At 63.7% G+C, this 54887-nt stretch carries 56 protein-coding genes and 2 tRNA genes (2 of these 58 only partly in view); 34 read left to right on the forward strand and 24 right to left on the reverse strand.

All coding sequences use genetic code 11. The features are described from left to right. The 7 genes from AC6I9R_RS01355 to mtgA form a co-directional block, all read right to left on the reverse strand. Positions 1-94, reverse strand: partial view of a hypothetical protein gene (locus AC6I9R_RS01355; protein ID WP_461426897.1) — the 5' portion only. 92 nt of this gene lie to the left of the window's left edge; 94 of the gene's 186 nt are visible here — the first part of the coding sequence; it begins with the start codon at positions 92-94; the stop codon falls past the left edge of the window. A 204-nt stretch (positions 95-298) separates the two neighbouring features. Further along, the gene (locus AC6I9R_RS01360; RefSeq protein ID WP_461426897.1) at positions 299-484 is read right to left on the reverse strand and encodes a hypothetical protein; all 186 of its coding nucleotides are present in this window, start codon (positions 482-484) and stop codon (positions 299-301) included. A gap of 296 nt (positions 485-780) precedes the next feature. Beyond that, on the reverse strand, positions 781-1263 hold the full coding sequence (locus AC6I9R_RS01365; protein WP_461426896.1) for a L,D-transpeptidase family protein: 483 nt from the start codon (positions 1261-1263) through the stop codon (positions 781-783). Positions 1264-1323: 60 nt separating this feature from the next. Continuing rightward, positions 1324-2172, reverse strand: a complete 849-nt coding sequence (locus tag AC6I9R_RS01370; protein ID WP_461426895.1) for an SDR family oxidoreductase — start codon at positions 2170-2172, stop codon at positions 1324-1326. After that, positions 2169-3143, reverse strand: coding sequence for a tRNA epoxyqueuosine(34) reductase QueG (queG, locus tag AC6I9R_RS01375; protein ID WP_461427075.1), 975 nt, complete (start codon positions 3141-3143; stop codon positions 2169-2171). The genes AC6I9R_RS01370 and queG overlap by 4 nt, the downstream gene beginning before the upstream one ends. Before the next feature lie 53 nt (positions 3144-3196). Beyond that, the gene (gene fzlA, locus AC6I9R_RS01380; RefSeq protein WP_461426894.1) at positions 3197-3862 is read right to left on the reverse strand and encodes an FtsZ-binding protein FzlA; all 666 of its coding nucleotides are present in this window, start codon (positions 3860-3862) and stop codon (positions 3197-3199) included. Positions 3863-3915: 53 nt separating this feature from the next. Beyond that, complete coding sequence (gene mtgA, locus AC6I9R_RS01385; RefSeq protein ID WP_461426893.1) at positions 3916-4632, reverse strand: monofunctional biosynthetic peptidoglycan transglycosylase; 717 nt, start codon at positions 4630-4632, stop codon at positions 3916-3918. A 117-nt stretch (positions 4633-4749) separates the two neighbouring features. On the opposite strand from mtgA, the gene speB reads away from it, so the two are divergent. Then, positions 4750-5709, forward strand: coding sequence for an agmatinase (gene speB, locus AC6I9R_RS01390; RefSeq protein ID WP_461426892.1), 960 nt, complete (start codon positions 4750-4752; stop codon positions 5707-5709). On the opposite strand, the gene AC6I9R_RS01395 is transcribed toward speB, so the two are convergent. Further along, positions 5697-6422 carry a class II aldolase/adducin family protein gene (locus AC6I9R_RS01395; protein ID WP_461426891.1) on the reverse strand — a complete coding sequence of 242 codons (726 nt, stop codon included), beginning with the start codon at positions 6420-6422 and terminating at the stop codon, positions 5697-5699. The genes speB and AC6I9R_RS01395 overlap by 13 nt on opposite strands. A gap of 205 nt (positions 6423-6627) precedes the next feature. Here AC6I9R_RS01395 and AC6I9R_RS01400 point away from each other — a divergent pair, with 205 nt between their 5' ends. Together AC6I9R_RS01400 and AC6I9R_RS01405 are read left to right on the forward strand one after the other, a co-directional pair. Continuing rightward, positions 6628-7533 carry a LysR family transcriptional regulator gene (locus AC6I9R_RS01400; RefSeq protein WP_461426890.1) on the forward strand — a complete coding sequence of 302 codons (906 nt, stop codon included), beginning with the start codon at positions 6628-6630 and terminating at the stop codon, positions 7531-7533. Positions 7534-7773: 240 nt separating this feature from the next. Further along, complete coding sequence (locus tag AC6I9R_RS01405; protein WP_461426889.1) at positions 7774-8145, forward strand: hypothetical protein; 372 nt, start codon at positions 7774-7776, stop codon at positions 8143-8145. 19 nt (positions 8146-8164) lie between these two features. Here AC6I9R_RS01405 and AC6I9R_RS01410 read toward each other — a convergent pair whose 3' ends face one another. From AC6I9R_RS01410 to AC6I9R_RS01420, 3 genes are read right to left on the reverse strand one after another with little or no spacing between them, the layout of a single operon-like run. After that, a complete protein-coding gene (locus tag AC6I9R_RS01410; protein ID WP_461426888.1) occupies positions 8165-9085 on the reverse strand; it encodes an OmpA family protein in 921 nt (306 codons plus the stop codon). Between the two features lie 38 nt (positions 9086-9123). Continuing rightward, complete coding sequence (locus AC6I9R_RS01415; RefSeq protein ID WP_461426887.1) at positions 9124-9861, reverse strand: GNAT family N-acetyltransferase; 738 nt, start codon at positions 9859-9861, stop codon at positions 9124-9126. After that, positions 9858-10586 carry a competence/damage-inducible protein A gene (locus AC6I9R_RS01420; protein WP_461426886.1) on the reverse strand — a complete coding sequence of 243 codons (729 nt, stop codon included), beginning with the start codon at positions 10584-10586 and terminating at the stop codon, positions 9858-9860. Before AC6I9R_RS01420 ends, AC6I9R_RS01415 begins: the two co-directional genes overlap by 4 nt. 84 nt (positions 10587-10670) lie before the next feature. Between AC6I9R_RS01420 and sfsA the strand changes: the two genes are divergently transcribed. From sfsA to radC, 4 genes are all read left to right on the forward strand, one after another. Then, positions 10671-11399 (forward strand): DNA/RNA nuclease SfsA, encoded by a 729-nt coding sequence (gene sfsA, locus AC6I9R_RS01425; protein ID WP_461426885.1) that lies wholly within the window; start codon positions 10671-10673, stop codon positions 11397-11399. Positions 11400-11474: 75 nt separating this feature from the next. Beyond that, positions 11475-12284, forward strand: a complete 810-nt coding sequence (gene map, locus AC6I9R_RS01430) for a type I methionyl aminopeptidase (protein ID WP_461426884.1) — start codon at positions 11475-11477, stop codon at positions 12282-12284. Between the two features lie 62 nt (positions 12285-12346). Continuing rightward, positions 12347-13039, forward strand: coding sequence for a hypothetical protein (locus AC6I9R_RS01435; protein WP_461426883.1), 693 nt, complete (start codon positions 12347-12349; stop codon positions 13037-13039). A 54-nt stretch (positions 13040-13093) separates the two neighbouring features. After that, positions 13094-13867 (forward strand): RadC family protein, encoded by a 774-nt coding sequence (gene radC, locus AC6I9R_RS01440; protein WP_461426882.1) that lies wholly within the window; start codon positions 13094-13096, stop codon positions 13865-13867. 126 nt (positions 13868-13993) lie between these two features. Here radC and AC6I9R_RS01445 read toward each other — a convergent pair whose 3' ends face one another. From AC6I9R_RS01445 to secA, 3 genes are all read right to left on the reverse strand, one after another. Beyond that, complete coding sequence (locus AC6I9R_RS01445) at positions 13994-15535, reverse strand: phosphate ABC transporter substrate-binding/OmpA family protein (protein WP_461426881.1); 1542 nt, start codon at positions 15533-15535, stop codon at positions 13994-13996. A gap of 24 nt (positions 15536-15559) precedes the next feature. Then, positions 15560-16549 carry a hypothetical protein gene (locus AC6I9R_RS01450; RefSeq protein WP_461426880.1) on the reverse strand — a complete coding sequence of 330 codons (990 nt, stop codon included), beginning with the start codon at positions 16547-16549 and terminating at the stop codon, positions 15560-15562. Positions 16550-16674: 125 nt separating this feature from the next. Beyond that, the gene (gene secA, locus AC6I9R_RS01455) at positions 16675-19374 is read right to left on the reverse strand and encodes a preprotein translocase subunit SecA (protein ID WP_461427074.1); all 2700 of its coding nucleotides are present in this window, start codon (positions 19372-19374) and stop codon (positions 16675-16677) included. 226 nt (positions 19375-19600) lie between these two features. On the opposite strand from secA, the gene AC6I9R_RS01460 reads away from it, so the two are divergent. Genes AC6I9R_RS01460 through mutT form a run of 3 tightly spaced genes read left to right on the forward strand, consistent with a single transcriptional unit; the run spans position 19601 to position 22123 of the window. Beyond that, positions 19601-20452, forward strand: coding sequence for a foldase protein PrsA (locus tag AC6I9R_RS01460; protein ID WP_461426879.1), 852 nt, complete (start codon positions 19601-19603; stop codon positions 20450-20452). Positions 20453-20480: 28 nt separating this feature from the next. After that, entirely contained in the window at positions 20481-21728 is a 1248-nt protein-coding gene (argJ, locus tag AC6I9R_RS01465; protein ID WP_461426877.1) for a bifunctional glutamate N-acetyltransferase/amino-acid acetyltransferase ArgJ, read from the forward strand. Further along, on the forward strand, positions 21725-22123 hold the full coding sequence (gene mutT / locus AC6I9R_RS01470; protein ID WP_461426876.1) for an 8-oxo-dGTP diphosphatase MutT: 399 nt from the start codon (positions 21725-21727) through the stop codon (positions 22121-22123). Before argJ ends, mutT begins: the two co-directional genes overlap by 4 nt. A gap of 342 nt (positions 22124-22465) precedes the next feature. Here the strand turns inward: mutT and hemH are convergent, their stop codons facing one another. After that, entirely contained in the window at positions 22466-23545 is a 1080-nt protein-coding gene (gene hemH / locus AC6I9R_RS01475) for a ferrochelatase (protein WP_461427073.1), read from the reverse strand. Between the two features lie 5 nt (positions 23546-23550). Then, positions 23551-24192, reverse strand: a complete 642-nt coding sequence (locus tag AC6I9R_RS01480; protein WP_497863053.1) for a methyltransferase domain-containing protein — start codon at positions 24190-24192, stop codon at positions 23551-23553. A gap of 274 nt (positions 24193-24466) precedes the next feature. On the opposite strand from AC6I9R_RS01480, the gene AC6I9R_RS01485 reads away from it, so the two are divergent. From AC6I9R_RS01485 to AC6I9R_RS01495, 3 genes are read left to right on the forward strand one after another with little or no spacing between them, the layout of a single operon-like run. Further along, positions 24467-25195, forward strand: a complete 729-nt coding sequence (locus AC6I9R_RS01485) for a double zinc ribbon domain-containing protein (protein ID WP_461426874.1) — start codon at positions 24467-24469, stop codon at positions 25193-25195. 47 nt (positions 25196-25242) lie between these two features. After that, the gene (grxC, locus tag AC6I9R_RS01490; RefSeq protein ID WP_461426873.1) at positions 25243-25503 is read left to right on the forward strand and encodes a glutaredoxin 3; all 261 of its coding nucleotides are present in this window, start codon (positions 25243-25245) and stop codon (positions 25501-25503) included. A gap of 57 nt (positions 25504-25560) precedes the next feature. After that, positions 25561-26004 (forward strand): MarR family winged helix-turn-helix transcriptional regulator, encoded by a 444-nt coding sequence (locus AC6I9R_RS01495; RefSeq protein ID WP_461426872.1) that lies wholly within the window; start codon positions 25561-25563, stop codon positions 26002-26004. A gap of 68 nt (positions 26005-26072) precedes the next feature. Here AC6I9R_RS01495 and ubiG read toward each other — a convergent pair whose 3' ends face one another. Beyond that, positions 26073-26825, reverse strand: coding sequence for a bifunctional 2-polyprenyl-6-hydroxyphenol methylase/3-demethylubiquinol 3-O-methyltransferase UbiG (gene ubiG, locus AC6I9R_RS01500; protein WP_461426871.1), 753 nt, complete (start codon positions 26823-26825; stop codon positions 26073-26075). A 68-nt stretch (positions 26826-26893) separates the two neighbouring features. Between ubiG and pip the strand changes: the two genes are divergently transcribed. Further along, positions 26894-27883 (forward strand): prolyl aminopeptidase, encoded by a 990-nt coding sequence (gene pip, locus AC6I9R_RS01505; RefSeq protein ID WP_461426870.1) that lies wholly within the window; start codon positions 26894-26896, stop codon positions 27881-27883. Positions 27884-27939: 56 nt separating this feature from the next. Here the strand turns inward: pip and AC6I9R_RS01510 are convergent, their stop codons facing one another. The 3 genes from AC6I9R_RS01510 to AC6I9R_RS01520 all read right to left on the reverse strand — a co-directional run bounded on the left by AC6I9R_RS01510 (position 27940) and on the right by AC6I9R_RS01520 (position 33856). Next, the gene (locus AC6I9R_RS01510; protein WP_461426869.1) at positions 27940-30927 is read right to left on the reverse strand and encodes an error-prone DNA polymerase; all 2988 of its coding nucleotides are present in this window, start codon (positions 30925-30927) and stop codon (positions 27940-27942) included. A gap of 146 nt (positions 30928-31073) precedes the next feature. Then, positions 31074-32306, reverse strand: coding sequence for a Coenzyme F420 hydrogenase/dehydrogenase, beta subunit C-terminal domain (locus tag AC6I9R_RS01515; protein ID WP_461426868.1), 1233 nt, complete (start codon positions 32304-32306; stop codon positions 31074-31076). A gap of 50 nt (positions 32307-32356) precedes the next feature. Beyond that, on the reverse strand, positions 32357-33856 hold the full coding sequence (locus AC6I9R_RS01520) for a glucan biosynthesis protein G (RefSeq protein WP_461426867.1): 1500 nt from the start codon (positions 33854-33856) through the stop codon (positions 32357-32359). 169 nt (positions 33857-34025) lie between these two features. Between AC6I9R_RS01520 and AC6I9R_RS01525 the strand changes: the two genes are divergently transcribed. Genes AC6I9R_RS01525 through AC6I9R_RS01560 form a run of 8 tightly spaced genes read left to right on the forward strand, consistent with a single transcriptional unit; the run spans position 34026 to position 42453 of the window. Further along, entirely contained in the window at positions 34026-34754 is a 729-nt protein-coding gene (locus AC6I9R_RS01525) for a CDP-alcohol phosphatidyltransferase family protein (RefSeq protein ID WP_461426866.1), read from the forward strand. Further along, positions 34751-36370, forward strand: a complete 1620-nt coding sequence (locus tag AC6I9R_RS01530) for a sulfatase (protein ID WP_461426865.1) — start codon at positions 34751-34753, stop codon at positions 36368-36370. Before AC6I9R_RS01525 ends, AC6I9R_RS01530 begins: the two co-directional genes overlap by 4 nt. Then, positions 36367-37302: a lysylphosphatidylglycerol synthase transmembrane domain-containing protein gene (locus AC6I9R_RS01535; protein ID WP_461426864.1), complete on the forward strand. Its 936-nt coding sequence runs from the start codon at positions 36367-36369 to the stop codon at positions 37300-37302. Before AC6I9R_RS01530 ends, AC6I9R_RS01535 begins: the two co-directional genes overlap by 4 nt. Before the next feature lie 49 nt (positions 37303-37351). Next, on the forward strand, positions 37352-38344 hold the full coding sequence (locus AC6I9R_RS01540) for an ABC transporter substrate-binding protein (protein WP_461426863.1): 993 nt from the start codon (positions 37352-37354) through the stop codon (positions 38342-38344). Positions 38345-38347: 3 nt separating this feature from the next. After that, positions 38348-39139: an ABC transporter ATP-binding protein gene (locus AC6I9R_RS01545; RefSeq protein WP_461426862.1), complete on the forward strand. Its 792-nt coding sequence runs from the start codon at positions 38348-38350 to the stop codon at positions 39137-39139. Beyond that, on the forward strand, positions 39136-40686 hold the full coding sequence (locus AC6I9R_RS01550; protein ID WP_461426861.1) for an ABC transporter permease: 1551 nt from the start codon (positions 39136-39138) through the stop codon (positions 40684-40686). The genes AC6I9R_RS01545 and AC6I9R_RS01550 overlap by 4 nt, the downstream gene beginning before the upstream one ends. Then, entirely contained in the window at positions 40683-41726 is a 1044-nt protein-coding gene (locus AC6I9R_RS01555; RefSeq protein WP_461426860.1) for a glycosyltransferase family 4 protein, read from the forward strand. Before AC6I9R_RS01550 ends, AC6I9R_RS01555 begins: the two co-directional genes overlap by 4 nt. Continuing rightward, on the forward strand, positions 41719-42453 hold the full coding sequence (locus AC6I9R_RS01560; RefSeq protein ID WP_461426858.1) for an FkbM family methyltransferase: 735 nt from the start codon (positions 41719-41721) through the stop codon (positions 42451-42453). The genes AC6I9R_RS01555 and AC6I9R_RS01560 overlap by 8 nt, the downstream gene beginning before the upstream one ends. On the opposite strand, the gene AC6I9R_RS01565 is transcribed toward AC6I9R_RS01560, so the two are convergent. Then, positions 42448-42524: transfer RNA gene (locus AC6I9R_RS01565), tRNA-Arg, on the reverse strand. The genes AC6I9R_RS01560 and AC6I9R_RS01565 overlap by 6 nt on opposite strands. Before the next feature lie 143 nt (positions 42525-42667). Here AC6I9R_RS01565 and AC6I9R_RS01570 point away from each other — a divergent pair. Then, a complete protein-coding gene (locus tag AC6I9R_RS01570) occupies positions 42668-43654 on the forward strand; it encodes a LacI family DNA-binding transcriptional regulator (RefSeq protein WP_461426857.1) in 987 nt (328 codons plus the stop codon). Positions 43655-43790: 136 nt separating this feature from the next. Beyond that, a complete protein-coding gene (locus AC6I9R_RS01575; protein WP_461426856.1) occupies positions 43791-44603 on the forward strand; it encodes a hypothetical protein in 813 nt (270 codons plus the stop codon). A gap of 13 nt (positions 44604-44616) precedes the next feature. On the opposite strand, the gene AC6I9R_RS01580 is transcribed toward AC6I9R_RS01575, so the two are convergent. From AC6I9R_RS01580 to AC6I9R_RS01590, 3 genes are all read right to left on the reverse strand, one after another. Further along, positions 44617-45747: a Hint domain-containing protein gene (locus tag AC6I9R_RS01580; protein ID WP_461426855.1), complete on the reverse strand. Its 1131-nt coding sequence runs from the start codon at positions 45745-45747 to the stop codon at positions 44617-44619. A gap of 111 nt (positions 45748-45858) precedes the next feature. Next, entirely contained in the window at positions 45859-47271 is a 1413-nt protein-coding gene (locus tag AC6I9R_RS01585) for an L-serine ammonia-lyase (protein ID WP_461426854.1), read from the reverse strand. A gap of 213 nt (positions 47272-47484) precedes the next feature. Beyond that, positions 47485-47560: transfer RNA gene (locus tag AC6I9R_RS01590), tRNA-Lys, on the reverse strand. 109 nt (positions 47561-47669) lie between these two features. On the opposite strand from AC6I9R_RS01590, the gene dapF reads away from it, so the two are divergent. From dapF to AC6I9R_RS01640, 10 genes are all read left to right on the forward strand, one after another. Then, positions 47670-48515, forward strand: coding sequence for a diaminopimelate epimerase (dapF, locus tag AC6I9R_RS01595; protein WP_461426853.1), 846 nt, complete (start codon positions 47670-47672; stop codon positions 48513-48515). After that, on the forward strand, positions 48512-49759 hold the full coding sequence (gene mtaB, locus AC6I9R_RS01600) for a tRNA (N(6)-L-threonylcarbamoyladenosine(37)-C(2))-methylthiotransferase MtaB (RefSeq protein WP_461426852.1): 1248 nt from the start codon (positions 48512-48514) through the stop codon (positions 49757-49759). Before dapF ends, mtaB begins: the two co-directional genes overlap by 4 nt. 28 nt (positions 49760-49787) lie before the next feature. After that, entirely contained in the window at positions 49788-50441 is a 654-nt protein-coding gene (locus tag AC6I9R_RS01605) for an FMN-binding negative transcriptional regulator (RefSeq protein WP_461426851.1), read from the forward strand. Between the two features lie 30 nt (positions 50442-50471). Continuing rightward, positions 50472-50753, forward strand: a complete 282-nt coding sequence (locus AC6I9R_RS01610; RefSeq protein ID WP_461426850.1) for a hypothetical protein — start codon at positions 50472-50474, stop codon at positions 50751-50753. A 17-nt stretch (positions 50754-50770) separates the two neighbouring features. Next, the gene (locus tag AC6I9R_RS01615) at positions 50771-51370 is read left to right on the forward strand and encodes a glutathione S-transferase (protein WP_461427072.1); all 600 of its coding nucleotides are present in this window, start codon (positions 50771-50773) and stop codon (positions 51368-51370) included. Beyond that, positions 51367-51795 carry a GNAT family N-acetyltransferase gene (locus tag AC6I9R_RS01620; protein ID WP_461426849.1) on the forward strand — a complete coding sequence of 143 codons (429 nt, stop codon included), beginning with the start codon at positions 51367-51369 and terminating at the stop codon, positions 51793-51795. The genes AC6I9R_RS01615 and AC6I9R_RS01620 overlap by 4 nt, the downstream gene beginning before the upstream one ends. A 79-nt stretch (positions 51796-51874) precedes the next feature. Beyond that, a complete protein-coding gene (locus AC6I9R_RS01625; RefSeq protein ID WP_461426848.1) occupies positions 51875-52423 on the forward strand; it encodes a pyridoxamine 5'-phosphate oxidase family protein in 549 nt (182 codons plus the stop codon). A 245-nt stretch (positions 52424-52668) separates the two neighbouring features. Then, the gene (gene petA / locus AC6I9R_RS01630) at positions 52669-53244 is read left to right on the forward strand and encodes a ubiquinol-cytochrome c reductase iron-sulfur subunit (protein WP_461426847.1); all 576 of its coding nucleotides are present in this window, start codon (positions 52669-52671) and stop codon (positions 53242-53244) included. 14 nt (positions 53245-53258) lie between these two features. After that, positions 53259-54614, forward strand: coding sequence for a cytochrome b (locus AC6I9R_RS01635; protein ID WP_461426846.1), 1356 nt, complete (start codon positions 53259-53261; stop codon positions 54612-54614). A gap of 16 nt (positions 54615-54630) precedes the next feature. Further along, positions 54631-54887 carry the 5' end (the start) of a cytochrome c1 gene (locus AC6I9R_RS01640; protein WP_461426845.1) on the forward strand. Its footprint extends 553 nt past the window's final position, so 257 of the gene's 810 nt are visible here — the first part of the coding sequence; its start codon is at positions 54631-54633; its stop codon lies beyond the right edge, outside the window.

Consider the following 54887-nt stretch of genomic DNA (forward strand, 5'->3'; position numbering starts at 1 on the left):
CAACGGGCTCGATGTGGGTGGGGGCAACGTAGCCGCCAGCGAATGCGCCGGTTGCGACAACGGAAAGGGCGGCTGCGAGAGCGAGTTTCTTCATTTTATTCTCCTTAGCCCGGTTCACGCACAGCGCGTCGGTTGGGCTCAATTAACGTACCTTGCCTGACTCCTAGCCGTTCAGCCTTTGCCAGCGCAATGGGGAGACGTGAATTCGCAACAACTGAAACCAAAGGTGTTGCACAAATGAAAAGGCGCCGCCCGCGAGGGCAGCGCCTTTCCAATGTCGTGCAATCTGATCCGCGGATCAGGAGTGGTGCAGAGCCAGAACCAGCAGCAGAACTGCGATTGCGGGCACCAGGATGCCGCCAGCGGACGAACCGGTGTCTTCAACGATGACAACGGGCTCGATGTGCGTGGGGGCAACATAACCGCCTGCGAAGGCGCCAGTGGCGACAACAGACAGAGCGGCGGCGAGAGCGAGTTTCTTCATAGTAGTTATCCTTTTAAGATACGCCCCTTTTACGCACTATGCGCAGGTTGGGGCACCCAAGACTGTACCTCGTGCATTTGTTTAACCAGCAAGCCCGCGCGATTGCAATGGCGCGAAATTTTCGCTCACCACAGGAAACCGGCCATGTCGTCAAATAAGCAACACTTCTGCGAAAGGGCCTTGCCACAAAGGCGTATCGCCAGGCAATTCGCCCTTCGCGTGTTTCTTTCCTTGCCAAGGTCACGCGTCAGAATGCCTGCGAATCAAGGTGTTGCGCAGCGATTCTTCCGGGTGATTTACGGATAGATCGTGATCGGCGTGCCGTTGTTTACCATCGCGTAGATCTGCCGCATTTCCGCGTTAGAGACAGCGATACATCCCACTGTCCAATCGGTATCACGCCGGAATGGACGTGGTGTGCCGTGAATGAAAATATCACCCCCCGGGCTGACGCCGCGCGCCCGCGCCTGGGCAATATCTTCTTCATTGGGGTAGCTGATACCGATGGACAGATACCATTGGCTGTTGGGATTGCGCCGGTCGATGATGTACTCGCCCTCGGGCGTGCGCCCATCACCATATTCCATTTTGTGGCCTTCGGGGGCGAATCCCAGCTCGATCTCGTAGCTTTCCAGCACTTCGTCGTTGTGCATCAGAAACATCATCCGGTCGTTCTTGTAGACGATGACCCGCGTCACCTCGGGCCCGTCATAGTCTATGAACCGAGAGCAACCGGTGAGGGCCGCGAGGGTGAGAAGAGCAATCAGTAGGAAACGCATGGCCTGTCCGCTTTTCGTGTTTCGTCTCTGTTACACCGAACCCGGCAGAAAACGCGAGGGTTACGCACCGGTCTCAGCGGAAAGAAGCGCAGCAAGGCCCGAGCGGTAGTCGGGGTAGCGTAGTTGCACCCCCAGTTCCGTCTTGATCCGCGTGTTATCCACCCGCTTCGATTCGGCGTAGAAGCTGCGGCCCATGGGGGTCATCTCGGCCTCTTCAAATGGAATGGCCTCGGGGACAGGAAGATTCAGTAGCTCGGCTGCGTGGGCGATGACGTCTTGCGGTGCGGCAGGATCATCATCGCAGACGTTATAGGCCGCGCTTGGGTTGGGCTTTGCGATGGACGCCATCAGCACCTGGGCGATGTCCTCAACATGGGTGCGACTGAACACCTGCCCTTCCTTGATGATCCGCCGCGCGGTGCCATTGCGCACTTTGGCAAAGGGCCCCCGCCCGGGCCCGTAAATCCCGGCGAGGCGGAAAAGGTGGACCGGCAGACCATGATCGCGGTGCAGCGCCATCCATTCGCCTTCGGCATCAATGCGGGCTTGTCCGCGTTTGGTCGAGGCTTTCAGCGGGGTGTCTTCCGTCACCCATCCGCCCTGATGGTCGCCGTAAACGCCCGTGGTAGACAGGTAGCCAACCCAGTGGGGCCGCGCTTTGGTGAAAGCGTCGCGGTAGGCCGCCAACACCGGATCTTTGCCGTTGTCGGGCCCGGCAGAGATCAGGATATGCGTGGCGTCCGCGATATCCTGGCTTAAATCATCGCCGGGAAACAAACGTGGCTTGGCGCCCTGCATCCGGGCGGCTTTCTCAGCCGTTCGTGTCGTGGCCGTGATGTCCCAAGTGTCGGGCAGAGCCTGCGCAAAGGCCTTGGAAGAAAACCCATACCCGAAGATCAACAACCTCATTGTAACCTCTCCACTGCCCATCTGGCTGCATCGGCAACAGCCGCATCCGGATCATCTGTCAAAACCCGCGCCGCCCCGGACAGCGCCGGTTGCCCCGAGTTCCCAATTGCATAAAGCACATTGCGCACGAACCGATCTCGCCCAATCCGCTTGATCGGAGAGCCAGAGAATTTCGCCCGAAACCCCGCATCATCCAGGCCCGCCAAGTCTGCCAAAAGGGGCGATTGCAGATCCTTCCGCGGCGCGTAGCGAATATCGCGCGCCGTCTGGGCAAACTTGTTCCAGGGGCAGATGGCAAGGCAATCATCACAGCCATAGATGCGGTTGCCCATCTTCGCCCGAAGGTCTGGATCGACAGGCCCCTTATGCTCAATCGTCAGGTAGGAAATGCACCTGCGCGCATCCAACTGGAACGGGGCGGGAAACGCATCGGTCGGGCAAATGTCCAGACAGGCGGTGCAGCTGCCGCAATGCTCTGTTTCCGCCTGATCCACCGGCAATTCCACGGTCGTGAAGATTGCCCCCAGAAAAATCCAGTTCCCCAGATCTCGCGCCAGCAGGTTCGTGTGCTTGCCCTGCCACCCCAACCCCGCCGCCTGCGCCAGCGGCTTTTCCATCACCGGCGCGGTATCGACAAAAACCTTAATCTGTTCGCCCGGTGCCTGCTCAAGCAACCACCGCCCGACACGCTTCAACCGCTTCTTCACCAGGTCATGGTAATCGCGCCCCTGCGCATAGACGCTGATCGTACCGCACTCACGCGCCTCCAAGGCGTCCAGGGGATCAACCTCGGGCGTGTAGGGTTCCGCCAGCATTACCACGGACCTGGCCTCTGGCCACAACGCGCTGGCATCGCCGCGCCAATGCATCCGCTCGGCCATCCAGCCCATCTGCCCGTGATGCCCGGCATCGACAAAAGCCTTCAGCCGCGCCGCCGTTTCGGGCACAGCGTCGGGCCGGCAGATCCCCATCTTCGCAAAGCCCGCCGCGCGGGCCTCGGTCCGAAGGGCATCCTTCAGCGCGCTCAAAAGTCCAGGTTCGCGTAGTGGGGCGGCTGCGGAAAGCCAAAGATCTGGTCCGCCAGCACGGACCGGAACGCGGGGCGCGATTTGATCGTCGCGTACCAATCCTTGACCGGCTCGCTTAGCGACCAATCCACGTCCGAGATATAGTCGAGGCAGCTGAGGTGCGCCGCAGCAGTGAAATCCGCCATCGTCATCTTGTCGCCCGCCAACCAGCGTCGCTGGTCCAGCAGCCAGTCCATGTATCGGATGTGGAACTTGATGTTCTGCGCGCCAGTCTTCACTGCGCGCCCATCCGGATAACCGCCGCGCATCAGCTTCTTATGTACGCGCTCGTGGACCAGATTACGCGTGACATCATTATAGAACTTGTCGTCAAACCAGGCCACCAGGCGGCGCACTTCGGCGCGCTGGGCCGGGTGGCGGGGCATCAAGGCGGGTTCCGGCACCGTTTCCTCGATGTATTCGCAGATCGCCGTACTATCGCTCAGCAACATGCCGTCGATCTTCAGGACCGGCACCTTGCCCGCCGGATTACGGCGCAGGAATTCGGTGGAGGGCTCCCAATACTTCTCGTCCACCAGCTCCACCTCAATCTTCTTTTCGGCAAGGATCAGACGAACCTTCCGGCAATAAGGCGACAGGGGAAAATGGTAGAGGCGGTTCATGGGGCTGCTCTTTTTGGTGTTGGACTAGTCTTTGCAAGCTGGCCCGGGAAAAATCAATTCTCAAAGCAATCGGCGCGGCCATCGGCGCGGATTGTAGCCGCTCCGTCCCTGATCGCGCTTGCGCGGCGGTTCACGAAATCGGACGGAGCAGAGGCGTTGCGCTGTTGCGGATTGGGCAGGACGGCAGCCATCAACGACGCCTGGCGGGCCGTGAGATCTGCGGCCGAAACGCCGAAGTGATGCTGCGCGCCCGCCTCGGCGCCGAAGACGCCTGGGGCAAATTCTGCCACGTTCAGGTAGACCTCCAGCACGCGAGCCTTGGGCCAGATCAGCTCCATCACCGGCGTGATCGCCGCCTCCAGCGCCTTCCGCACCCAGGACCGGCCATGCCACAGGAAAGCGTTCTTCACCGTCTGCTGGCTGATCGTCGACCCGCCCCGCGCCGCGCCATCGGCAATCGCATCGCGAATGGCGCTCATATCAAAGCCCCAATGCAGACAGAAGTTCGCGTCCTCCGCCGCCACGACGGATCGCGCGAGGACCGGCGCGATCTCTTCCATCGGCACCCAGTCCCGCTCTACCCCGCCCAGGCGCGCGCGTTCCTGTTGCATGTAGATTGTCGTCGGCACTGGCACGAAGGCATAGGCGACGATCCACAACAGCATCAACGCGCTCAGCCCCAACACCGCGCGAAACAGCCACCGGCGAAAGGCCCGCGCCCCCCTGCGCGCGCGCGACTCCGCTTTCACTCTTCGCGTCCGTCTGGCCAAAGCGCACCGTCTCCTGCATTCCCCGTTCTTCAAATATCCCCGCCGGAGGCTCCGAACACCAGCCCCAAGCGCGAACATCCCCTTGAAGGCGCGCCCTATCCGCCGCACCCTGCCTTCATGAGCAAGACATACGACAGCGGCCGCCTGAACCTGCCCTTTGTGGGCATCTCCACCTTTGGCAAATACGAATACGTCAGCGATTGGAGCGCCATCCACGCCGATGTCGCGATCCTTGGCGCGCCGTTTGATTTCGGCACCCAGTGGCGTCCCGGCGCCCGCTTCGGCCCCCGCGCAATCCGCGAGGCCTCGACGCTGTTCGCTTTTGGCCATGCCGGTGCCTATGACCACGAAGATGACGTCACATACCTTGGGCCCGGGACCAAGATCATCGACATGGGCGATGCCGACATCATCCATACCCAGACCGAGGCATCCCACGACAATATCGAAAAGGGCGTCCGCGCTGCCCTTGCCGCCGGCGCCATCCCCGTGACCCTCGGCGGCGATCACTCCATCAACATCCCCTGCATCCGCGCCTTCTCCGATCAGGCCCCGATCCACATCGTCCAGATCGACGCGCATCTGGATTTCGTTGATGAGCGCCACGGCGTCCGCCATGGCCACGGCAACCCGATGCGCCGCGCGGCGGAACAGGCCCATGTCACGGGTCTGAGCCAGTTCGGCATCCGCAACGTCAGCTCCACCGCGAAGGAAGGCTACGACGACGCGCGCTCCTTCGGGTCAGACATCCAATCCGTTCGCCAGATCCGCGCCATGGGCGCGGAAGCCGCTGCCGCCCGGGTGCCGGAGGGCGTGAACCTCTATGTCACCATTGATATCGACGGATTCGATCCCTCCATCGCGCCCGGCACCGGAACGCCCTCCCACGGCGGGTTCCTCTATTATGAGGTGCTGGAGTTTCTCGCGATCCTCGCCAAGCGCAACTGCATCGTGGGCGTCGATCTGGTTGAGGTCGCCCCGGATTACGATCGCGACGGCACGACGGCAATTCTTGCGGCGCAAGTCTTGCTGAACCTCATCGGGCGCATCCTTCATGCCAAGGGTCAGGCCGCGTAGTCCAACCCTTCCGCATCCAGCACGGCCCGCATCCCGTTCAGGATGTCTTGATCCGCGCCGCAATCGGCCTCCATCTGCTGTGCGGTCAACTCTGCCACATCTTCGGGCAGCTCTCGCAAAGGACGCCCGGTGGACAGCGCGATGATGTAGTTTCGTGCGGCACGTTCAAAGTAGTACATCCGGCTGAACGTCTCGGCGACGGTTTCGCCGATGAACAGCACCCCGTGGTTGCCCATGATCATCGTGCGCACGGTGGGGTCCTGGAACAGCTGCGCGCAGCGCTCGCCCTCTTCTTCCAAGGCCAGCCCGCCGTAGTTCTCATCCACGACCTGGCGGTTATGAAAAATGGCAGAATTCTGATCGATCGCAGGTAGCCGCGAGTCCGCGAGCGATGCCAAGACCGTGGCATAGGTCGAATGCACATGCATCGCGCAGCGGGCGTGGGGGACATGGCGGTGGAGCGAGGCGTGGAGCCCCCAAGCCGTCTGATCCGGCGCGCCCTCGCCATCCATGGTGGAGGGATCCTCGGCGTCGATCACCCAAAGGTCCGACGCCTTGATTACGCTGAAATGCTTCTTGGGGTTGATCAGGAACTGTGTCCCCGCCTCATTCACCGCGAGGGAGAAGTGGTTTGCCACCCCCTCATGCATATCCTCACGGGCCGTCAGGCGAAACGCGGCGGCCATCTCGGCGCGGGCAATCGCATGATCCATCAAAATCCCCCTCATTGTTTCCGGCAATTGTTGCCCAAACGCTAATCGCGCCCCGCATCCGGGTGCAATCGTAAACAGTGGGTAAACGTTTGTTGCGATGCCATGAACGATCCGCGGAATAATCCCGCTTTGAACAAAGCCCCATCCCATTTGCGCCCCAATTGGAGCCCAAGACTGTTTCCAAGCAGTAAAGGGCAAGACCAGTATGGACCGTCTTACAGAAATGGAAGCCTTCGCCACCGTGGTGGATCAAGGTGGATTTACGGATGCCGCGAAGAAGATGGGGATCTCCAAATCCGCCGTTTCCAAGCATGTTTCCTCGCTTGAGGCGCGCCTTGGCGCGCGGCTTTTGAACCGGACGACCCGACGGGTCAGCCCGACCGAGATCGGCCTTGCCTATTACGACCGCGCCCGCCGCGTGTTGAACGACGCCGGAGAGGCCGACGCCCTGGTCACCGCCATGCAAAGCGCGCCCTCGGGCACCCTGCGCGTGTCCATCGCCACGGATTTCGGCGTGAACCATGTGTCGCCCATTCTTGGTGACTTCCTGCACGCCTTCCCGGACATCACCGTCAACATGGTGCTCAACAACCGCTATGTGGAGTTGATCAGCGAAGGCTTCGATATGGCGATCCGTGTGGGAGAGCTGGAAGACAGCTCGCTCATGGCGCGTAAGATCTGCGAGACCCAGCGCCGCATGATCGCGGCGCCCTCCTACTTCGAAGAATACGGTCGGCCCGAGCGGATCGATGATCTGAATGAGCACAAGCTGCTGCATTACTCCAACGCCTCTTCGGGCAACGTCTGGAAATTGACGGCCCCCTCGGGTGAGCTGCGCCAGGTGCGCACCGCCGGGTGGTTGACCGTCAACGACGGTCAAAGCCTGCTGAACGCCGCTGTCGGCGGGCTTGGCATCGCCTACCTTCCCAGCTTCCTCTATGCCGAACCTTTGCGTCAGGGCCTTCTGGTCGACGCGATGCCGGATCTGCCCTCGGATGTGCAAGGCGTCTACGCCGTCTACCCGCCGGGCCGCTACATCCAGCCCAAGGTACGCTCTTTCATTGATTACCTGGTCGAAGCCTTCCGCGACAAAGGCCCCGAAGACTGGTGATCCACCCCACCCTTGCCGTGCTTTCCGGGGATGGTCTGCAAACCTAACCCCCCAGAAAGCCCACTTGAACCCGGAAGATGCCACGCGCGTCTTCCGGGATTTTTCGTTTGGGGTTTGGCGCGTTGTGGAACATAGTGTGAACAAAGAGGAGGTGATATGAGTGATCTTAGCCAATATAAGGCTCGAACAGGCAGTTTAGAGCCTGTTTGGACGCTTGAAATTCAGACACTTCCGGAGGACGTGGACCGTATCCTTGACGCAGTGATGCAGGTGCATCCGCTGACCTACGGGCGCTACCAGCGCAACGCCAGCGTCTCTGCGGTGGGACGAGAGACGGCGCAGCCCGAACCCGGCTCGACCACGGAAACCCATGTGCCAGGGTTCAAGGCAGGCGGGACCGAGGATTACCCGGTGGTTGAACTGAAGATCTCCCTCGCGCGGGAGTTGTCGCTTTTGCAGCGCGTCATGGATTCGATCCTGGACGTGCATCACTATGAGGAACCGGTGATTTTCGTGCGCGAGGATTGGGTCAGCCGGGCGGCTTACGATCCCAATAACGACAATCCAAACCGCTGGTGGAACAATGGGCGCGGGCTGCCAGACAGGCTCTAACATTGGGGGTAGAGCCTGTTCAGGGCGCGGTCAGCACCACCTCGACCCGGCGATTTGCCTCGCGGCCTTCCTCGGTCGTGTTGGCGGCACGGGGGGCAAGAAAGCCAATGCCTTGCGCTTCCACTTGCGTCGGGGAAACGCCCAACTCTTGTGTCAGGAACTGTTGCACCGCCTGCGCCCGGGCGCGGGACAGGGCGATATTGCCAGCCAGCGACCCCAACACATCGGTATGGCCCACGAGCACGATGGTCCTCGACGGATCCTCTGCCAGGAACGCGGCCAACGCCAGGAGGGAGGCGTAGCGCTCTCCGCTCAATTGCGACGCGCCCGTCTCGAACTGCAGGTCATCGAGCGGCGCAGACCCCATCGCGGTGAGCTGAGCGATCAGGTCGTCGGGCGGCATCTCGTCCGGCACGGTGACCGGGTCAGGCGTGCGGGTCGATTGGATGACGGGGGGGCTTGCCTCGGACGGCGGGCGGATCAGAGCGAGATGGACAAAGCCCATCGCCCCGCCGCGAGAAATCATGAGGGCGGCTTCGGTCTCTCCGTCCTCGGACATCGCGCTGAGGTAGTGAAAATCCCCCAGATCCACGTGCATCTCGGGCGCGGTGCCCACCGGAAGGGCATGGCGGAAGTCAAAGCCGCCACAGGCCGACGCAAAGCAGGTGAAGGACACCGTGAAGCCCTGTGCCTCAATCTGGTCGCGAAGGCTGGCCAGAAGGCCCATGGTCGTGACGCCATCACCCGTGATGTGCCAGGTAAGCTCTTGCACCACGCCCGTCGCCATGCGGGTGGGAAGACCGGCGGCCGACCAGGGACCGGTGGCAATTGTGTGCTGTCCGTCAACAGGGTCTGTCGACGCGATAAGCTCGGCGGTGCCGGGAAACGCCAGTTCAAGCGCCAAGGCAGAGGTCGGCGGGCACACCAGGGCCAGGCACAACAGGGTCCTGCTGCCAAATCTCTGCGCGCCTCTTGGGATCACGGGGCCGTTCCGCCTTCTTTCTCTCGATAGGCGTAGGTTCCCACAGGTTGCATCCCCAAGGAAGTGTAAAGCCCCTGCGCGGCCGCGTTTTCGCGGGTCACGAGGATGGAAAGCCACGTCGCCCCGTTGTCCACCGCCCATTTCGCGGCAGTGCGCATCATATGCACTGCGAGGCCTTTTCGACGCGCAAGCGGCGCGACTTCGAGGGCGTGGAGCATGGCGATATCGCCCTGGATGCCGATGTAGGCAGCCCCTGCGGGCTTGTCATTGATACGCCCGAAAAGGGAGGTCTTGGGGCAGGCGGCGCGGTCCATGATGGCGCGACGCGGGGCGTCGATACCGCCGGCCTCCCAAACCTCGGTCTGGATGGCGAGGGGCGGCCAAATGGTGAAAGCGGTGACGGGCGGGGGCGCGGCCGCGAGGTCAGCGGCGCGGACGACCATAGCATCGGTATGATCGCGGCTGATGTAGCCTTGGGCATCGAGCAGTTCGGATAGACCGATCTGATGGTCGAGGACCTGGAACAGCGGAGCACGGCCTTCGGCCTGCATGAGGGCGCCTGCGGCGGCCACCTCCTCCTCGCTTGCGCTCCTCGCAGTTGGCAGGCTGAGGCGGGCGGCGCTGACGCGATTGCCGCCGGGATCAAGCTGCGGGACCGTGAAGGGGCCGACCGTCTGGCTGGCGGCAGAGGGCCAGGTCGCCGTGAGCGCAGGGATCAGGTCGGCGATGTTCATGCGGCTTCGGGGAATAGCTTTTGCAGCGCGGCCATGACGCGGGCGACGGCGGCGCGGTCCTGGCTGCGCGCCACCACGTTGGAGCCGTGCACGCCGTTCTGGGTGAAGGGGTAAGAGCCAAGGGACACGTCCGGATTGGCCTCTGCCAGATCGCCCAAGGGCCCGGCGATGTCGCCTTCGCCGCGTTCAATGCGCAAGGAGGCAGACAACATGGGCGCGCCACCTGTCAGCGTTGGCAAAAGCCCCTCCAGCATCGCCTCGAAGATCTTCGGGACACCGGCCATGACGTGAACATTGCCAAGGGTGAAGCCTGGGGCTGCGCTGATCGGGTTATCAATCAAGGCGGCACCATCGGGGATGCGGGCCATGCGCAGGCGGGCTTCGTTTAGCTCCTGGCCGGAGCGGTCGTAATGGGCTTGCAGGATCGCGCGGGCGTCGTCGCGCACCCCGCAGGCGGCCCCCATCGCGTCGGCCACCGCCTCGGCGGTGATATCATCATGGGTGGGCCCGATCCCGCCGCTGGTGAAGACATGGTCGTAAGCACTCGACAGTTCGGCCACATGGCGGGCGATCACCGCGTGATCATCACTAATCATCCGTGCTTCTTCCAGCGCGATGCCATGCTCGGTCAGCGCCTTTGCCAGGTGGTTCATGTTGCTGTCGCGGGTGCGGCCGGAAAGGATTTCGTCTCCGATGACAAGCATGGCGGCGGTCGGGTTGGTCAAAGAAACCTCCTTCTTTCATGCCCCACCGCTTTGCTGCTTGAGGGCGGCTTGGACAACACTCTTCATCGGTATAGGTCCCTGCCCATGAAGTTTCCAACCCCCCTCGTCCCCGCCACGCTGATCCGCCGCTACAAGCGCTTCCTTTCGGATGCCGTGCTGGAGGATGGGCGCGAGATTACGGCGCATTGCCCGAACCCCGGCGCGATGCTGGGTCTGAAGGACGACGGGGCCCGGATTTGGCTGCTGCCCAACGATGACCCAAAGAAAAAGCTGAAGTTCGGCTGGCGATTGGTGGAGCTTCCGGGCGGCCATTTCGCGGGCATCGATGCGGGCTTGCCGAACGCGCTGGTGAAAGAGGCACTGGCGGAAGGGAAGATTGAAGCGTTGCGGGGCTATTCCAGTATCAAGCCCGAGCAGAAGTACGGCGATGAGAATTCCCGCATCGACTTCCTGTTGGCTGAGCCGGGCAGACCCGATGCGTTTGTGGAGGTCAAGAACTGCCACCTGCGGCGGGAGGGCGATTGGGCCGAGTTCCCCGATTGTGTCACCGCGCGGGGCGCAAAACACCTGCGAGAACTCACCAAGATCGCCCAAGCCGGGGGCCGCGCTGTCATGCTCTACGTCGTGCAACGCACCGATTGTGCCTGCTTCCGCCTCGCGCCCGACCTGGATCCGGCCTATGCACAGGCCTTTGATGCTGCCCGCGCGGCGGGGGTTGAAGTGCTTTGTCACGGTACGCAGATTAGCCCCAAGGGGATCACACTGACCGGGCCCTTGCCGGTCGATCCGACCCCGCAATCCCCATTGCTTTGACGTCACATCACCGTCACTGGAAATCTGCCCCTCAAAGGCGTAAATTACCCTCAACATCTGCCTCGGAGGTCCGTTTTGGACGATTTCACTGGCCGCCTCACCAAAGACGGCATCCGCATTCATCAAACGATCGACTTCGCCGGTATGCACCGCGCGGGGGCGCTGGCGGCTGACATTCTGGATCGCATTGCGCCTCTGGTGGTGCCGGGCGTGACGACGGGTGCGCTGGATGCGCAGATTGAGGCCTGGGTGACAGAGGCCGGGGCGACCAGCGCCACCATCGGTTATCGTGGCTACAAACACGCCAGCTGTATCAGCATCAATCATGTCGTTTGCCATGGCATCCCCGGCGACAAGCGGCTGAAGGATGGCGATATCGTGAATATCGACGTGACGGTGATACGTGACGGCTGGTTTGGCGATACCTCTCGGATGTTTGTGGCGGGCAACCTACCGCGCAAGGCCGAGCGGTTGATCCAGGTCACGCACGATGCGCTTTTCAAGGGCATCGAAGTGGTCAAGCCCGGCAAGACCTTCGGCGACATCGGTCATGCGATCCAGTCGTTCGTCGAAGGCAAGCGGATGTCCGTGGTGCGTGACTTCTGTGGCCATGGGCTCGGGCAGGTGTTCCATGCGCCGCCCAACGTGCTGCACTACGGGCGCCCCGGAACGGGTCCTGTGCTGGAAGAAGGCATGTTTTTCACCATCGAGCCGATGGTGAACCTTGGCCGCCCCGAGACCAAGGTCCTGTCCGACGACTGGACCGCCGTAACCCGCGACAAATCGCTGTCGGCGCAGTTTGAGCATTCCATTGGCGTGACGGCGGATGGGTTCGAGATCTTCACATTGTCTCCGACGGGGAAATTCCACCCAACCTGGGGCTAAGGTTTGACGCAGGGCGCGCCTGCGGCCTAGGCTTATGGCATTCCAACCCAAGGACGGTTCCCATGCGCATCTCTCTTTTCGTGGCGGCCCTCGCCTTGGCCGCCCCTGTCTATGCCCAGTCTGTGCAATTGGGCGGAGATACGGCCTTTAACCCGCTGGAGGTTGCGACCTTCGATACCTCTGTTCCCTATGTCCTGGATCAGGCCTTCGCCGACACCCACGGCGTGCCACTGCCGTCTCCGTTTCAGGTGGCGCTGCCCGGCCACGACGGCCTTCATGTTCAGTCGATCCCGGCGCCATCAAGCGGCGCGACCGTCGTGTTCGTCTTCTCGCAAGACGCGCCCCTCGCGCAGGACCGCGCGTTCCTGGAAGACCTGCAGATCACCCGGTTCAACTTGCCGATGTATGAAGACGCCGCTGACCCGATACATGAGCGTCGCGTCTTTGCGGCAGGTCAGTTGGAAACGCAGATCTTTCCGCAATTTGCCAGCAGCTTTGAGGGTGCCGAGATCTTTGCGATCGAAGCGGTCGAGCTGGGAAATTCTTCCGGCGCCCTGCAGTTGGTCGCGGGTTACTTTGATCAGCAAAACGGCGACAACATGATGTTGCGCGCCGTGGTGCTCCCTCACCCCGACCGCCCGGAAGGCTACCTGGCCATTGCCAATATCAATCTTGATCTCATCCCGGTCACGGACCCGCAAACCCTCGCGGCGACGGCAACCGGGCGCGTTTTGTCGAGTTGGCAGTTTCAGTAGACTTGAACCGACTGGGCTAACGATCCGTTAACGTTTTGGGGGCAGACTGCCCCCATGTCGGATCAGCCCACATTCTCCTTCGATGAAGCCTCGCCGCAATTCGTAGACGCGACGCCGGTTGCGCCGCGCAGGGCAGGCGGGCCCTCCAGGGGGGCCGAGGATCACCGCCTGAAACACCGCGACCGCCTGCGCGCGCGGTTCACGGACGGCGGCCCGGACGCCGTGCCGGATTATGAGTTGCTGGAGATGATCCTCTATGGCGCCATCCTGCGGGGCGACACAAAGCCGCTCGCCAAACGGCTGATTGCGCAGTTTGGCGACCTCAACCGAGTCCTCGCAGCCCCCAAGGCTCGCCTCAAGGAGGTCGAGGGTGTTGGCGATAAGGTGGTCTTCCAGCTCAAGTTGATCGAGGCGACGGGGCACCGGATGGCGCGGGCGAAGGTGATCCAGAAACCGATCCTGTCGTCGTGGGACGCTCTGTTAGACTATTGCCAAACCGCTATGGCGCATCGCGATCTGGAGCAGTTCCGTGTCCTCTATCTGGACCGCAAGAACGTTCTGGTTGCGGACGAAGCCCAAGCCGACGGCACGGTGGATCATGTGCCTGTCTATCCGCGGGAGGTCGTCAAACGCGCGTTGGAGCTGAACGCTACGGCCCTCATCCTGGTACACAATCATCCCTCCGGTGATCCCACCCCGTCTGAGGCGGACGTGCAAATGACTTTCGCGATCCGCGACGCGGCGGAGGTTTTCAATATCGCCATCCACGATCACCTCGTGATCGGCAAAGCCCGCGAACTGAGCTTCCGCGCGGAAGGCTACCTTTAGGCGGGGCGCACCCCTCCTCGGACGCTGCCGCGCCCTCCTCGCAGCTGCTCCGTTCATCTTGCTTGGGTGTCCGGGGGATGAAATGGGCGACTTTGCGTGCCCAAGGGCAAGCAGAGGCGCAATCCCTCAATCGACCCACACCTCGACCCGCCGGTTCACCGCGCGGCCCCAATCGGTGTCGTCGCAGGCCATCGGCATCGCCTCTCCGAACCCGACGGGGATCATCTCGACCCGCTCGGATCCCGCGACGCCTGCGGCCAGAACCGCGTCCAACACCACGCCGGCCCGGCGCAGGGACAGGCGCGCGTTGACTGTTGAGGGGCCGTCGCCGTCCGAGAACCCTGCGAAAATCAGCTGTCGTCCGTCAAACGTGCCCCGCTCAATCGCGGCGGCCAGGCGGCTGACCGACGCGCGGGACTGGATGTCCAATTCCGCGCCGCCGGGGTTGAACCGCAGGGTGGTCGACAGCCGCTCTGCGTTACCCAGGACCTCCACGACCTGCTGCAGTTCGGACAGCTCCACGTCTTCGCCCGCGGCTCGGATCGCGTTGCTCAGCCGTTCGCCCTGCAGCGCAAGCGGGGTGCGGGTCAGCAGTTGGTTCACGAAACCGGCGTCACGGACGATGCCTTCGGCGACTTCCGTTTCCGTGAAAGCCAGGAATTGCCGCACCAGAAGCGGCAGGCGGCGCGGGGCGAGGTACATGGTGACCGGCGCGGTCAGGGGATAATCCTCGGCCTTTACCGCATCGACACTGGCGCTGAGCGGGAAGCCGCAATCCCCGATCAACGGCACGGCGCGCGCGGGTCCCACGCCAGAGCGTGCTGTGATCCCCACCGCGTAGGCATCGCGGGCGACGGCTTGCGCCAGGGCGTCAGCGCTTTCATGGCGGATGATTGCCGCGCTTAGGCCCGCCTCGGAGGGCAGCAGCACCCGTGTTGCGAAGGCCTGCGACAGGCCAAATCCCGGGGCCAAGGCGTGCAAAGCAATCGGCGCATCGGGCCCGCCCAACTCCTGCCAATTGGTCACCTCGCCCGCGAACAATGCCGCGAGATTGGGCAGTGACAGCGCGTCGATGGGGTTCTCGGGGGATACCACCGGCACCAAGGCATCGAGGGCCAGCACGCTGACACGGTCATCGAGCGGCGGGTCTTCGGGGTTTGCGGCTTCCGAAGCGGAAACTTCTGCCACCGACGGCTCTCTCAGGGTCAGGGCGATGTCCGCCTCGCCATTGAGCAGGGCCAGGAAGCCGTCATCGGTGCTGCCCGGCGTCACCGCAAAGCGCGCGGCGGGCGATCCATCGGCGCGGCGCAGGACGTAGACTGGCCCGTCTTCCACGCCGACCGCCATCCCTTGCGCTGCAGCAAACGCCGCCAACAAATCCGGCAGCAGCCCTTCTGCCACGGTTGCGGCCCCCGCCACGCGGGCCTCTGCCACGAAGGTTGCAAGATCCGGGCACCCGGGCCCTGCGCAAGACACGCCTTCCGCCGAGACTGTCAGCGCGCCGTAGACCGTATCGAGCCGGTAAAACGCGCCGTCATATGAAATCAGGTTGCCCTCCAACTCGACAGTGCCGTCAAGCGAGCGCAGCTCCACGTCCTGCGCCAGGGCGGGCGCGGCGATCCATGAAAAAAGGGCGGCCCCAAGGACCGCCCCAATGTGTTTCGACATTGCGAAACCCCGACGACGTTGGCCTCAATTCGTGGCGAGTCTCAGGTCGTCCAGCAGGTTTTGCAAGACCAGAACGTCACCCACCGCGTCGCAAGAGGGCACGGTGAAGGTCAGGTCCGTCACGTTGACCGGGCCGCCGGCCTCCATCCGCAGGGTCCAGGCCATCACGTCGCGGGTGCAATTGGTCTGTGTCACGGGGGCGTCGATAGACAGGCGCACGCTATCGCCTTCACGCAGGGTGGCGCGGGGCAGGGTATAGATGTGTGCGAAGCTATTGTCGGTCTCGATCATGGTCAGGAAACCGCCGTTGCCGGAAATCGCGGCCTCGGCGGTGGCAGGCGCTTCGTGCCAGACGTGACCCTGGTCGCCGAAAGCGGCGCCAAATTCCATCGCGTGCAACTCTAGGCCCATATCGCCCTGCCAGTTAAGGCCGATCCGGTCGAAATCATAGAGGTCCGGCAAGCCCACCAGTACCGTCTCTTCCACGCCGTCGGCGAAGGCGACGGAGAAAAAGGCGGGCGTCTCAAACGCCGGAATATCGAGGGTCAGCAGCCCCAACGCGTCGGTGCGCGCGTCGATCTGAAGGCCGGAATGGTTAATCGTGACGGCGGCATCCATGCGGCACGGGGCCATCACATCCAGCGCCACCATGGCCGCTGGCAGGGCCGAGGCGGTGACGGTGATGTCACACGGCAGGCCCAAGTCGCTTAGTTCGGTTGCTTCGGTGATCGGTGCGGCTGGGGTCGGAATGGGATCATCGAATGCCACGGGAATTGCAGTGGCCGCAGGGGTCAAAGACTGCTCGGCCATCGGCACAATGATGTTGTTTTCTTCGATGACAGGCAGTGTGGGGGCCATCGAGCCTTCGGGGCGAGACGACGAGGTCAGCGTGGTTTCTTCCACCGTTTCTGCAGCGCCGGGCGCAGTGACCCAACCCGATTCCAAGGCGAACAAAGCGCCGCCGACGATCAACGTGCCGCCAGCAGCCACACGGATGACGAGAGAATTCAGCATGTCACGTACACTCCACCTCAATTGTTTGGGGGAGGGTATCGTTTAGGAGTGGGGCGTGATTGTGCCGGAAATGGAGGGAATCCGGGGCGTTTCCCCTCCACTGTTCTCAGTTTTGCCGTAATGGCTTAAGAAAGCCGCCCGTGGCAGTGTTTGAACTTCTTGCCGGACCCGCAGGGGCATTCGTCGTTGCGGCCCGGGTTGCCCCAGGTGCTGGGATCATCCTCGACAAATCCGGGCTTGGCATCGACGAAGGCTTCTGCCTCTGCATTGCCCGCCGTGGTGGCGCCGCCCGCAGCGGCCTGCTGTTGGCGCAGTTGGGCCATCAGTTGCTCCTGCTGTTCCGGCGTCAGCGGTTGAATGCGGGCGAGTTTTTCGGTCACGTCGGCGCGCAGGCCGTCGAGCATCCCTTCGAACAGTTGGAAGCTTTCGGTCTTGTATTCGTTCAGCGGGTCACGCTGCGCGTAACCCCGGAAGCCGACGACCGAGCGAAGGTGCTCCAGCGTCAGAAGATGCTCTTGCCACTTCTGGTCGATGGTCTGCAGCAGCACCTGCTTTTCGATGTTGCGCATCTGCTCGGGCCCGAACTGGGCGGCCTTGGAGGCCATGTATTCGTCTGCCGCGCGCTCCAACCGCTCCAGCGCAACTTCCTGGTCGACGCCATCCTCGTCCGCCCAGGTCTCAATCGGCAGGTCCACACCCAGGTTTTGTTGGGCGGCCTCTTTGAGGCCATGGACGTCCCACTGATCGGCGTAGGATTTCGGCGGCATGTAGGTGTTGACCATGTCCTCGATCACCTGATCGCGCATGTCCTTGGCGACCTCGGCGATGTCCTCGGCGGACATGATTTCGCGGCGCTGGCCGAAGACGACCTTCCGCTGATCGTTCATCACGTCGTCAAACTTCAGCAACTGCTTTCGGATGTCGAAGTTGCGGCCTTCCACCTTCGCCTGGGCGCGCTCCAGCGATTTGTTGACCCAGGGGTGCACAATCGCCTCGCCTTCCTTCATGCCAAGCGTGTTGAGCATTTTGTCCAGACGCTCGGACCCGAAGATGCGCATCAGGTCATCTTCCAGGCTCAGGAAGAATGAGGATTTGCCGGGGTCCCCTTGGCGGCCAGAACGACCGCGCAGCTGGTTGTCGATCCGGCGACTTTCATGGCGTTCGGTCGCCAACACATAAAGCCCGCCGGCGTCCTTCACGGCTTGTTCCGCCGCAACATGCTCCACTTCCATACGATTGCGGATCTCTTCGGGATCAGCCTCGGGATCGGCGGCGATGGCTTCCATGATCTGGAATTCCAGGTTGCCGCCCAGTTTGATGTCCGTCCCGCGCCCGGCCATGTTCGTGGCAATCGTGATCGCCCCGAGCTTACCGGCATCAGCGACGATCTGCGCCTCTTGCTCGTGCTGGCGCGCGTTGAGGATGTTGTGCGGCAGACCGGCCTGGGTCAGCAACTGCCCCAGCATCTCGGACTTCTCAATCGAGGTCGTGCCAACCAGAACCGGTTGGCCCTTCTTGTGCGCCTCGGCAATCGTTTCGACGATGGCGGCGTATTTCTCCTGACCCGTGCGGTAGACGGCGTCGTCCTCGTCAATCCGTGCCACGCCCCGGTTGGTGGGGATCTCCACCACGCCCAACCCGTAGATATCTGCAAATTCCTCGGCCTCGGTGGTGGCCGTACCGGTCATGCCCGACAGTGTGCCATAGAGCCGGAAGTAGTTCTGGAAGGTGACCGAGGCGAGCGTCACGTTTTCGGGCTGGATCTTGCAGCCTTCCTTGGCCTCAATCGCCTGGTGCAGACCTTCCGACATGCGGCGGCCCGGCATCATGCGACCGGTGAATTCATCGACCAGCACCACTTCACCGTCGCGGACGATGTATTCCTTGTCCTTGGTGAACACCTTGTGGGCGCGCAGCGCGTTGGTCACGTGGTGAACGATGGTCGTGGACTCAGGATCATAGAGAGACTGGCCTTCGGGCAGAATACCCTCCGCCGCCAGCGTTTCCTCCAGGAAGTCATTGCCCTCATCGTTGAACGTCGCCTGACGGGTTTTTTCGTCCAGCGTGAAGTGGCTGTCCTGCACCAGCGGGATGATTTTATCGATCGAGATATAAAGGTCTGACTTGTCCTGCGTCGGCCCGGAAATGATCAGCGGCGTGCGCGCCTCGTCGATGAGGATCGAGTCCACCTCATCGACAATCGCGAAATTGTGACCGCGCTGGGCCATCTCGGCGATGGATCCGCGCATGTTGTCGCGCAGGTAGTCGAAGCCCAACTCGTTGTTGGTCGCATAGGTCACGTCGCAGGCATAGGCTTGGCGCTTTTCCTGGTCAGGCTGGCGCGGGTAGACAACGCCGGTGGTCATGCCGAGCGCGGTGAAGACCTTGCCCATCCATTCGCTGTCGCGCTTGGCGAGGTAATCGTTCACCGTCACCACGTGCACACCCTCACCGGTCAACGCGTTCAGATAGGCGGGGAAGGTCGCCACAAGGGTCTTGCCCTCGCCGGTCTTCATCTCGGCGATGTTGCCGCGATGCAGGAACAAACCGCCGATCAGCTGCACGTCAAAGGCGCGTAGGCCCAAGGCGCGCTTGGCGGCCTCGCGGCAGTTGGCAAAGGCTTCGGGCAGCAAATCATCCAGGCTTTCGCCGTTCAAAGCGCGATTGCGCAGATCAGAGGTCTTGGCAACGATGCCCGCATCGTCCAGCGCCTCGAACTCGGGCTCCATGGCGTTGATCTTGTCGATGATCGGACGGACGCTTTTTACCAGGCGGTCGTTTGGTGACCCAAACACCTTTTTCGCAATCGATCCCAGTCCGAGCATAGTCATTAACCTCATTCACGGCCTCTAAGGCGGGCCGTTGCCATCTGAACAATTCGTGTGGGTCCTCGGGTTGTTCGCCCTCGCGCGGCAGACTAACTATTGCGCCAACGGTCGAAGCCCCGGGGTCGTGTAACCCGTAAGCGAGATAAGGGGCGGCCTGATGATAGTCAACGTAAGGCGATCCTGCCGTTTCGGATGGTCGCGCCACACAAAGGAATTTCCCCCCATGAAGCAGCTTTTAGCCTCGGTCAGCCTTGTTGCGGCCCTCGCGGCCCCGTCTTTTGGCCCGGCCCTCGCGGATGGTCACGCCAGTGGCGATACTGTTCTGGCGACCGTGAACGGATCCGACATCACCGTCGGTCACCTGATCGCCATGCGTCAGATGCTGCCGCCTGAGTATCAGCAGCTTCCCGATGAGATTCTTTTTGAGGGCATGCTGGAGCAGTTGATCCAGCAACAGGTCCTAGCCGATGAGGCAGAGGGCAACGTGACCCCCTCGATGCAATTGGGCCTGGAGAATGAGCGTCGCGCGTTTCTTGCCGCCATGTACATGGACGACGTCGCCATGGCCGATCTGAGCGAAGAGGAACTGCAGGCCGCTTATGATGAGGCCTACGGCTCGGTCGAGCCCACGGTGGAATACAACGCCGCGCATATCCTTCTGGAAGGTCAGGAAGACGCCGAGAACATGCTGGCGGAACTGGGCGAGGGCGCTGATTTCGCGGAGCTTGCGGCAGAGCATTCCATCGGTCCCTCGGGTCCCAATGGTGGCGCGCTGGGTTGGTTCACCGAAGGCATGATGGTGCCCGAGTTTGAAGCCGCTGTGCTGGAGCTGGAGCCCGGCGAAGTGTCTTCCCCGGTGCAAACGCAATTCGGCTGGCACATCGTGCTGCTCAATGACACCCGCGAACAAGCCGCCCCCACGCTTGAGGACGTCCGTGCAGAGCTGGAAGAAACCATCCGCCGCGGTCGCGTCGATGCGCGCCTCGAGGAGCTGACCGAAACCGCCGAGATCGAGCGTATGGACGTAGAGATTGACCCGGCCCTGATCCGCGACCTAGACCTGATCGCGCAATAACGCCCGACGGTTTTGGGGAGAGACGCTTGTGACCGACACCACCAAGGGCGGGAACCCCGTCTCTCCGCTGGCCCCGGCCAGCTTCCCAGCACTTCCCACGATTGACGGCGTCCGCTTTGCAGCGGGCGCTGTTGGCGTCAAATACCGCAACCGGGTCGATGTGATGCTGGCTCATGTCGCCGCAGAATCGACCCTGGCGGGTGTATTCACCCGCTCTGCCACCCGCTCTGCCGCGGTTCTGGATTGCCAGGCAAAACTGGCAGCGCTCAGCGGCGAAGAAGGGTTCGCCATCGTCGTGAACTCGGGCAATTCCAACACGTTTACCGGCAAGCGGGGCGTCAGGGACGTGGATCTGATTGCGCAGGCGGCGGCTGATGCGCTTGGTCTGCCCGCGTCGCGCGTCTTCACCTCTTCCACCGGGGTGATCGGGGAACCGCTGCCGGCCCAGAAGATCACCGCCGCCCTGCCCGAGCTGGCCCGGATGCTCGACGTCTCCGCCGCGGAACCCGCCGCGCGGGCGATCATGACGACGGACACCTTCCCCAAGGGCGCGGTTGCGCGGGTGGACGTGGACGGCATGCCTGTGACCATCATGGGCTTCGCCAAGGGCTCTGGCATGATCGCGCCGGATATGGCGACGATGCTGGGCTACATCTTCACCGACGCCGCCGTGGCCCCCGATGCGCTGCAAGCTATGCTGTCGGAATGCAACATGGCCAGTTTCAACGCCGTGACCGTGGATAGCGATACCTCCACCTCGGACACCGTGCTTCTGGCCGCAACGGGCCGCGCCGAAAACCCGCTGATCACCGCGCCCCACGCTGGGTTTCAGGCCGCGTTGTTGGATGTCATGCAAGACCTCGCCCACCAGATCGTGCGCGATGGCGAAGGGGCCACCAAGTTCGTCGAGGTCCACGTGACAGGCGCCGAGACTGATGCCGACGCCGACCGCGTCGCCCGCTCCATCGCCAACTCGCCGCTGGTCAAGACCGCCATCGCCGGAGAGGACCCCAACTGGGGCCGTATCGTCATGGCCGTGGGGAAATCCGGCGCAGTGGCTGACCGGGACCGGCTGACGATCCGCTTCGGGGATATTCTCGTGGCCGAGCACGGCTGGGTTGCCGAGAGCTACTCGGAAGACGCCGCCGCCGCCTACATGAAAGCGCCAGAGCTGTTGATCGACGTCGATCTTGGCCTCGGCAACGGAAGCGCCACCGTTTGGACCTGCGATCTGACCCACGGCTACATCCAGATCAACGCGGATTACCGGTCTTGAGCGTTCTTCTGGTCTCTGCCGTCGCGCTCATTGATGCCGAGGGCCGCCTGCTGCTCGCCCAACGCCCCGAGGGCAAGTCCATGGCCGGTCTGTGGGAATTCCCCGGCGGCAAGGTTGAAGACGGCGAAACACCGGAAGAGGCGCTGATCCGCGAATTGCAGGAAGAGCTTGGCATCGACACCTGGGCCTCCTGCCTCGCGCCGCTGACCTTCGCCAGCCATGCCTACGAGAAATTCCACCTGCTGATGCCGCTGTTTGCCTGCCGCAAGTGGGACGGCATCCCGCAATCCCGGGAAGGGCAAACGCTCAAATGGGTCCGGGCCGCGGACCTGCGCGATTTCCCGATGCCGCCTGCAGATATCCCCCTGATCCCGATCCTGCGCGACTGGCTATAGGTCGAATTGTTTCTATCTGCGGAAAAAAGATGCGGCAAACCTCGGATTGCAGGTACTTTTTAAGTGATTTGTTAACTTTATTAGCTAACATATAGGGACAGCATCTGGGGGGATTAGACTGTGTTGACGACTGTCGTGATTGGGACCTGCGTGTCCATCCAAGGAAATTTCGTGAAACGTCTGTCCTGTGGCAGGGTCATGGTGCGCGTCGGCGAACAGCTTTTCACCGGCCGCCCGGTATCGAGCCCGCAAGCGGCCTGATCCAGCCTTAAACCTCTGATCTTAAACGAATAAAGCGGACCGTGCGGCCCGCTTTTTCTGTGTCCCGCGACGCGAACCGGCTCAGCCGATCCAACCGCGCAAATTGTCATCCACCACCGTCGCCAAAGCGTTCATATGCGCATCGTCGTCGTTGAGGCAGGGGATGTAGGTGAAGCTTTCGCCGCCCGCTTCCTCAAAACTCTCGCGAATCTCTTCGTTGATCTCTTCCAGCGTTTCGATGCAGTCGGCGCTGAACGCAGGCGCGCAAACGGCGATGCGCTTCTTCCCTTGCTCTGCCAGCCTTGCGACCTCTTCCACCGTGTAGGGCTGCAACCATTCTTCAGGGCCAAACCGGCTCTGGAACGTCGTCACAATCTGCGTGTCATCCCAGCCCAAGCGCTCTTTCAAAAGGCGCGAGGTTTTCTGGCATTGGCAGTGGTAGGGGTCGCCCTCCATCAGGTAGCGCTTCGGCACGCCGTGGTAGCTGGCGACCAGCACGTCGGGCTTTTCGTCCATTTCGGCGTAGGCGCGTTCGATGCTTTGGGCCAGCGCATCGATGTAAAGCGGGTTGGCATAATAGGGCTCGACTGTGCGCGCCTGGGGTTGCCACTTGATGTTCTCCAATGACCGGAAGAACTGGTCACAAGCGGTGGCCGACGTCGCGCCCGCGTATTGCGGATAAAGCGGGAAAAACAAGATCTTGGTGCAGCCCTGGGCGACCAGCGCGTCGACCTTGGACTTGGTCGAGGGGTTGCCGTAGCGCATGCAGTAATCCACTACGACATCGTCGCCGTAACGCTCCGCCATCAGCGCTTTCATCTTTGCGGTCTGCTCTTTGGTGATCGTTGCCAGCGGCGATTCGCCCGCCTCGTGGTTCCAGATCGACTTATACGCCGCGCCCGAGCTGAACGGGCGTTTGGTCAGGATCACCAGCTGCAACAGCGGCTGCCAGATCCACGGGCTGTAGTCGATCACCCGCTTGTCGCTGAGGAACTCATTCAGATACCGACGCATCGACCAATAGTCGTAGTTGTCCGGCGTCCCGAGGTTGGCCAGCAGAACGCCCACCTTCCCCATTTTCACCCGAGGGTGATCGGCGGGGGCGTGGGTCAAGGCTGGCGCGTCACTCGTCATCAAAGCTGGCGCATCTCCGGCTGGCATCATGTTCATTTCTGTTTCGAGCTTTCTTCTTCGGGGAGGTCATGGACCGGATTGGCCCCCTCGTCAAATTCCGTCACGTTCAGCGCCGTCGCCAATCGAGAGGTCGCAGCGCCGGGTCGCAGCGGTTGCTGCTGGCTCTCATGTGGCACCCATCCTGTAAGGAATACGAACTCGAAGCTCGCTTGGATGCGATTTTCTTTCGCAGGAAAGGATTCCTCGTAGATCGCGGCGGCGGTTGGGAACAGCGCGCGGGGGGGAATGGCCTTGTGGCGCCCGGCCAGCGCGTTGGTTTCGCCCATCGCACGCAGATCATGCATCAGCGCCAGAACATTGCTGTAAGTCACTGTTTTCCGGAGTGTATCTGCCACCGGCAGCGCCAAACCCGCCCGTTGCAACAGCGCGCCCATGTCACGCACCTCCGCCATGGGGGCGACGCGGGGGCTCAGCCCGCCCATCACCTGGGTTTCGGCCATGGCGAGCGCTTGGCGCAGTTCTGTCAGGGTGGCGCCGCCGAAGGCTGCGGCCAGGAACAATCCGTCCGGTTCCAGCGCGCGGGCGCATTGCACGACCTGGCCCACTGGATCATCGGCCCAATGAAGGCCCATGGCGTGGACCACCAGATCATAACTGCCTATTTCCAGGTCCAATGCCTCTTGCATTGGCACGATCCGGGCGTCTGGGACAAGTTCGCGCCAAATAATCGGAAAATCCGTCACAATTGCCGTGCGCGTAAACCTTCTGTTAACGTCCTTCAGTCTTTCCTGCAGTTCAGCCATGGCCTCATCGTGAAGGAATCGCGCATCTGCAATGCGCGGCATCGCACGGGCTCGATGGGCGGAAAGCGCTTGGGCATCTGTCAGGCGGGGCTGGGGCAAGGTGAGGCTCTGCGTGGTGGTGCTGCGCGGTATCTAGGGGGCAGGTATGAGATTGCAAACCATGTTGCATGCGGTGTTTCCGCCGGAATGCCTCAGCTGTTCCGCACGAGTGGAAGATGCGTTTGCGATCTGTGGCGCGTGTTGGGGCGATACACCGTTCATCCTGGGTGCCGCCTGTGACCTCTGCGGCACCGGTCTGCCGGGCCAGACCGCGGCTGAGGGGGAGGCGCTGATTTGTGGCGAATGCCAGCGCGTGCCCCGCGCCTGGGATCATGCGCGCGCGGTGTTCGCCTATGAAGGCGTCGGGCGGAAGCTGGTGCTATCCCTCAAGCACGGCGACCGCACCGACATCGCGCGCGCAGCGGGCCCCTGGATGGCCCGCGCAGCGGCTGATCTACTGGAGGATCAGCCGCTGTTGGTGCCCGTACCGCTGCATTGGACCCGCCTGGCGCGGCGGCGTTTCAATCAGGCGGCGTTGCTGGCCTGGTCGCTGGCGCGTCACTGCGATGCCGAGGTGGAGCCGATGGCCCTGCTCCGCCTGCGGCCCACCCCGTCGCAGGAAGGCCGGTCCCGGGACGCCCGCTACCAGAATGTGGATGAGGCGATTATTCCCCACCCCCGCAACGGCTCGCGGATGGAGGGGCGCAACGTGCTTCTGATCGACGACGTGATGACATCCGGGGCCACTCTTGCTATCGCGACCGAGGCCTGTCGCCGGGCCGGTGCCGAAAAAGTGTCCGTTTTGGCTCTGGCGCGTGTGGGGGACGATATCTAGATTGGCCGGGCCACGCCCTCGCAGGGCCCTCGCAGGAAATCGCACCTATGGCCAATGTCACGCTCTACACCTCGCCGCTCTGCGGTTTCTGCCACGCCGCCAAGCGGATGCTGACCGACAAAGGCGTCAGCTACGCCGAGATCGACGTCGCGCGCGACCCGTCCAAGCGGCAAGAGATGATGAGCCGCGCCAATGGCCGCCACACCGTGCCGCAGATTTTCATCGGCGACACCCATGTGGGCGGCTACGACGATATGGCCGCGCTGGAGCGGACCGGCAAACTGGATCCTATGCTCGCGGCGGAGTGACCCGGTAGGGGCGTTTCCCCTTGCGTCATGCCGCACTGCGGCGCTTTACTCCGCCCCATGGCGAAACACGATGATCCCCTCTCGGTTGCTCTGTTCAGCGAGGTCTTTATGATCGACCAGCTGGCCCGCGCCCGGCTATCAAAGGCTTTGCCCAAAGGCATGGAGCTAAGCCATTTTTCCGTGCTCAACCACCTTGTCGCCTCCGCCGATGAAAGGACGCCCGCGCAATTGGCCAAGGCGTTTCACCTGACGCGCGGCGCGATGACCAACACGCTTAACAAGCTGGAATGGGCGGGCCATATTCATGTGCGGCCTGATTGGGACGACGCGCGGCGCAAGATGATTTCGATCAGCCCGGCCGGTCGGCGGGCGCGCGAGGCCGCGATTTCAGCGATTGTCCCGATCCTGACCGAAGCGGTGGCCGAGATTGGCCCCGCAAAGGTGCGCGATACGCTGCCTTTGCTGCGCGATGTGCGTCAGAAACTGGAGGAAGGCGGGTAGCGCCATCCGATTACCGGGAACCGGTTTTCGGACTGGATTTCCCGCCGCCGTAAGGGGCCAAGCCCGTTTTAGGCGTTTCGTTTCACCGAGGCGGTCACGTAATTCACGCTCAGATCTCGCGCGCTGATCCCCCAGGTCCAAAGGATGGGGTTGAACACAAACCCCTTGCGATCCACGGGGTCGAGGCCGGCATCCTCGATCAGTTTGAACAGCTCATCGGGTGTGATGAACTTCGACCATTCGTGGGTGCCTTTGGGCAGCCAGCGCATCACATGCTCTGCACCGATGATGGCCATCAGGTAGCTTTTGGGGTTCCTGTTGAGGGTGGAGCAGACCATCAGCCCGCCCGGTTTCAGCAGCTGTTGGCAGGCGGTCAGATACCCAAGCGGGTCCGCGACATGCTCTACCACTTCCATGTTCAGCACGACATCGAACTGCTCTCCGGCCTCTGCCATCGCCTCGGCCGTCGTGTGTCGGTAGTCGATCTCCAGGCCGGACTGCGCCGCGTGGATCTGGGCCACAGGGATGTTGCGCTCGGCGGCATCGGCACCAACCACATCGGCGCCCAGACGCGCCATCGGCTCTGCCAGCAACCCGCCACCACAGCCGATATCCAGGATCCGCAGGCCCGCAAATGGGGCCTCCGCTGTCAGATCGCGCCCGAACTCTGCCGCGATCTGCTGGGTGATATAGTCCAGCCGCGTCGGGTTAAGCATGTGCAGCGGCTTGAACTTGCCCTCAAGATCCCACCACTCAGCGGCCATCGCTTCGAACTTGGCGACCTCATCGGCGTCGACGGTGTTAACGGCTGCGGCTGTCATGGACATCCCCTCAATCTCTTGTCACTTTGTTCCTACGCCTCGGGCGTGTCGCTCTATATAGGTTGGGCATGGATAAGTTCTCGGGCCAAAAGCGCGCAATCTCGCATTTGTTTCCGCCGATCGACCCGTTCGATCAGCGTATTCTAGAGGTGGGCGATGGCCACCACGTCTATGTGGAGCAATGCGGCAACCCGCGCGGCGCGCCGGTGGTGGTCCTGCACGGCGGGCCGGGGGGCGGCTGCAGCCCGGCGATGCGGCGCTATTTCGATCCCGAGGTCTGGCGCGTCATTCTGTTTGATCAACGCGGCTGCGGGCGCTCGCGGCCCCATGCCTCGACCACGGCGAACACCACCTGGCATCTGGTGGCGGATATCGAACGGATCCGGCACACGCTCGGGGTCGAGCGATGGGCTGTTTTTGGCGGATCCTGGGGCGCGACCCTGGGCCTCGTCTACGCCGAGACCCATCCCGATGCGGTTGCCTTCCTGGCGCTGCGCGGCGTTTTTCTTGCGATGCAGAGAGAGCTTGATTGGTTCTACGGCGGCGGCGCGGGCCAGTTCTGGCCCGACCAATGGCAAAGGTTCGTGTCGCTTGTGCCGGAAGAGGAGCGCGGCGATTTGATCGCGGCGTACAATCGGCGGCTGTTCTCGGGCGATCTGATGGTGGAAACCCGCTTCGCCCGCGCCTGGGCGTCGTGGGAGAATGCCCTGGCGAGCATGGACAGCGATGGCCATGGTGGCGAAAGCCCCGCCGACTACGCGCGGGCCTTCGCGCGGTTGGAGAACCACTATTTCGTCAACAAGGGCTTCCTGGAGGAAGACGGCCAGATCCTGCGGGATGTTCACCGGATCGCCCATATCCCCGGCATGATCGTGCAGGGGCGCTATGACATGATCTGCCCGCCGATCTCGGCCCATACCCTGGCGTCGAACTGGCCGGGCGGGCGGCTTCACATGGTGCGCGGTGCCGGACATGCGCTGAGCGAGGTCGGGATCAGCCAAGAGCTGGTGCGGGTGATGCGCGCCGTGGGTGAGAAGCGACCAAAGTACGGGTTGTGAGCGGGGCAAGGCCCTTGCAAGGGCCTTGTCTGGCTTTTCGAAAAGCCAGGCAGGCGTCATGGCGACTGAATGCCCGTGCTGAGGCGGGGCGCGGGCAAAGCCTTGGAAGGCTTTGTCAAATCTCTTTCCAGAGATTTCACCCCGACGGCTGCGGGCAGCACCATTAAACGAGGGTCAATCCCCGGGCTCAGCCGGTCGCGGATCAGCGCGACCGGGTGTGACCGCAGGGTCAGCCGCAGGGACACGTAATCCTCCACCACATTCTCCCCCTCCGTCATTTTCGGCAAATGCACCGACGGCTCCATGATGCCTTCGCCATCCAGGTCGCCTTTGAACAGGGGCAGCTCTTTTTTCGGCGTCAGGGCGCGGGCGGACCATAGCGCGTCGCGCCGGGTGATGCCGAGGCTGGCGAAGGCATCCGCCTCGGCCAAAGTTGTCAGGATCGCGGCATCCAATCCCGCCCGGCGCCAGACATCTTCCACGGAGGTATAGCCATTGCCGCGCGCGGCGGTCAGCCAGTCGGCCTCTTCTTCGCGGATGCTTTTGATTTGGCGGAACCCGAGGCGCAGGACCAGGTCGCCCTTCTCTGTCCGTTCCATGATGTTGTCCCAGCCGGATCGATTGATGCAGACAGGCTGCACCTCCACCCCGTGTTCGCGCGCGTCCCGCACGATCTGGGCGGGCGCATAGAACCCCATCGGCTGCGCGTTCAGCAGGGCGCAGGCGAAGATGCCAGGGTGGTGGTATTTGATCCAGCTCGATGCATAGACCAGCAGGGCGAAACTGGCGGCATGGGATTCCGGGAAGCCATAAGCGCCGAAGCCCTCGATTTGGGAAAAGCAGCGTCCCGCGAAGTCGTCGTCATATCCATTGGCGCGCATGCCCCGCAGGAAGCGGGTGCGCATTTCACTGACGTTGCCGTGTTTCTTGAACGTCGCCAGCGCGCGGCGCAGGCGGTCGGCTTCTTCCGGCGAGAACCCCGCACCGGTTATGGCGATCTGCATCGCCTGTTCCTGGAACAGCGGCACGCCGAGGGTTTTGCCAAGCACCTGGCCCAGGGCGTCGGAGGGAAAGCTCACCTCCTCCTCGCCGTTGCGGCGGCGGATGAACGGGTGGACCATGTCGCCCTGGATCGGACCGGGGCGGATGATCGCGACCTGAATGACGAGGTCATAGAAACAGCGCGGTCGCATGCGGGGCAGGAAGTTCATCTGCGCGCGGCTTTCCACCTGGAACACGCCAAGGCTGTCGGCATTGCAAAGCATATCGTAGACGGCCGGGTCTTCGGGCGGCAGGGTGGCAAGGGAATATTCCGTCTGGTGGTGGGTTTTCAACAGGTCGAAGGCCTTGCGGATACAGGTGAGCATACCCAGCGCGAGGACATCGACCTTGAGGATGCCAAGCGCATCGATGTCGTCTTTGTCCCAGCAAATCACCGTGCGGTCGTCCATGGAGGCGTTCTCGATGGGCACCAGCTCATCGAGCCGCCCTTCGGTGATCACGAAGCCCCCGACGTGTTGGGACAGGTGGCGGGGGAAGCCGATGATCTGCTGGATCAGCGTGATGGTTTGGGCGAGGCGCGGGCTTGTGGGGTCGAGGCCAATCTCGCGCATCCGTGCCATCTCGGGGCCATCCTTGGACCAGCTGCCCCAGATCTGCGAGGAGAGCGCCGAGAGGATATCTTCGCTCAGGCCCATGGCGCGGCCGACCTCGCGCACCGCGCGTTTGCCGCGATAATGGATGACCGTGGCGCAGAGGCCCGCGCGGTGGCGGCCGTAGCGTTGGTAGATGTGCTGGATCACCTCTTCGCGGCGTTCGTGTTCGAAATCGACGTCGATGTCTGGGGGCTCGTTCCGGGCCTCGGACACGAAACGCTCGAACACCATGGTGCCGATCTCGGGCGAGACGGAGGTGACGCCCAGGGCATAACAGGTGATCGAATTTGCTGCAGAGCCGCGCCCCTGGCAGAGGATCCCGCGAGACCGGGCGAAGGCGACGATGTCGTGGACGGTCAGGAAATAGGGCTCGTATCCGAGTTTGGCGATCAGGGTGAGTTCGTGGTTCAGCTGCTTCTTGGCGGTATCCGGCACGCCCTGGGGGTAGCGCCAGACAAGGCCTTCCAGCGCCAGGCGACGGAGACGGTCGGCGGCGGTTTCACCCTCGGTGATCTCGGAGGGGTACTCATAGCGCAGGCTGGCGATGTCGAACTGGCACCGCTTCGCGATGACCAGAGTGTTTTTCAGCCCCTCCTCGAGGCCTTTGAAGATGCGCTGCATCTCGGCCTCTCCTCGCAGCCGTTGTTCGGCATTGGCTTGGGCGGCGGTGCCGAGGTCTTCGACTTTTATCCCGGTGCGGATGCAGGTGAGCACGTCCGTGAGGCGGCGGCGGGAGCCGTGGTGCATGAGGGGCCGGGCGGAGGCGGTGATTTGCAGGCCGAGGGTAGCGGCCAGGCGGGTGTGGGCTTTGAGCCGGGCACCGTCCTGGCCGTCGTAATGGGGTTGAAGGCACAGCCAGGGCGCCAGATCGGTAATCCGTTTGGCAGCGGTGAGCCAGGGTTTTGTCAGGTGACGGGGGGCATGGAGGAGGAGTTCCAGCCCGTCGTGTTGGGCGAGCAGGTCTTCAAGGTGGAGGATGCAGGCGCCTTTTTCGGCGCGGAGGCGACCCGTGGACAGCAGGCGGCAGAGGGTGGCCCACCCGGTGCGGTCGCGCGGCAGGGCGGTGATGTGGAGGCCTTCGGTGAACACAAGGCGCGATGCCGGAAGCAGGCGCGGGACATGGTCGATATTGGCGCGCGGGGCATCGGGGATATGCGCGGGTTTGGGCGGGCCGATGGGATCGCGCGCGGCGGCTTTGGCGTCGTCGGTGTCCTGGCGGATCTTTTGCAGCTCGGACCAGGCGCGCACGATGCCGGCGACGGAGTTTTCATCGGCGATGGCGATGGCATCGATGCCAAGCAGCGCGGCACGGCGCGCGTAATCCTCCGGGTGGGAGCCACCGGTGAGGAAGGTGAAATTGGTGGTTATGGAGAGCTCTGCGAATCCCATGGGGTATTTGTTCACATTTTGTTCTAATTTGGGAGTCGGGTTTTAAGGGGTGTTTCGCGGCGCTTTTGGCGCGGGGGGCGCCGCCGGGGGCCAGCCCCCGGACCCCCGGGATATTTTTAGAACGGGGAAATAGGGAGCGTGCGTAGTTAAGAGGGGTGTTCGTCGTCCGAGGGGGTCAGGCCGTAGCGTTTGGCGACGCGCCACACGTGATCCGGGACCATGTTCTTGACCCTTGCGGGATGGGTGCGGCGCAGATGAAGGATGGTCTCGATCGCTTTCATCTCAACCCGGGCGCGGGCGAACTCCAAGCCGCGCGGGCCGATGCGCGGTTGCAGGAACGACACGAGGGGGCGGAGCCAATCGGGCATGGCGCGCAGAGGCAAGCCGCCCGCCGCGCGTTCGGTATTGGCGAGGAAGCCTTTGACGGCCCCCTCGCGTTTTCCCTTGTCTGTCAGGGGGCTGAACGTGACCTGATCGGCGATGGCGGCCAGCATCTCGGCCCCGCGGGCGTTGCGGGTGATCACCCATTGGTCGCCGTCGCCGCCCATGTAGCCCACGGTGATATCCGCCAGCCGGTTGGTGTAATCGACGCAGGTCTTGCAGGTGAGGGGGAAGAAATCCGGGTCCAATTGCGAGATCGGCAGCTTCAGGAACGGCACCACGCGGGGTTTGCGGCCATCATCAAAGCGCAGTTCCACCTTATAGTCGGCGCGGAACTCCAGGTAGCTGATCGTCTCGGGCGCGTCGTCCAGCAGGCTCAGGAAGTGGTGGAAGTTTTCGGTCGTGGTGTTGTCAGAACACGGGGTTCCGATGACATAGAGCCGCTCTAGCCCCAGGTCTTTCTCGATCTGGCGCAGGGCGTAGACCTGGCAGGGGATGCCGATGACGGCGATGCGCCTGTGACCCGCCGCCATGGCCGGTTCCAGGGCCGCGAGTGTCGGGGCGTAGCCCATGCGCATGCCGCGACATTGCGCGAGATCGGCGGGATCGGTGACGATGACGGGCAGGGGTTTCCAGCGATCCTCGGGGTGCGGGGCGACGGCGAGCACGGCGGTCACGGCTCCCCGGCGCAGAAGCTCGGCGGCGAGTTCCGTGGTAATGCCGGTCCATTGGGCGCCCTCGGACGGGGCGCTCAGGCGGGCGCGCTGCATGGCGGTGGTGACGCCGAAAAACGCCTCGTCGTCCCGCGCTGGGTCAGCCGTGCGGCCATGGGCGCGCACCTCGGACGCGGGGTAATCCGGCGCGATGAACTGGCAGGCTTTACCGCAGGCCTTGCCGTCGCCCATGCGGCTGATGCCGCAATCGGTGCAGAGGCCGGGACGGGCGGCTCCGGTCAGTTCAGGGGCGGTGATCCCGCCAAGGCGCGTGTCTTTGGGCATGGCGCACTGTCGGGCGCGACAGGCCGTGTGTCAACTAAAGTGGACAGGTATCAGACGCCGCCGTCGCGTTTACGGGTCCAGCGGTGCAGCCAGACCGGGCTGACGGGGACCCCCGCGTCGTCGCGAAGCACCAAGCGCAGCTCCAGCGCCTCTGCGTCGCCGGGGGTCAGCACGAAGGTCACGCGGGTGCCGCGCCCGTCGGGTAGAGCGAAAAGGCTGGTGCCCGCGATGGCGTCCGCCGCCCCGCCGTAAGCCGCAACGTCGGCCATCAGCCCTTCGGGCGCGGTGTCGAAATCAATCACGAAACGGCGGGTGGTGGGAAATTCATGCTCGCGCCCGCTGCGCGATTGCAGGACCTGCATGGCGACGTTGGGGGCGTCCAGCGTCCAGGTCAGCCGGTAGTCGAAGCGGTGCTCGCTTCCGGCCTCCAGGGGCGCGGAGGGACGCCAGAATGCGACGATATTGTCGAGGAATTCGGTGCTTGTCGGGATCTCTACCAGCATGACAGCCCCGTCGCCCCAGTCGCCAAGGGGCTCGACCACTGCGGCGGGGCGGTTCTGGTAATGGGCTTCGGTATCCTCGAAATCCTCATACGCACGGGTGGTTTGATAAAGGCCGAAACAGGCGGGGCCGGTGTCTGCGAAGGCCGAGGTTTCGACCCGCGTGGGGTTGGTGATGGGGCGCCAAAGATGCTCTCCGGCGCCGTTTTCGATGTAGAGGACATTGCTGTCATGGACGCGGGGCCGGAAATCATCGGAGGCCGCGCCATGCATCGGCCCTTTGAGGAACATCGACGTCAGCGGCGCGATCCCGATGGTCTCAAGCCGCACGCGCGGGAAAAGCGTGACCGAGACATCCATCACCGTGTCCGTGCCCGGGGTGATCGTCATGGCGACGTGGCCAGAAAGCGACGGGCTGTCCATCAACGCCTCCAGCGCGATCCTGCCCTCGGCGCCCTCATCCAGGCGCAGATGAGTGAAACGCGGGAATTCTTCGGGCTCGGCGCCGCCGGTGCCAAGGGCCACGGCGCGGGCAGAGAGGCCGTAGGCCATCGCTTCGCCGATGGCGCGGAAGTAGCTGGCGCCTTGAAAAACAGCGACCTCGTCCATCACGCCGGGCGTGTTCAGCGGATAGCGCACGCGCATGCCGGAAAAGCCCGCACCGGGGGAGGTGGCGGGGATCTCGTCGAAGTAACGAGGCTCAAACGTGAAGAGGTCTGGCGTCAACGGCAGGTCTTGCAGCGTGCCGTCCACGCGCCGTTCAACCGTAACGGGCTCGGTGAAATAAAGGCCGGGGGGCAGAAGGTCGACGACGAAATCCTCCCCTTGGGGCAGGGCAGCGGCGCGGCCATCGATGGGGCGGATCCCGCGATAGGCGTTGTAATCCAGGCCCGCGAAGGGGGCGGGCAAAGTGCCGGAGGGGGGCACATAGGGCGCGGTCGCCAGCGCGCGCGCGGCATCAAGAAGCGAGCGTTCCCCCTGCGCAAAAACGCGGGTTGGCATTGGCGTGAGGCTCGCGGCCATCAGAGACAGAAGGGTGCGACGGTCCATCGGCTCTCCCTCAGCGGCACTGGCGCGAAAACGCCGGTATCAGATCCGGTATCAGAAAAGTCATTTTCGCAGGGCCCTTCCATGGGTTAACAGTTGCCGCTCGCGCGGCGCGGGTCAATTTAACGTCAGATCCATTAAGCGAATTAGATCAAAGCGGGCAAAGCAACTCATGGTGATCTCCAACAAAACCACGGACGCCGCAGGGATCTCGCCCAGCGTGTCGGTGCAGTTTGCGTGTGTGGGGATTGTGGGCGCGGTCCTGGGCAGCGCGCTGGCATGGGCTTTGGTTGCGGACCTGAGCGCCGTGCTGACGGGCCTCGCGCTTTACGTGGTCGTCATGGCGGTGGCCTTGGCGGGCCTGACAACGGGGTTTCCGCACCGGGTCATTGGCCTGTGCAATGTCGCGACGATTGCGCGGTTGATGCTGGTCTCCGTCCTGGTGGCCGCGCTTGTGGCGCCCGCCGCGCCGCCTTGGCCGGTGTTTGCCGTGGCGGTGCTGGCCTTCACGCTCGACGGCCTCGATGGGTGGCTGGCGCGTCGCGGGGGGCGGGCGTCGGCATTTGGGGCGCGGTTCGATATGGAGGTCGACTCGGCCCTGGCCTTGGTCCTGGCGCTTTTGGCGTGGCAAAGCGGGGCCGTTGGCGCCTATGTCATCATCCTCGGCCTGCCCCGCTACGCCTTCTGGATCGCGCAATTTCCCTTTCCCTGGCTGAACGGTGACCTGCCAGAGCGTTTCAGCCGCAAGGTCGTGTGCGTCGTGCAGATCTCGGCGCTGATCCTGGCGTTGCTCCCGGTGGTCCCCGCGACCGTCGCAAGCCTCTGCACAGGCCTCGCCGCCGTGGCGCTGATCTGGTCTTTCTGGCTGGACGTGCGCGTCCTGCGGGGGGCTGGCGCTTGAGGATCGCGCAGCTTGCCGCGGCGGCGCTGATCCTGCACCTCGTGTTGATCCAGCCCAATCACCCCAATGCCCTGTCCTGGGGCGCCTTGTGGGTCTTCCCGCTAGAGCTTCCGGCGATCCTGCTGGCCATGGTGGCGCTTGGGGATCGCCCGTGGGCGCGCTGGGTGCGGGTCGCCTTGACCGTCGTGCTGACCCTGATCGTGATCCTCAAGACCGCGGATCTTGTCAGCATCAGCGCCCTGTCGCGCGGGTTCAACCCCGTTGCCGACCTGCCGCTGATCGAGGCTTTTATCCGGTTGCTGTCAGGAACCGTTGGGCCTGTCCTGACGGGCCTTGCCGTGATGGGCGCCTTGCTTGCGGTCGTCTTGGTCGCTTGGCTGATCTGGTGGGCGACCGGCACTTGGTCGCGGGTGGCTCTGCCGCGTCTCGGCGCGCGGGCGACGGGCGTGGGCGCGGTGCTGGCCACCGGTCTGGTGATCGCAGAGGCGGGCCAGACCATGGACCGCTGGGACCTGCCCATGACACCGCCCGGCACCGCCTTCAGCGCCCGCATCGCGGCAGAGCGGGTGGACATCGTGCAACGCACCCTCACGGAGCTTCGCGCGTTCCGCGACGATGTGGTCAACGACCCGTTCACCGGCGCGGAGGGGCTCTTTGCCGCCATCGACCGCGACGTGCTGGTGATCTTCATCGAAAGCTATGGCCGCACGAGCCACGACACGCCTTTCTTTGCCGACCTGCATCGCGAGACCTTGGCCGCTTACAGCACCCGCCTGGATGATCTGGGCCTCTCCGTTCAGTCCGGCTTCCTCGGCTCTCCCACCCATGGCGGCCAAAGCTGGCTGGCCCATGCCACGGTGGCCAACGGCATGTGGATCGACAACCAGGTCAGCTACCGCGCGGCCCTGGCCAGCGGTCGCGAGACCTTGTTTCACCACGCCGCCAATGCGGGCCTGCGCACCGCGACCGTGATGCCGCAGATCACGCTGGATTGGCCCGAGGCTTTGGTGATGGGGTTTGAGGATATCCTCGTCTTCGATGACCTGGGCTACGCGGGTCTGCCGTTCAACTGGGTCACGATGCCGGATCAATACACGCTGTCGGCGCTGGACCGCCTGCTGCGCGACGGCAGCGACCCCCGGCACCTCTTTGCGCAGGTGGCGCTGATATCCTCCCATGCGCCCTGGGTGCCCGTGCCCGACATCCTGCCGTGGGAGGACATCGGCGACGGCACGGTGTTCAACGATGTCGCCGCCTCCGGCGACCCGCCCGCCGTCGTCTGGCGCGACTATGACCGCGTCCGCGCGCAATACCGCCTTGCCGTGGATTACGCCCTGCAAGCGGTGTTCGAATACGCGATCCTCCATGCCGATGATCCGCCGTTGATGATCATCATGGGCGATCACCAAACCGGCGACCGCTTTGGCCTTGATGCGCGGCGCGAGGTGCCGGTTCACATCGTCGGACCCGCGCATCTTGTCACCCCGCTAAACCAAATTGCCCCCAGCGGCGGACTTCTGCCGGGGCCAGAGGTCGCCGTGGTGCCGATGGACGCGGTGCGTGATATCGTGCTGCAAGCCTATTCCGATGTGCCGCAAGAAAGGGAAAGCGAGTGACACGTCCCGCCGTTCCCAACTGGCTGATCCGAGCGCTTCAGGTCGCGGCGCTGCTGGTCATCGCGGCCCTGCTGTGGCGTGCCGTGGATTGGCGCGAAGCGCTTGCGCTGCTGCAATCAGCCGATCCCCGCTGGCTGGTAGCCGCTGCACTGGCGCTCACGGCGCAAACGGTACTTTCGGCCCTACGCTGGCGGATGACGGCAGCGCGGCTGGGGATCGATATCCTGGTGCCCGAGGCGCTGCGCGAATACTACCTGAGCCAAGTGGTGAACCAATCCCTGCCCGGCGGGGTCGTTGGCGACGCCGGCCGCGCCGTGCGTGCGCGCGGGCAGGCAGGCCTTCTGGCCTCGGGCCAGGCCGTGGTGTTCGAGCGGGTGGCGGGCCAGCTTGGATTGCTCGCGTTGCTGGCACTTGGGCTGATTTTCGCGCTGCTGATGCCAACCGGGATGACCTGGCCAATGTGGCTCATCGTGCCGGTGCTTACGGGCACCCTCGCGCTGATCTTTATTGCCGCAGTGCTGTGGATGCGCACCCCTGCCGACACGGCCCTCGGGCGCGGCATCCGCAGCTTTCGCCACGCTGTGCTGGCGCGCGAGGTCTTGCCGCAACAGACGGCCCTCAGCCTTGGCACCGCGCTCTGCAACATTGCCGCCTTCGGCTTCTGCGCCGTGGCGCTTGGCGTTGCGTTACCGCTTCTCGCGGCCCTCGCCCTGGTCCCGTTGATCCTGTTCGCAATGGTCCTGCCGCTGTCGGTCAGCGGTTGGGGCCTGCGCGAGGGCGCGGCGACAATGCTGTTCCCGCTGATCGGCGCCTCGATGAGCGAGGGCCTGGCCGTCAGCGTCGCCTTTGGCCTCGTGTTCCTCGCCACCGTCGTCCCGGGCCTTGTTCTGACCTGGCTGCGACCAAACGCACCTGTGTTTGGACGGCGGTGAGCTAAATCATTAACAAAACAACAGAGATTTCTATGGAGACTGAAACTAGATGACCCATTCCAATGGCCTCACCCGTCGCCACGTCCTTGCTACCGGGGCCGCGGCCCTTGGCGCGGCCGCTTTCGCGCCGCGCATGGCTTTTGCGCAAAGCCAAGTGAGCCTGCAGTTGTCCTGGCTGCATTCGACGCAATTCGCAGGCAGCTACATCGCCCTTGATCGCGGCTTCTGGCGCGATGCGGGGCTGGAGGTGTCGTTGCTGCCTGGCGGCCCGAACGCGCCGGTGGAGCCTCCGGTGGTGGCGGGCACGGCGCTGGTCGGCATTTCGGCGGCGGATTACACCGCAGCCGCCGTGGCCGAGGGCGCGCCGTTCAAGATCATTGGCGTGGCCATGCAGAACAACCCGTTTGCGATCACCTCGCTCACGGCGAACCCGGTGAACGTGCCGGCTGATCTGGAAGGCAAGCGCATCGGCATGGCGTTGGCCAACACGCCCGTCCTGCGCGCGCTCTGCACGCTGAACGACGTGGATTTCGACGCCATCGAAGTGATCCCGACGCAGTATTCGCCCCAGCCCCTCGTCGCTGGAGAGGTTGATTGTTTGCTCAGCTGGGAAACCGATCTGCCCGTCGCCCTCACCGTGCAGGGCATCGACAACACGACGATGCTGCTCGCCGATCATGGCTATGCGGTCCATTCGCAGACGTACATTGCGACCGAAGACAGCCTCGCCAACCGCCGGGACGAGATCGTGGCGCTGATGGCGGGCGAAGTCGCCGGGTGGGACGCGTACCGCGCCGATACGGAGGCCGCGACCGACCTGACCCTGGCGATGTTCCCCGACGCAGGCCTCGACCGTGAAACGCAGCTTTTGCAAGCCGCGCGGCAGGTGCCGCTGATGTTCTCGGACCTGACCGATGCCAACGGCTTTGGCTGGTGGACGGAGGAGACTGTCGCCGCGAATATCGAGACGCTGGCGCTTCTGGATCGGACCGTGACGGCGGACCTTTGGGACCGTTCGATCCTCGAAGAGGTCCACGGGTAAGCGATGTCCTCCCCCCCGTCATCCGAGGTGATCTGCACAGGGCTCTCCAAGACCTACCCCGGCGGGGTGGCGGCGGTGCAGCCCCTGGACCTGACGCTGCACGCGGCCCAGACGACGGCCTTGGTCGGCCCCTCGGGGTGCGGCAAGTCGACGGTCCTGCGGATGATCGCGGGGCTGGAGGTGCCCTCGGGCGGTGCCGTCACCATCGGCGGCGCCCCACCGGCGGACACCTTGTCCAAGGCCGGGCTGTCGGTTGCCTTCCAGGACCCGTCCCTGCTGCCCTGGCGGTCCGTGCGCGGCAATATCGAGCTGGCGCTGACGCTGGCTCGGCAAAAGGTGGACCCGGCAGAGGTGGATCAATTGATCCAGCTCGTAGGGCTCTCGGGCTTTGCCGACACCCGACCGGCAGAGCTGTCGGGCGGGATGCGCCAGCGCGCGGCCATGGCGCGGGCCCTCGCGACACGGCCCGGGTTGCTGTTGCTCGATGAGCCATTCGGCGCAGTGGATGAGCTGACGCGCCAACAACTGGCCCATGACCTGCCGGGAATTTGGGAGGCGCGCGGGACCACGACCCTGCTGGTCACACATTCCGTCAGCGAGGCGGTGATGCTCTGTGATCGGGTGATCGTTCTGTCCCCGCGCCCGGCACGGATTGTCGCGGATATCCCGGTAGATCTACCGCGTCCAAGGCGATCCGAAATCCGGCGCGGGCCTGAATTCACCGAGATCGTGGAAAGCGTCTTCACCGCCCTATCAAGCGGCATGGCCGAGACCCTGCCCAAGGCGGCGCAATGATCGCTTTGGCCGCCCCCCGGCGGGTGCCCTGGGTGGGGCCGGTGCTGGTTGTGCTGCTGTGGGAGGTTCTGGCGCGCGCCCTGGTGGACGCCTTTGTGCTGGCCGCCCCCTCGGCAATCCTGTCTTACCTCTATCAGAACGCGGGCCTCATGACCCGCGCCTTGATCGAGACGCTGACAAACGCCCTCGCGGGGTTCGTCCTTGGCAACCTCGCCGCAGTCATTTTGGCCATCTTCGCCATCGTCCTGCCCCGCAGTGACGCGATGGTCCGGGGCCTGGCCCTTGTGGTCTTCTGCCTGCCTCTGGTCGCCACCGGGCCGATCCTGCGGGTGGTCTTCGGCCCCGGCGACGGGCCCCAGATCGTGCTGTCGGCCCTGGCGGTCTACTACACCACCCTGATCCCGCTCTTGGTCGGCCTGCGCGCCTTGCCGTCCGGGTGGCTCGACCTTGTCCAAAGCTACGGGCGCGGCCGGATGGCGGCGCTGGTCCACGTGCGGGCCATGGCGGCCTTGCCATACTTCGTCGCAGGCCTTCAGATCGCCGCCCCCGCCGCGTTTCTGGGCGCCATGGTCGGCGAGTTCACCGGGGCCGAGCGTGGCATGGGCGTTCTGACGATCCGCGCGATGCGGGGCATGGATGTGGAGATGACATGGGCCTTGGCCGTCGTCGCGACGGCGGTGGCTGTCCTTGGCTATGCGGCGATAGGATGGATCGCGCGCAAGGCGTTGCGGGACGAGCCGCCGGTCATTCTGGCCCCGCCCCAGGTCGGACAGCGGGGCAATGCTTGGGTGACGCTGCTGGGCGTCACGGCGGTCCTGCTGGTGCTCTGGTGGGGCGGCTTGCAGGTGCTGGGCGTCAGCCCGTTCTTCGCTAAGGGCCCGGTGGAGGTCTTCGATGCCCTGTTCCTGGCCCCTGACGCTGCGATAACCCGCGCGACCCTGGGGGCGTCACTTGGCGAAACCGCGGTGTTTCTTTTGCCCGGCTATTCGGCTGGGTTGGGCGCAGGCGCGCTCCTCGCGATGCTCTTGGTTGTGGCACCGTCCGTTGCGGGCACGGCGATGCCCCTGGCGATTGCCCTGCGCTCGGTCCCGATCATCACGACCGCGCCGCTCGTGGTTTTGGTGGCCGGGCGGGGGGCCGTTGGCACCATCGTGCTGGTAGCGATCATGGTGTTCTTCCCCACCTTCGTCGCCTGCCTCCACGGCCTCCGCCAGGCACCGGGCCGGGCAATCGACGTCATGCGCAGCTATGCCGCCACCCCTTGGGATGTCCTGGTCCGCGTGCGCATCCCAGCGATGCTGCCCGCCTTCTTCGCCGCTGCGCGGATGAACGTTCCCGCCTCGATCCTCGCCGTGACGGTCGTCGAATGGCTGGCGACGGGCAACGGCATCGGCAGCCTCATGGCGCTGTCGGCCTCGCAATCGGATTACGACATGTTGTGGAGTTCCGTGGTCCTCGTCGCCGTCCTCTCATCGCTCGGCTACGCGGGCGTCGGCTGGCTAGAGCGTCGGGTCCTCAGCCGCTACGCGCCGGAGCAATTGGCATGAGACAAGCAGCCTTTGCGATCCCCGGTGACATAAACACCGTGACCGGCGGCTACATCTATGAACGTCGCCTGTTGGAAGAGCTTCGCACCCTCGGCCATGACGTGGCCCATATCCAACTTGGGCCCTCCTTCCCCGACCCCTCGCCCCAAGACATGGCCGATGCGGTCGCCCAACTGGCGGCGCTGGACCCCGCCCGCGCGCTGATCCTGGACGGGCTGGTCTATGGCTCCATCGCGACAGAAGGCCTCGCGCGGGTGAACGCGCCGATTGTCGCGATGATCCACCATCCTTTGGCGTTCGAGACCGGGCTGGACGCGGCCCGGCGCGACCATCTGTTTCAGACCGAAAAGGCCAACCTCGCCCTTGCTCAACGGGTGCTTGTCCCCAGCCCCCACACGGCGCAGATCCTGCGCAATGACTATGGCGTGCCGGGCGACAAGATCACCGTCGCGCGGCCCGGCACCGATGTGAAAGGCGGCACGCCCACGCCCGCCACTCCGCCGCTTGTCCTGTCGGTCGGGCTGCAACACCCGCGCAAGGGGCACGACGTTCTGCTGAAAGCTCTGGCCGAGGTGCGCGACCTGCCGTGGCGGGCGGCGATTGCGGGCGGCGTGCATGACGCGGCCCATGCCACGCTCCTGGCGCAGATGGTCGAAGACCTCGGCCTTTCAGACCGGATTTCGCTTTTGGGACGCGTGCCGCAGGACGCGTTGGATGGCCTCTTTGCGACCGCCTCCATCTTCGCGCTGGCCACCCGGTACGAGGGCTATGGCATGGTCTTTGACGAAGCACTGGCCTGGGGCCTGCCCATTGTCACCTGCGCCACCGGCGCGGTGCCCGATACCGTGCCCAAAGGCGCGGGCCTGCTGGTGGCCCCGGACAATGTGGGCGAGCTTTCCGGCGCCCTGGCCCGCATGTTGACCGACACCGCGCTGCGGGGCCGCATGGCCCGCGCGGCACTGCGCGCCGGGTCCGAATTGCCGACATGGCAAGACACCGCGCGCGTCGCGGGCGGCGTTCTGGATCGCCTCCATGCGTAGCGCGATTGGCCGATCCTTCGATGTCTACTACCGGGATGCCGCGCGCACCCTGCGGATGGACCGATTGAACGCGGCCTTCGTCGGCCCCGGAGATCTCGCCTTCGATATCGGCGCCCATGTCGGCGACCGCACCGCCAGTTTCCGCCGCCTCGGCGCCCGTGTCGTCACGTTAGAGCCGCAGCCCAACGTCTTCCGGGCCCTGCGCCTGATCCACGGACACGACCGCGACGTTGTGCTGCGGCGCGAAGCGGCAGGGGCCGAGGTTGGGCAGATCGACATCCACCTCAACACCCAGAACCCCACAGTCTCCACCGCGTCGCGCGCCCTGATCGAGGCCGCCCCCGGGTCAGAGGCCTGGGCAGACCAACAGTGGGATCAGACGATCCGCGTGCCCATGACCACGCTCGATCATCTTATCGCAACCCACGGCCTTCCGTCGTTCATCAAGATCGATGTGGAGGGGCACGAGGCGGAAGTCCTCGCAGGCCTCGCCACCCCCGTCCGCGCCCTGTCATTCGAGTTCACCACAATCCAGCGCGACGTCGCTACCGCCTGCCTCAAGCGCCTCACCACCCTCGGAGACTACACCTTCGCCCTCAGCCTCGGCGAAGACCACGCCTTGCAGGAAGACGGTTGGACCACCGCCAAGACCATGGCCAAAACGCTACAAAACCTGCCCACATCCGCCAATTCCGGCGACGTCTACGCACGCCTGAAGGCTTGGTGACCCCGGCAGGATTCGAACCTGCAACCTGCCCCTTAGGAGGGGGCTGCTCTATCCAGTTGAGCCACGGGGCCAGCGACTTCCGTTTTGGGTGATTTGCGCCGCGCCCGCAAGCGCTTGCGCAGGGGTCACTTGCGCGCGTATCAAGATGTGGTAGCGCTCACAATCCGAGGACACGACATTGCGCGGACGCAATCCTTTTGACGGCAAGCCCCAGATGACCCTGCGGGACGTGGCCGATGCGGCGTCGGTCAGCGAAATGACGGTCAGCCGGGTGCTTCGGAACCGGGGCGATGTGTCGGACAAGACCCGCGAGCGGGTTTTTGAGGCGGCGCGCACGTTGGGCTACGTGCCCAACAAGATCGCGGGCGCCCTGGCGTCGAACCGGGTGAACCTCGTGGGTGTCGTGATCCCATCGCTGTCGAACATGGTGTTCCCGGACGTTCTGCACGGCATCGGCGGGGCGCTGAATGGCACCGATTTGCAGCCGGTGGTCGGGACCTCTCAGTATGACCCTCAGCAAGAGGAAAAGGTCATCTACGAGATGCTCAGCTGGCGTCCCTCGGGCCTGATCGTGGCAGGGTTGGAGCATACCGATGCCGCTTGTGCGATGATGCGCAATGCCGGCGTGCCGGTGGTCGAGGTCATGGACGTCGACGGTGATCCGGTGGCCGCTGCCGTGGGCATCAGCCATGAGGCGGCGGGGCGCGCCATGGCCACGGAGATCGTGGCGCGGGGCTACAAGAATATCGGGTATCTGGGGTCCTCCTCCACCGCGGACGCGCGGGCGCAGAAGCGGTTTCGGGGGTTCGAGGCCGGGCTGGCTGAGGCCGGGCTGACCCTGGCTGACAGCATCTTTTACGACGGCAATTCCGGGTTCGGGACCGGGCGAAAGATGACGCAGGCATTGTTAGAGCGCACGCCAGGGTTAGATTTTCTTTACTACAATACCGATATGAACGCCGCCGGCGGGCTGCTCTACTGCCTTGAAAAGGGGATGGATATTCCGGGCCAGATCGGACTGGCTGGATTCAATTCCTTTGAAGTCCTCGACGGTATGCCGATGCGGATCGCCACCATGGACAGCCAGCGCGAGGCTATTGGTCGCCGCGCGGCTGAACTGATGGTCGCCAATGAACTGACCGACGAAATCGTGCGTCTGGAGCCAGAGTTCATCCCCGGCGACACCATGCGCCAGGCCTGATCCACGGCCCCAGACCGGCGAAGCCGACTTGATCGAGCCGCGTAAATCGATCAATGTTGCGCAAAATAGCCTGGGGCCACGACGCCCGGGGCAAAACCATAAGTGCACACAAGTGCACGTCTTTGAGGAAAATCGAATGGTGCGAAAGCCTAGCAAACCGAGGGCCAGCACGGCCAAAACGAAGAAGGCCGCGCCCAAATCGCGCGCCGCGACCAAGGCGAGTTTGCCCCCCTCGAACCCCGAAATCCTGACCAATCGCTTCCCGGCGGGCGAGATGAACGATCTCGCCATCAAGTACCACACCGACAAAAGCTCGGAGCACCATGACTACATGCGCCTGTATGAGTTCATGCTGGCGCCGCTGCGCTATGAAGAATTCACCCTGCTGGAGCTGGGCGTCGGCATTCCCAGCCGCGAAGCGCCCTCGCTTCGGGTGTGGCGGGACTACTTCCCCAAGGCCCAGATCGTCGGCGTCGACATTCGTGAGATTTCCAAGAATTTCGAGGGCGAGAGGATCTCGGTCGAGATCGGCGATTGTTCGGACCCGCAGTTCCTGACCGACGTGTTCAATAAGTACAAACCCCATGTCATCATCGACGACGCCAGCCACATGTGGTCGCACCAGATCATCGGCCTGCGCACATTGATGCCGCTTTTGCCGCCGGGCGGCATCTACTTCATCGAGGATCTGCAAACCAGTTTCTGGAAGGACAGCGAATACGCGGACGCGCCGGAAGACACCGTCTCGTTCCTCGGGCGGTTGATGGACGACGTTTTGGGAAGCCACAAAGGCCGCAGCATCAGTGACCCGGAAGAGTTTGAGCTGGCCTCCTACGTCGACAATTTCTTCGTGACCCAGAAGCTGATTGGCATGAACAAACGGCTCGTGCCCCATCCCCGCGGTCAGCGCGCCGCGCGAAAGTCCCGCAAGGCCGCCGCGGAAGCGTAAGCCAACCCCGCGCCTAGGCCGAAGCGCGCGCGTCCACCGGCCGTTTCAAAGCTGGTTTCGGCGGGGCGCGTCGCTGCAGGCGCTTAAGGTCGATGTGCCACCGAAGCGGCGCACCGTCGGGCTGATTTGACATCGCACGCAACTGGCGCACCGCCTCGCCCACCCTCAACGTCGGGCGCGCGCAGGGCCCGTTGATCGGCGTAGGCCCGTTTTCGGGCACGCGAAACAGGCTCCAGACATGCATCCGTTGCAACAGGGGGATGGCAGACAGTGCCATCTTTCCCAGAAGCATCGATTCTGAAAACGCGCCATTGGCCCGAATGATATCGTGGTGGCCCAGGGCGATATGCGCCCATTGGATCCGGTCAAACGGGGCCACATGGGCGATGCCGGGCAGGGACGTCAGCGCCTTTGCCGGAACGAAAACTGGCTCGGGGAACAGATGCGCCAACTGCCCGTGGCCGCCCACCAGGATCCGGTGCTGCGCCGAAACCGTCAGGTCCACCACAGGATGATCCGGGCCAAGGGCCTGGGCGTTGATCCGTACCGGTTGCTGATCCACCCGGGCAGAGCGCAGGCATTGGGTCGAAAAACTCATCCACTTGATCGGCACAGCGCCGCGATCAACGGTCAAAACCATGTCGCCCCCACGGAGCGATTCAATCCTTCTCAGCCCGTCGGCACAGTCGATCAGTGTGCCAAAGGCAAAGCAGGTGCTTGCGGCGTAGCTGCTGGATGACCGATCACTGGTGTAAAATCCGGCAGGTTGGCCAGGGCCTGCCCCACTGTTATCGTACCATTGTTGCAGGTCGAAATTGGGCGTCCAGACGATCTGAAACAGCTCTCCGGTGATCGAATTGGTGCCCTCGAACACCACGATGCCCTGTTCGCCGCCCCAATCGTCAGACCGGATGACAGTCGCATCCTCGATCTGGCCGCCGCCATCGCCACTCCAGGAAATGTCATAGGTTTCCCCGGGCTCGAAGGTATAGGGGTCCGGGTCCCCTGCATTGGAAGAGATGCTCAGGTTCGTGCTCGAACTGGGCGGGTCGTCAAAATAGCTCAGCCCATCTTGTGCACCGATGTTCGATCCGCTCGCCGTGGCGAATGAGCTATCGGGCGGCGTAAAGGTGACAGTTGACATGCGCAGGCTCCCCCAAAGAGTGGGGGGCATACTCACCGGAACCTGTTAACCGCGGGTTGGGCGCAAAGCGCTATCTGCCTAGGATTTAAAGCGGATTTAGCGACGATGTGATCAGCATTGGGGCAAGTTTACCGCCAGCCCGCCCAGGCTGGTTTCTTTATACTTGGTGTTCATGTCGAGGCCGGTCTGCCGCATCGCCTCGATGCAATTGTCCAGCGGCATGAAGTGCGTGCCATCCCCGCGCAGCGCCAGTGACGCAGCCGATACGGCCTTGATCGCACCCAACCCGTTACGCTCGATGCAGGGAACCTGCACGAGGCCGCCAACGGGGTCACAGGTCATGCCCATGTGATGTTCCAACGCGATCTCGGCGGCGTTCTCGATCTGCATGTTGGTGCCGCCCAGCGCGGCGCACAGGCCGGCAGCCGCCATCGCAGACGCGCTGCCCACCTCGCCCTGGCATCCCACTTCGGCGCCCGAGATAGAGGCGTTGTGCTTGATCAACCCGCCAATCGCGGCGGCGGTCATCATGAAATCGCGCAGGCCCTCTTCCGTGGCGCCAATGCAATGGTCCCGGTAGTAGCGCAGAACCGCAGGCACCACGCCCGCCGCCCCATTGGTGGGCGAGGTCACGACCCGGCCCCCGGCGGCGTTCTCCTCATTCACCGCCATGGCGTAAACGCTCAGCCAATCGTTAGCGACATGGGGCTGCGCCTGGTTGGTGCCCGCCTCGGCGCGCAACTGCTCATAGATCGCCTTGGCGCGGCGTTTCACATAAAGCCCGCCGGGCAGCTCGCCTTCCATCCGCAGGCCCCGGTCGATGCAATCGTCCATGGCCTTCCACACGGTATAAAGGCGGGTTTTGACCTGGTCGCGCGGCGCAAAGGCGGCCTCATTGTCCCACTTCATCTGGGCGATGGATTTGCCGGTTTTCGCGCCCATCTCCAGCATTTCGGCGGCAGAGCCAAATGGATGGGGAAACCCCGCTTCTTCCTTCTCGGCATGAAGCGCCTCGGGCCCGTCGCCCTGGGCGTTCAGCTCTTTTTCGGTGACGACAAAACCGCCGCCGATGGAGTAATAGGTTTCCTCCAGATACAGGTTCCCCGCGGTGTCAAATGCGCGCAGGACCATGCCGTTGGCGTGGCCGGGCAGCGTCTCGTCGTAATCGAAGATCAGGTCCGTGTCCGGGGCGAACTTCAGCGGTGCCAGGCCGGGCGGCGTAACCTCGCCCGAGGCGCGGATCTGCGCCTCCAACGCCTCAGCCTGGTCGGGGTCCAGGGTTGCGGGCTCAAACCCCGCAAACCCCAGGATCACCGCGCGATCGGTGGCGTGGCCCTTGCCGGTGAACGCCAATGAGCCGTGGAGCGTGCAGCCAAGCCCCCCAAGGTCCCCCGCGCCGGGCTCCTTCTCGCGACCCGCGCGCAGGTCATCCAGAAACCGCGCAGCCGCGCTCATCGGGCCCATGGTGTGGGAAGAGGAAGGGCCGACGCCGACCTTGAAGATGTCGAAGATGCTCAGAAACATGGGGCTTGGCGTACCCCGATTTGCCCCGATTCCCAAGCGGTATGACCGACGGGCCGTGCATCAATAGCGACGGTGCGGAAGATAACCCGCACTCAGGTAGCGTGAATGGCGATAACGCAAAAAGACTCACGCGCTCAAGCAACTCGAATGACGGTAGCGCATAGACCCGCGCTCAAGTAGCCCGAAGGGCGGTAGCGCATAATAGGGAGAAAATGGTGAGCCCTGCAGGATTCGAACCTGCGACAAATTGATTAAAAGTCAACTGCTCTACCAACTGAGCTAAGGGCCCGCTCAAGGGCCGTTGATTAGGGGCGTGCCTCAGAGTCGTCAAGTCAAAATCCCGGCCGCCTCCGGGAAAGCGGCGATGGGGTCTTTGAACTGAGCGTGGCGTCACGTATATGCGGCAAATGCCCGATCTGAACACATATCCCGGCTTGCCGTTCCTGAAGATGCATGGCCTTGGCAACGATTTCGTTGTCATCGACGCGCGCGGTGTGGAACGTGCGGTCACGCCTGCCCTGGCGCGCGCGCTGGGCGACCGGCATCGCGGCGTGGGGTTTGACCAGCTCGCGGTGATCGAGGCGGGGACAGACAGCGACCTTATGCTGACGTTCTGGAACGCCGATGGCTCCACCGCGGGCGCCTGCGGGAATGCCACCCGCTGCATCGCCCGGCGCGAGATGGAGCTGACCGGCAAACACCGCATCACGCTCCGGACCGAGCGCGGGTTGTTGGAGGCGGTGGACGCCGGCAACGGCATGACGTCGGTGAACATGGGCCATCCGGTGATGAACTGGAAAGGCATCCCGCTGAAAGGCGCGTGCGACACCTTGAGCCTTCCAATCGATGGCAACCCTGTCGCCACCGGCATGGGCAACCCCCATTGCACGTTCTTCGTGCCCGATGCCGACGCCGTGGACCTGACGACCTTGGGCGCAAAATATGAACGCCACCCCCTGTTTCCCGAACGCACCAACGTGCAGTTCGCCCATGTGATCGCCCCCGATCACCTGCGCATGCGGGTGTGGGAACGGGGCGTTGGCATCACGCTGGCCTCCGGCTCCTCGTCCTGCGCGGTCGCCGTGTCCGCCGCGCGGCGCGGGCTGACGGGGCGGTCCGTCAAGCTGACGCTGGACGGCGGAGAGATCCACATCGACTGGCGCGATGACGGCGTCTGGATGACCGGGGCCACGGCCCATGTCTTCTCGGGCGAACTCACGCCCGCCTTCCTCGACGCCCTATGACCGCCCCGGTCTTCCATACCCTCGGCTGCCGCCTCAACGCCTATGAGACAGAGGCGATGCGCGAGATGACCACCCAGGCGGGCCTCGAAAACGCGGTCGTCGTCAACACCTGCGCCGTCACCGCCGAGGCCGTGCGCAAGGCCCGCCAGGAAATCCGCAAACTCCGCCGCGACAACCCCACCGCCAAGCTCATCGTCACCGGCTGCGCCGCCCAGACCGAACCCCAGACGTTCGAACAAATGGACGAGGTCGACCTCGTCCTCGGCAATACCGAAAAGATGGACCCCGCAACCTGGGCGACACTCGACCTGATCGGGGACACGGAAAAGGTCCAGGTCAACGACATCATGTCGGTCACCGAAACGGCCGAGCATCTGATCGACGGCTTCGGCACCCGCTCCCGCGCCTACGTGCAGGTGCAAAACGGCTGTGACCACCGCTGCACCTTCTGCATTATTCCCTACGGACGCGGCAATTCCCGCTCTGTCCCCGCGGGCGTCGTGGTGGACCAGATCAAACGCCTCGTGGATCGCGGATATAACGAGGTGGTGCTGACCGGCGTCGACATGACCTCTTGGGGCGCGGATCTGCCTGCCGCCCCCAAGCTCGGCGACCTGATCCTGCGCATCCTCAAACTGGTGCCGGACCTGCCGCGCCTGCGGATCAGCTCCATCGATAGCATCGAAGTCGACGATGCCCTGATGCAGGCCATCGCGACGGAACCGCGCCTGATGCCGCATCTGCACCTGTCGCTCCAGCACGGCGACGACCTGATCCTCAAACGCATGAAACGCCGCCACCTGCGCGATGACGCCATCCGCTTCTGCGAAGACGCGCGGCGTCTCCGCCCCGATATCACCTTCGGCGCGGACATCATCGCGGGCTTCCCGACAGAGACGGACGCGCACTTTGAGAACTCGCTTAAACTGGTGTCGGAATGTGATCTGACGTGGCTCCACGTCTTCCCCTACAGCGCCCGCGAAGGCACGCCCGCCGCGAAAATGCCCGCCGTCGATGGCCCCACGATCAAGGCCCGCGCAAAACGGCTTCGCGCCCAAGGGGAAAAGGCAGTGCAGGCTCACCTATCCAAACAGATAGGGCAATTGCACAACATCCTGATGGAAAACCCCAAAATGGGGCGGACCGAACAGTTTACGGAGGTGCTTTTCCACGTGGATCAGCAAGAAGGCCGTATCGTCAGTAAGAGCATCGCCGGGCAGAACGGGCGCCAGTTGTTGGCGTGACGGCGCCCGACACGTCACGAGGTCGCCCATGCATCCGAACCCCGCGTTCCGCCAAGAGCCTGCCTTCACCAACATCGCCATGTGCCAGAAACGGGGCTTCGGGATGCTGTGTCTGAACGGTGACCCGGCGCCGATGATCTCTCACGTGCCGTTCTTTCTGGATGAGGCGGGGCAAATGGCCGAGCTGCATCTGGTGCGCTCCAACCCCATCGCGCGCCATGTGACACGGGCCACGCCTGCGGTGATCGCGGTGAACGGCCCCGATGGTTATGTCTCGCCCGATTGGTACGAGACCCCCGATCAGGTGCCGACGTGGAACTACGTCGCCATCCACCTGCGCGGCGTCCTGCACCCGATGGACGGCGGCCTGATGCGGGAGCATCTGGACAGGCTGTCCGGCCATTTCGAGGGGCGTCTTGCGCCCAAGCCGATCTGGACCACCGACAAGATGTCCGACGATGCGTTGGAACGCATGATGCGGCAGATCCTGCCCTTCCGGTTCGAGGTGCAGGAGGTCGAGGGGACCTGGAAGCTGAACCAGAACAAACCCGATGCCGCACGCGCGGGCGCGGCGGAGGCGATCAAGCAAAGCCCCATCGGGCACGAGGTCGAAACCCTCGGCGCCTTGATGACCGGCGGCGTGCCGTCAATTGATAAGGACGCGCCGCTCACCTATATTTGAGGGATCACTCTGCAACAGAGGACGATTTACATGGCGCTCAATATCCCCCCGATGGCTTTTGTGGTCCTGCGCTATGGTGCCGTCGCCGTAGCTGGCTTTGCCGCCGCTCGCTGGGCCCCTCGCGGTTCCTTTTCCCCCGCCGTGGAGGCCGAGATGAACGCCGCCCCCGATGGGGTGCAGCTCTGCAAGGCCCCCGGGCAGCTTGCTGCCTCGGGCAAAATCACTAAGACCTTGCGGCTCGGGCGAATTGGTCCGAAGTTTCGCGTCGATGGGACGGCGCTGGCCCGTCTGCGGTTAAGACGACTCACATAAGTGGATACTCGGACATGATTGAACTTCTGGGCTCTGATGCCTCTCCCTTCGTGCGCAAAGCGCGGGTTTTGGTGGCCGAGGCGGGCATCACCGATGTGCCTTACGTCCAGGTCACGGCCACGCCGATGGGCGGGGAAGACCGCCTGAACTCCGCCAATCCCCTGGGCAAGATCCCCGCGCTGGTGCGCGAAGGCGGCCCCACGATCTACGACAGCAATGTCGTCTGCCGCTTCCTCGATGACCGCGCGGGTGCGGGTCTCTATCCGGCAGAGCGGCTTTGGGAAACGCTGACCCTGGAGGCCACGGGTGACGGCATCATGGAGGCCGCCGTTGGCATCGTCTATGAGCAGCGCCTGCGCCCGGAAGAGCTGTGGTGGAACGACTGGTTCGATGCGCAATGGGTCAAGGTCACGCGCTCGCTTGATGGGTTGGAGCGGCAATGGATGAGCCACCTCTACGGCCCCCTCGACATGGGCCAGATCAGCGTCGCCTGCGCGCTCGGGTATCTCGACCTGCGCCACTCAGACCGCGACTGGCGCGCCGGGCGCGATGCATTGGCCGCCTGGTATAAGCGGTTCGCCGAGCGTCCCTCGATGGTGGATACCGCCCCTGAATGAAGATCGCCGTGGCCGACACCGACGCCGCGCGGCAGGCCTGTTTCGACATCCGCCGCGCGGTCTTCATCGAAGAACAGCAGATCCCCGAGGCCGAGGAATGGGATGCCGATGACGCCACCTGCCTGCATTACCTTGCAGGTGAGGGTTCCAAAAACGGCGCAGGCACCGCGCGGATCATCGCCAAGGGTGACAGCGCCAAGATCGGGCGGGTTGCCGTGGTGCAGGCGCATAGGGGCACAGGCCTTGGGGCTAAGATCATGCGGGCGCTCATGGATGACGCCCGCGCGCGCGGCTTCAAAACGGCCGAGCTGGAATCCCAGGTCTACGCGATCCCCTTCTACGAGCGCCTGGGCTTTGTCGCCGAGGGGCCGGAATACGACGACGGCTCCGGCATAATGCACCGTCTGATGCGCGCAACCCTGTAGGGCGGGGGTCACCCAGCCGTTTGAGGACTCGCCAAACGCCCATGTTCGCGGTACGTTCCTGCCAAAAGGAGCCCTCCCCATGCCTCTCGGTGAAAAACTCAACGGCACCCTGCGCGCGTTCATTGAACGCCAGCAGATGTTCTTCGTCGCCACCGCCGCCCCCACGGGCCGCGTGAACATGTCGCCCAAGGGCGCCGACAGCCTGCGCATCCTCAGCGACACCCATGTGCAATGGCTCAACCTCTCGGGCAGCGGCAATGAAACCGCGGGCCACCTGCTGCAATCGGACCGCATGACCCTGATGTTCTGCGCTTTTGAAGGCGACGCGCTGATCCTGCGCCTCTATGGCACCGCCAAGGCCATCCATCCCCGCGACGCGGGCTGGGACGAGGCCGCCGCGCGCTTTCCCAAGATGGCGGGCACCCGGCAGATCTTCGACATGCAGATCCAGTCGGTGAACATGTCCTGCGGCTCCGGCGTGCCTTTCATGGACTACAAATCCGACCGCTCCGCCGTCGAGATGATCCCCTATTTCGAGAACCTCGGCGAAGAGGGCACCGATGCCTTCTGGCGGCGCAAGAACGTGGAAACCATCGACGGCCACCCCACCGCCCTGTTCGAGGATTAGGCCCCAGAATCCACCGAAAGGATTCAACCGGGTGATGCATTCTCCTATGAAATTCGCCCGTAAGATGTTTTTCGCGCTGAGAAATGCGACATTTCCGCCCCGATGTGCGCGTTTGTCCGCTGGACGCCTATAACGTCTGCCAGTAACAGCAACAGCAGCCTTGGGCCGGAAAGATTCCGTGCCCGAGAAACAGACGTTTCCAGGCGCGCAGACGTGCACGCCCAGAGAGAAAGGACGCAGAGCTCGTGTCAGATACGCATGATCCGTCCGGCGATCGCCGGGATTTTCTGTACTACGCCACTGCCGGCACCGGCGTTGTCGTGACAGGCGCCGCGGCTTGGCCGCTGGTGAACTCCATGAACCCCTCCGCCGACGTGCAAGCTGCCAGCCAGCTGCGCGTGGACGTGTCGAGCCTGGAGCCCGGCACCCAGCTGACGGTTCTATTCCTCGGCAAGCCGATCTTCATCCGCCGTCGCACGGAGGAAGAGATCGAGGCCGGGCGCGCCGTTGAACTGGACGAGCTGGTCGATAACGACGCCCGCAACGAAAACGCCGAAGGCGCCGACGGCGCGGATATCAACCGCACCCTGGCCACCGCCGACGGTGAGAACACCGGCGAGTGGCTGGTGATGCAGGGCGTGTGTACGCACCTGGGCTGCGTGCCCATCGGTGAGGGTGCCGGCAACTTCGGCGGCTGGTTCTGCCCCTGCCACGGCTCTCACTACGACACCGCAGGGCGCATCCGTCAGGGTCCCGCGCCCACGAACCTGCCCATCCCGGCGGCAGAATTCATCGACGATTCAACCATTTTGCTCGGTTAACGGAGGATAAACACATGGGTGGTATTCCCCACGACCATTACGAACCGAATTCCCGGCCGGAAAAGTGGCTTCACCGCCGCCTGCCGATTGTCGGTCTGATGTATGACACACTGATGATCCCGACGCCCAAGAACCTCAACTGGATGTGGATCTTCGGCATCGTGCTCGTCTTCTGTCTGGTGATGCAGATCATCACCGGCGTGCTTCTGGTGATGCACTACACGCCGCATGTCGACATGGCCTTTGCCTCGGTCGAACACATCATGCGCAACGTCAACGGGGGGTGGGCGATCCGCTACATCCACCAGAACGGCGCCTCGCTGTTCTTCATCGCCGTCTACCTGCACATCTTCCGCGGCCTCTACTATGGCTCCTACAAGGCGCCCCGCGAAGTCACATGGATCATCGGTATGCTGATCTACGTGCTGATGATGGGCACCGCGTTCATGGGCTACGTTCTGCCCTGGGGTCAGATGTCCTTCTGGGGCGCGACCGTGATCACCGGCCTTTTCGGCGCTATCCCGTTCATCGGTGAAGGCATCCAGACCTGGCTTCTGGGCGGACCGGCGGTGGACAACGCCACGCTGAACCGCTTCCTGTCGCTGCACTACCTGCTGCCCTTCCTGATCCTGGGCCTGGTGATCGTGCACGTCTGGGCCTTCCACACCACGGGCAACAACAACCCCACCGGTGTTGAAGTGCGCCGCACCTCGAAGAAAGAAGCCGAGGCGGACACGCTGCCGTTCTGGCCCTACTTCGTGATCAAGGACCTTTTTGCGCTGGCCGTGATCCTGGTGATCTTCTTTGCCATCGTGGGCTTCATGCCGAACTACCTGGGCCACCCCGATAACTATATCGAGGCGAACCCCCTGGCGACGCCCGCCCACATCGTGCCCGAATGGTACTTCCTGCCGTTCTACGCGATCCTGCGTGCCTTCGACGGTGAGGTTTGGGTCGTGATCGCAGCCGACTTCCTGACCGGCGGTATCGTCGACGCGAAGTTCTTCGGTGTGATCGCCATGTTCGGCGCCATCCTGGTGATGGCCCTGGCCCCCTGGCTCGATACCTCCTCCGTGCGCTCGGGCCGCTATCGCCCGATGTTCAAGTGGTGGTTCTGGGTGTTTGCCGTGAACTTCGTGGTCCTCACCTGGGTGGGTGCCCGTCCGGCGGAAGGGATCTATCCCTACATCTCGCTGATCGGTGCCGCCTATTGGTTCGCGTACTTCCTCGTGATCCTGCCCCTCCTGGGCGTGATCGAGAAGCCGCTGCCGCAGCCCGAGACCATCGAAGAAGACTTCAACGAGCAGGTGCGCAGCCACAGCGGCACACCCGGTTCCGGAACGGCCCCTGCGGCCTCTCCGGCAGAGTAAGAGAGAGGATCTGACAATGTTCAGGAAACTAGCAATCAGCGCCACCACGGCGCTGGCCCTCTCCACCGGCGGCGCGATGGCAGCTGGCGGCGCGGGTGATATCACCAACGTCCCGTTCTCGTTCCAGGGGCCGTTCGGCACCTTTGACCAGGACCAGCTGCAGCGGGGCCTTCAGGTCTACACCGAGGTCTGCGCAGGCTGTCACGGCCTGCAATACGTCCCCCTCCGCACCCTCGCGGATGAGGGCGGCATCGGTTGGACGATGGACGAGGT

The organism is Gymnodinialimonas sp. (genome assembly GCF_059726805.1).

What these genes read in the sequence shown, in the direction of transcription:
- fzlA (WP_461426894.1), bottom strand. Translation starts at nt 3,862, where the DNA reads ATGAACCGCCTCTACCATTTTCCCCTGTCGCCTTATTGCCGGAAGGTT.
- AC6I9R_RS01525 (WP_461426866.1), top strand. Translation starts at nt 34,026, where the DNA reads ATGGTGATCTCCAACAAAACCACGGACGCCGCAGGGATCTCGCCCAGC.
- AC6I9R_RS01540 (WP_461426863.1), top strand. Translation starts at nt 37,352, where the DNA reads ATGACCCATTCCAATGGCCTCACCCGTCGCCACGTCCTTGCTACCGGG.
- AC6I9R_RS01400 (WP_461426890.1), top strand. Translation starts at nt 6,628, where the DNA reads ATGGACCGTCTTACAGAAATGGAAGCCTTCGCCACCGTGGTGGATCAA.
- AC6I9R_RS01485 (WP_461426874.1), top strand. Translation starts at nt 24,467, where the DNA reads ATGAGATTGCAAACCATGTTGCATGCGGTGTTTCCGCCGGAATGCCTC.
- AC6I9R_RS01495 (WP_461426872.1), top strand. Translation starts at nt 25,561, where the DNA reads ATGGCGAAACACGATGATCCCCTCTCGGTTGCTCTGTTCAGCGAGGTC.
- AC6I9R_RS01555 (WP_461426860.1), top strand. Translation starts at nt 40,683, where the DNA reads ATGAGACAAGCAGCCTTTGCGATCCCCGGTGACATAAACACCGTGACC.
- grxC (WP_461426873.1), top strand. Translation starts at nt 25,243, where the DNA reads ATGGCCAATGTCACGCTCTACACCTCGCCGCTCTGCGGTTTCTGCCAC.
- AC6I9R_RS01585 (WP_461426854.1), bottom strand. Translation starts at nt 47,271, where the DNA reads ATGTTTCTGAGCATCTTCGACATCTTCAAGGTCGGCGTCGGCCCTTCC.
- AC6I9R_RS01570 (WP_461426857.1), top strand. Translation starts at nt 42,668, where the DNA reads ATGACCCTGCGGGACGTGGCCGATGCGGCGTCGGTCAGCGAAATGACG.
- AC6I9R_RS01560 (WP_461426858.1), top strand. Translation starts at nt 41,719, where the DNA reads ATGCGTAGCGCGATTGGCCGATCCTTCGATGTCTACTACCGGGATGCC.
- AC6I9R_RS01610 (WP_461426850.1), top strand. Translation starts at nt 50,472, where the DNA reads ATGGCGCTCAATATCCCCCCGATGGCTTTTGTGGTCCTGCGCTATGGT.
- pip (WP_461426870.1), top strand. Translation starts at nt 26,894, where the DNA reads ATGGATAAGTTCTCGGGCCAAAAGCGCGCAATCTCGCATTTGTTTCCG.
- AC6I9R_RS01515 (WP_461426868.1), bottom strand. Translation starts at nt 32,306, where the DNA reads ATGCCCAAAGACACGCGCCTTGGCGGGATCACCGCCCCTGAACTGACC.
- secA (WP_461427074.1), bottom strand. Translation starts at nt 19,374, where the DNA reads ATGCTCGGACTGGGATCGATTGCGAAAAAGGTGTTTGGGTCACCAAAC.
- AC6I9R_RS01520 (WP_461426867.1), bottom strand. Translation starts at nt 33,856, where the DNA reads ATGGACCGTCGCACCCTTCTGTCTCTGATGGCCGCGAGCCTCACGCCA.
- AC6I9R_RS01395 (WP_461426891.1), bottom strand. Translation starts at nt 6,422, where the DNA reads ATGGATCATGCGATTGCCCGCGCCGAGATGGCCGCCGCGTTTCGCCTG.
- AC6I9R_RS01620 (WP_461426849.1), top strand. Translation starts at nt 51,367, where the DNA reads ATGAAGATCGCCGTGGCCGACACCGACGCCGCGCGGCAGGCCTGTTTC.
- AC6I9R_RS01510 (WP_461426869.1), bottom strand. Translation starts at nt 30,927, where the DNA reads ATGGGATTCGCAGAGCTCTCCATAACCACCAATTTCACCTTCCTCACC.
- sfsA (WP_461426885.1), top strand. Translation starts at nt 10,671, where the DNA reads ATGAAGTTTCCAACCCCCCTCGTCCCCGCCACGCTGATCCGCCGCTAC.
- AC6I9R_RS01625 (WP_461426848.1), top strand. Translation starts at nt 51,875, where the DNA reads ATGCCTCTCGGTGAAAAACTCAACGGCACCCTGCGCGCGTTCATTGAA.
- AC6I9R_RS01415 (WP_461426887.1), bottom strand. Translation starts at nt 9,861, where the DNA reads ATGAACATCGCCGACCTGATCCCTGCGCTCACGGCGACCTGGCCCTCT.
- AC6I9R_RS01445 (WP_461426881.1), bottom strand. Translation starts at nt 15,535, where the DNA reads ATGTCGAAACACATTGGGGCGGTCCTTGGGGCCGCCCTTTTTTCATGG.
- ubiG (WP_461426871.1), bottom strand. Translation starts at nt 26,825, where the DNA reads ATGACAGCCGCAGCCGTTAACACCGTCGACGCCGATGAGGTCGCCAAG.
- dapF (WP_461426853.1), top strand. Translation starts at nt 47,670, where the DNA reads ATGCGGCAAATGCCCGATCTGAACACATATCCCGGCTTGCCGTTCCTG.
- AC6I9R_RS01580 (WP_461426855.1), bottom strand. Translation starts at nt 45,747, where the DNA reads ATGTCAACTGTCACCTTTACGCCGCCCGATAGCTCATTCGCCACGGCG.
- AC6I9R_RS01435 (WP_461426883.1), top strand. Translation starts at nt 12,347, where the DNA reads ATGCGCATCTCTCTTTTCGTGGCGGCCCTCGCCTTGGCCGCCCCTGTC.
- AC6I9R_RS01635 (WP_461426846.1), top strand. Translation starts at nt 53,259, where the DNA reads ATGGGTGGTATTCCCCACGACCATTACGAACCGAATTCCCGGCCGGAA.
- AC6I9R_RS01460 (WP_461426879.1), top strand. Translation starts at nt 19,601, where the DNA reads ATGAAGCAGCTTTTAGCCTCGGTCAGCCTTGTTGCGGCCCTCGCGGCC.
- AC6I9R_RS01360 (WP_461426897.1), bottom strand. Translation starts at nt 484, where the DNA reads ATGAAGAAACTCGCTCTCGCCGCCGCTCTGTCTGTTGTCGCCACTGGC.
- AC6I9R_RS01370 (WP_461426895.1), bottom strand. Translation starts at nt 2,172, where the DNA reads ATGAGGTTGTTGATCTTCGGGTATGGGTTTTCTTCCAAGGCCTTTGCG.
- hemH (WP_461427073.1), bottom strand. Translation starts at nt 23,545, where the DNA reads ATGCCAGCCGGAGATGCGCCAGCTTTGATGACGAGTGACGCGCCAGCC.
- queG (WP_461427075.1), bottom strand. Translation starts at nt 3,143, where the DNA reads ATGGGGATCTGCCGGCCCGACGCTGTGCCCGAAACGGCGGCGCGGCTG.
- AC6I9R_RS01450 (WP_461426880.1), bottom strand. Translation starts at nt 16,549, where the DNA reads ATGCTGAATTCTCTCGTCATCCGTGTGGCTGCTGGCGGCACGTTGATC.
- AC6I9R_RS01550 (WP_461426861.1), top strand. Translation starts at nt 39,136, where the DNA reads ATGATCGCTTTGGCCGCCCCCCGGCGGGTGCCCTGGGTGGGGCCGGTG.
- radC (WP_461426882.1), top strand. Translation starts at nt 13,094, where the DNA reads ATGTCGGATCAGCCCACATTCTCCTTCGATGAAGCCTCGCCGCAATTC.
- AC6I9R_RS01605 (WP_461426851.1), top strand. Translation starts at nt 49,788, where the DNA reads ATGCATCCGAACCCCGCGTTCCGCCAAGAGCCTGCCTTCACCAACATC.
- AC6I9R_RS01575 (WP_461426856.1), top strand. Translation starts at nt 43,791, where the DNA reads ATGGTGCGAAAGCCTAGCAAACCGAGGGCCAGCACGGCCAAAACGAAG.
- mtaB (WP_461426852.1), top strand. Translation starts at nt 48,512, where the DNA reads ATGACCGCCCCGGTCTTCCATACCCTCGGCTGCCGCCTCAACGCCTAT.
- AC6I9R_RS01365 (WP_461426896.1), bottom strand. Translation starts at nt 1,263, where the DNA reads ATGCGTTTCCTACTGATTGCTCTTCTCACCCTCGCGGCCCTCACCGGT.
- AC6I9R_RS01545 (WP_461426862.1), top strand. Translation starts at nt 38,348, where the DNA reads ATGTCCTCCCCCCCGTCATCCGAGGTGATCTGCACAGGGCTCTCCAAG.
- speB (WP_461426892.1), top strand. Translation starts at nt 4,750, where the DNA reads ATGAGCAAGACATACGACAGCGGCCGCCTGAACCTGCCCTTTGTGGGC.